The sequence below is a fragment of the Streptomyces sp. CB01580 genome (assembly GCF_001905795.1).
Taxonomy (GTDB): domain Bacteria; phylum Actinomycetota; class Actinomycetes; order Streptomycetales; family Streptomycetaceae; genus Streptomyces.
Genome location: NZ_LIXJ01000032.1, coordinates 1 through 57,671 on the forward strand (window position 1 = coordinate 1; position 57,671 = coordinate 57,671).

The 57,671-nt window shown below is 70.7% G+C and carries 48 protein-coding genes and 1 pseudogene (1 of these 49 running past the window's edge); 21 read left to right on the forward strand and 28 right to left on the reverse strand.

Translation table 11 applies throughout. From position 1 onward, the window contains the following. Nucleotides 1–100: 100 nt before the first annotated feature. Entirely contained in the window at nt 101–1,057 is a 957-nt protein-coding gene (locus AMK22_RS31390; protein WP_073790624.1) for a pirin family protein, read from the reverse strand. Between the two features lie 222 nt (nt 1,058–1,279). Continuing rightward, the gene (locus AMK22_RS31395) at nt 1,280–1,720 is read right to left on the reverse strand and encodes an SseB family protein (protein ID WP_073790626.1); all 441 of its coding nucleotides are present in this window, start codon (nt 1,718–1,720) and stop codon (nt 1,280–1,282) included. A gap of 174 nt (nt 1,721–1,894) precedes the next feature. Between AMK22_RS31395 and AMK22_RS31400 the strand changes: the two genes are divergently transcribed. From AMK22_RS31400 to AMK22_RS31415, 4 genes are all read left to right on the forward strand, one after another. Then, nucleotides 1,895–3,721, forward strand: a complete 1,827-nt coding sequence (locus tag AMK22_RS31400) for an acyl-CoA dehydrogenase (protein ID WP_073790628.1) — start codon at nt 1,895–1,897, stop codon at nt 3,719–3,721. Nucleotides 3,722–4,057: 336 nt separating this feature from the next. Then, entirely contained in the window at nt 4,058–5,356 is a 1,299-nt protein-coding gene (locus tag AMK22_RS31405) for a M18 family aminopeptidase (protein WP_073790708.1), read from the forward strand. A gap of 166 nt (nt 5,357–5,522) precedes the next feature. Beyond that, nucleotides 5,523–8,420: an AfsR/SARP family transcriptional regulator gene (locus AMK22_RS31410; RefSeq protein WP_073790630.1), complete on the forward strand. Its 2,898-nt coding sequence runs from the start codon at nt 5,523–5,525 to the stop codon at nt 8,418–8,420. Between the two features lie 427 nt (nt 8,421–8,847). After that, nucleotides 8,848–9,609 carry a DUF4232 domain-containing protein gene (locus AMK22_RS31415; RefSeq protein ID WP_073790631.1) on the forward strand — a complete coding sequence of 254 codons (762 nt, stop codon included), beginning with the start codon at nt 8,848–8,850 and terminating at the stop codon, nt 9,607–9,609. A 111-nt stretch (nt 9,610–9,720) separates the two neighbouring features. Here AMK22_RS31415 and AMK22_RS31420 read toward each other — a convergent pair whose 3' ends face one another. Continuing rightward, nucleotides 9,721–11,559 (reverse strand): NHL domain-containing thioredoxin family protein, encoded by a 1,839-nt coding sequence (locus AMK22_RS31420; protein ID WP_073790709.1) that lies wholly within the window; start codon nt 11,557–11,559, stop codon nt 9,721–9,723. 158 nt (nt 11,560–11,717) lie between these two features. Between AMK22_RS31420 and AMK22_RS31425 the strand changes: the two genes are divergently transcribed. Beyond that, nucleotides 11,718–12,209: an LURP-one-related/scramblase family protein gene (locus AMK22_RS31425; RefSeq protein WP_073790633.1), complete on the forward strand. Its 492-nt coding sequence runs from the start codon at nt 11,718–11,720 to the stop codon at nt 12,207–12,209. Between the two features lie 91 nt (nt 12,210–12,300). On the opposite strand, the gene AMK22_RS31430 is transcribed toward AMK22_RS31425, so the two are convergent. Further along, nucleotides 12,301–13,101, reverse strand: coding sequence for a carbon-nitrogen family hydrolase (locus tag AMK22_RS31430; RefSeq protein WP_073790635.1), 801 nt, complete (start codon nt 13,099–13,101; stop codon nt 12,301–12,303). Between the two features lie 170 nt (nt 13,102–13,271). Here AMK22_RS31430 and AMK22_RS31435 point away from each other — a divergent pair, with 170 nt between their 5' ends. Beyond that, on the forward strand, nt 13,272–14,096 hold the full coding sequence (locus AMK22_RS31435; protein ID WP_073790637.1) for a maleylpyruvate isomerase family mycothiol-dependent enzyme: 825 nt from the start codon (nt 13,272–13,274) through the stop codon (nt 14,094–14,096). A 230-nt stretch (nt 14,097–14,326) separates the two neighbouring features. Here the strand turns inward: AMK22_RS31435 and AMK22_RS31440 are convergent, their stop codons facing one another. Both AMK22_RS31440 and AMK22_RS31445 read right to left on the reverse strand, forming a co-directional pair. Continuing rightward, the gene (locus tag AMK22_RS31440) at nt 14,327–15,637 is read right to left on the reverse strand and encodes an MFS transporter (RefSeq protein ID WP_073790639.1); all 1,311 of its coding nucleotides are present in this window, start codon (nt 15,635–15,637) and stop codon (nt 14,327–14,329) included. Next, on the reverse strand, nt 15,634–16,380 hold the full coding sequence (locus AMK22_RS31445; RefSeq protein ID WP_242434230.1) for a GntR family transcriptional regulator: 747 nt from the start codon (nt 16,378–16,380) through the stop codon (nt 15,634–15,636). Before AMK22_RS31445 ends, AMK22_RS31440 begins: the two co-directional genes overlap by 4 nt. A gap of 201 nt (nt 16,381–16,581) precedes the next feature. Between AMK22_RS31445 and AMK22_RS31450 the strand changes: the two genes are divergently transcribed. Both AMK22_RS31450 and AMK22_RS31455 read left to right on the forward strand, forming a co-directional pair. Next, nucleotides 16,582–17,580 (forward strand): BRO-N domain-containing protein, encoded by a 999-nt coding sequence (locus AMK22_RS31450; RefSeq protein WP_073790641.1) that lies wholly within the window; start codon nt 16,582–16,584, stop codon nt 17,578–17,580. A 140-nt stretch (nt 17,581–17,720) separates the two neighbouring features. Continuing rightward, the gene (locus AMK22_RS31455) at nt 17,721–18,620 is read left to right on the forward strand and encodes a D-alanyl-D-alanine carboxypeptidase family protein (RefSeq protein ID WP_073790712.1); all 900 of its coding nucleotides are present in this window, start codon (nt 17,721–17,723) and stop codon (nt 18,618–18,620) included. A gap of 176 nt (nt 18,621–18,796) precedes the next feature. On the opposite strand, the gene AMK22_RS31460 is transcribed toward AMK22_RS31455, so the two are convergent. The 5 genes from AMK22_RS31460 to AMK22_RS31480 form a co-directional block, all read right to left on the reverse strand. Next, a complete protein-coding gene (locus AMK22_RS31460; protein ID WP_073790643.1) occupies nt 18,797–19,138 on the reverse strand; it encodes a DUF5713 family protein in 342 nt (113 codons plus the stop codon). A gap of 283 nt (nt 19,139–19,421) precedes the next feature. Further along, nucleotides 19,422–19,985, reverse strand: a complete 564-nt coding sequence (locus tag AMK22_RS31465) for a hypothetical protein (RefSeq protein WP_143203615.1) — start codon at nt 19,983–19,985, stop codon at nt 19,422–19,424. 717 nt (nt 19,986–20,702) lie between these two features. After that, nucleotides 20,703–21,824 (reverse strand): ATP-grasp peptide maturase system methyltransferase, encoded by a 1,122-nt coding sequence (tgmC, locus tag AMK22_RS31470; RefSeq protein ID WP_073790646.1) that lies wholly within the window; start codon nt 21,822–21,824, stop codon nt 20,703–20,705. Next, entirely contained in the window at nt 21,817–22,509 is a 693-nt protein-coding gene (locus AMK22_RS31475) for an ATP-grasp ribosomal peptide maturase (protein ID WP_242434232.1), read from the reverse strand. Before AMK22_RS31475 ends, tgmC begins: the two co-directional genes overlap by 8 nt. 175 nt (nt 22,510–22,684) lie before the next feature. Further along, on the reverse strand, nt 22,685–23,074 hold the full coding sequence (locus AMK22_RS31480; protein ID WP_073790647.1) for a VOC family protein: 390 nt from the start codon (nt 23,072–23,074) through the stop codon (nt 22,685–22,687). 135 nt (nt 23,075–23,209) lie between these two features. Between AMK22_RS31480 and AMK22_RS31485 the strand changes: the two genes are divergently transcribed. Continuing rightward, nucleotides 23,210–23,644: a hypothetical protein gene (locus tag AMK22_RS31485; protein ID WP_073790649.1), complete on the forward strand. Its 435-nt coding sequence runs from the start codon at nt 23,210–23,212 to the stop codon at nt 23,642–23,644. Nucleotides 23,645–23,679: 35 nt separating this feature from the next. Here AMK22_RS31485 and AMK22_RS31490 read toward each other — a convergent pair. The 3 genes and pseudogenes from AMK22_RS31490 to AMK22_RS31500 form a co-directional block, all read right to left on the reverse strand. After that, a pseudogene (locus AMK22_RS31490) lies at nt 23,680–24,090 on the reverse strand (IS701 family transposase); the annotation flags it as partial. 193 nt (nt 24,091–24,283) lie between these two features. Beyond that, a complete protein-coding gene (locus tag AMK22_RS31495; RefSeq protein ID WP_073790650.1) occupies nt 24,284–25,135 on the reverse strand; it encodes a helix-turn-helix domain-containing protein in 852 nt (283 codons plus the stop codon). 12 nt (nt 25,136–25,147) lie between these two features. Then, complete coding sequence (locus AMK22_RS31500) at nt 25,148–25,897, reverse strand: DUF6879 family protein (protein ID WP_073790652.1); 750 nt, start codon at nt 25,895–25,897, stop codon at nt 25,148–25,150. Between the two features lie 550 nt (nt 25,898–26,447). Between AMK22_RS31500 and AMK22_RS31505 the strand changes: the two genes are divergently transcribed. Next, entirely contained in the window at nt 26,448–26,948 is a 501-nt protein-coding gene (locus AMK22_RS31505) for a hypothetical protein (protein ID WP_073790653.1), read from the forward strand. A 71-nt stretch (nt 26,949–27,019) separates the two neighbouring features. Next, on the forward strand, nt 27,020–27,748 hold the full coding sequence (locus tag AMK22_RS31510) for a class I SAM-dependent methyltransferase (RefSeq protein WP_079186510.1): 729 nt from the start codon (nt 27,020–27,022) through the stop codon (nt 27,746–27,748). Here AMK22_RS31510 and AMK22_RS31515 read toward each other — a convergent pair. After that, the gene (locus AMK22_RS31515) at nt 27,687–27,869 is read right to left on the reverse strand and encodes a DUF397 domain-containing protein (protein WP_073790655.1); all 183 of its coding nucleotides are present in this window, start codon (nt 27,867–27,869) and stop codon (nt 27,687–27,689) included. The two genes, AMK22_RS31510 and AMK22_RS31515, sit on opposite strands and share 62 nt — an antisense overlap. Continuing rightward, the gene (locus AMK22_RS31520) at nt 27,866–28,756 is read right to left on the reverse strand and encodes a helix-turn-helix domain-containing protein (RefSeq protein WP_242434233.1); all 891 of its coding nucleotides are present in this window, start codon (nt 28,754–28,756) and stop codon (nt 27,866–27,868) included. The genes AMK22_RS31515 and AMK22_RS31520 overlap by 4 nt, the downstream gene beginning before the upstream one ends. A 249-nt stretch (nt 28,757–29,005) precedes the next feature. Here AMK22_RS31520 and AMK22_RS31525 point away from each other — a divergent pair, with 249 nt between their 5' ends. After that, nucleotides 29,006–29,494: an ATP-binding protein gene (locus tag AMK22_RS31525; protein ID WP_073790656.1), complete on the forward strand. Its 489-nt coding sequence runs from the start codon at nt 29,006–29,008 to the stop codon at nt 29,492–29,494. 11 nt (nt 29,495–29,505) lie between these two features. On the opposite strand, the gene AMK22_RS31530 is transcribed toward AMK22_RS31525, so the two are convergent. Genes AMK22_RS31530 through pdhA (AMK22_RS31540) form a run of 3 tightly spaced genes read right to left on the reverse strand, consistent with a single transcriptional unit; the run spans nt 29,506 to nt 33,225 of the window. Next, the gene (locus tag AMK22_RS31530) at nt 29,506–30,984 is read right to left on the reverse strand and encodes a dihydrolipoamide acetyltransferase family protein (protein ID WP_073790658.1); all 1,479 of its coding nucleotides are present in this window, start codon (nt 30,982–30,984) and stop codon (nt 29,506–29,508) included. Nucleotides 30,985–31,003: 19 nt separating this feature from the next. After that, entirely contained in the window at nt 31,004–31,984 is a 981-nt protein-coding gene (locus AMK22_RS31535; protein WP_073790660.1) for an alpha-ketoacid dehydrogenase subunit beta, read from the reverse strand. Between the two features lie 2 nt (nt 31,985–31,986). Beyond that, nucleotides 31,987–33,225 (reverse strand): pyruvate dehydrogenase (acetyl-transferring) E1 component subunit alpha, encoded by a 1,239-nt coding sequence (gene pdhA / locus AMK22_RS31540; RefSeq protein ID WP_073790661.1) that lies wholly within the window; start codon nt 33,223–33,225, stop codon nt 31,987–31,989. Between the two features lie 341 nt (nt 33,226–33,566). Here pdhA (AMK22_RS31540) and AMK22_RS31545 point away from each other — a divergent pair, with 341 nt between their 5' ends. The 3 genes from AMK22_RS31545 (at nt 33,567) to AMK22_RS31555 (ending at nt 36,404) form a co-directional block, all read left to right on the forward strand. Continuing rightward, nucleotides 33,567–34,226 (forward strand): response regulator, encoded by a 660-nt coding sequence (locus tag AMK22_RS31545; protein ID WP_073790663.1) that lies wholly within the window; start codon nt 33,567–33,569, stop codon nt 34,224–34,226. A gap of 329 nt (nt 34,227–34,555) precedes the next feature. Beyond that, on the forward strand, nt 34,556–35,008 hold the full coding sequence (locus AMK22_RS31550) for a pyridoxamine 5'-phosphate oxidase family protein (RefSeq protein ID WP_073790664.1): 453 nt from the start codon (nt 34,556–34,558) through the stop codon (nt 35,006–35,008). A 403-nt stretch (nt 35,009–35,411) separates the two neighbouring features. Then, on the forward strand, nt 35,412–36,404 hold the full coding sequence (locus tag AMK22_RS31555) for a phosphotransferase (RefSeq protein WP_073790715.1): 993 nt from the start codon (nt 35,412–35,414) through the stop codon (nt 36,402–36,404). Between the two features lie 182 nt (nt 36,405–36,586). On the opposite strand, the gene AMK22_RS31560 is transcribed toward AMK22_RS31555, so the two are convergent. Further along, the gene (locus AMK22_RS31560; protein WP_073790666.1) at nt 36,587–38,230 is read right to left on the reverse strand and encodes a protein kinase domain-containing protein; all 1,644 of its coding nucleotides are present in this window, start codon (nt 38,228–38,230) and stop codon (nt 36,587–36,589) included. Nucleotides 38,231–38,601: 371 nt separating this feature from the next. On the opposite strand from AMK22_RS31560, the gene AMK22_RS31565 reads away from it, so the two are divergent. The 5 genes from AMK22_RS31565 (at nt 38,602) to AMK22_RS31590 (ending at nt 46,843) form a co-directional block, all read left to right on the forward strand. Continuing rightward, nucleotides 38,602–40,290: a protein kinase domain-containing protein gene (locus tag AMK22_RS31565; RefSeq protein ID WP_073790668.1), complete on the forward strand. Its 1,689-nt coding sequence runs from the start codon at nt 38,602–38,604 to the stop codon at nt 40,288–40,290. Nucleotides 40,291–41,657: 1,367 nt separating this feature from the next. Next, nucleotides 41,658–42,296: a PadR family transcriptional regulator gene (locus AMK22_RS31575; RefSeq protein WP_073790671.1), complete on the forward strand. Its 639-nt coding sequence runs from the start codon at nt 41,658–41,660 to the stop codon at nt 42,294–42,296. Nucleotides 42,297–42,560: 264 nt separating this feature from the next. Beyond that, nucleotides 42,561–43,352 carry an ABC transporter ATP-binding protein gene (locus tag AMK22_RS31580; RefSeq protein WP_073790673.1) on the forward strand — a complete coding sequence of 264 codons (792 nt, stop codon included), beginning with the start codon at nt 42,561–42,563 and terminating at the stop codon, nt 43,350–43,352. Then, complete coding sequence (locus tag AMK22_RS31585) at nt 43,349–46,195, forward strand: FtsX-like permease family protein (protein WP_073790675.1); 2,847 nt, start codon at nt 43,349–43,351, stop codon at nt 46,193–46,195. The genes AMK22_RS31580 and AMK22_RS31585 overlap by 4 nt, the downstream gene beginning before the upstream one ends. Before the next feature lie 99 nt (nt 46,196–46,294). Further along, a complete protein-coding gene (locus AMK22_RS31590; protein WP_073790677.1) occupies nt 46,295–46,843 on the forward strand; it encodes a bacterial proteasome activator family protein in 549 nt (182 codons plus the stop codon). A gap of 408 nt (nt 46,844–47,251) precedes the next feature. Here the strand turns inward: AMK22_RS31590 and AMK22_RS31595 are convergent, their stop codons facing one another. The 7 genes from AMK22_RS31595 to pdhA (AMK22_RS31625) form a co-directional block, all read right to left on the reverse strand. Further along, complete coding sequence (locus AMK22_RS31595) at nt 47,252–48,238, reverse strand: NAD(P)H-quinone oxidoreductase (RefSeq protein WP_073790679.1); 987 nt, start codon at nt 48,236–48,238, stop codon at nt 47,252–47,254. Between the two features lie 161 nt (nt 48,239–48,399). Continuing rightward, the gene (locus AMK22_RS31600; RefSeq protein WP_073790681.1) at nt 48,400–49,536 is read right to left on the reverse strand and encodes a potassium channel family protein; all 1,137 of its coding nucleotides are present in this window, start codon (nt 49,534–49,536) and stop codon (nt 48,400–48,402) included. Beyond that, the gene (locus AMK22_RS31605) at nt 49,494–51,200 is read right to left on the reverse strand and encodes a molybdopterin molybdotransferase MoeA (RefSeq protein ID WP_073790682.1); all 1,707 of its coding nucleotides are present in this window, start codon (nt 51,198–51,200) and stop codon (nt 49,494–49,496) included. The genes AMK22_RS31600 and AMK22_RS31605 overlap by 43 nt, the downstream gene beginning before the upstream one ends. 212 nt (nt 51,201–51,412) lie before the next feature. Beyond that, nucleotides 51,413–52,261 (reverse strand): NTP transferase domain-containing protein, encoded by an 849-nt coding sequence (locus AMK22_RS31610; RefSeq protein WP_073790684.1) that lies wholly within the window; start codon nt 52,259–52,261, stop codon nt 51,413–51,415. Between the two features lie 283 nt (nt 52,262–52,544). Then, a complete protein-coding gene (locus tag AMK22_RS31615) occupies nt 52,545–54,110 on the reverse strand; it encodes a dihydrolipoamide acetyltransferase family protein (protein ID WP_073790685.1) in 1,566 nt (521 codons plus the stop codon). Next, complete coding sequence (locus tag AMK22_RS31620) at nt 54,110–55,141, reverse strand: alpha-ketoacid dehydrogenase subunit beta (RefSeq protein WP_073790687.1); 1,032 nt, start codon at nt 55,139–55,141, stop codon at nt 54,110–54,112. The genes AMK22_RS31615 and AMK22_RS31620 overlap by 1 nt, the downstream gene beginning before the upstream one ends. Then, nucleotides 55,138–56,313: a pyruvate dehydrogenase (acetyl-transferring) E1 component subunit alpha gene (gene pdhA / locus AMK22_RS31625; protein ID WP_073790689.1), complete on the reverse strand. Its 1,176-nt coding sequence runs from the start codon at nt 56,311–56,313 to the stop codon at nt 55,138–55,140. Before pdhA (AMK22_RS31625) ends, AMK22_RS31620 begins: the two co-directional genes overlap by 4 nt. A 266-nt stretch (nt 56,314–56,579) precedes the next feature. Here pdhA (AMK22_RS31625) and AMK22_RS31630 point away from each other — a divergent pair, with 266 nt between their 5' ends. Further along, nucleotides 56,580–57,101 carry an Lrp/AsnC family transcriptional regulator gene (locus AMK22_RS31630; protein WP_384412850.1) on the forward strand — a complete coding sequence of 174 codons (522 nt, stop codon included), beginning with the start codon at nt 56,580–56,582 and terminating at the stop codon, nt 57,099–57,101. Nucleotides 57,102–57,141: 40 nt separating this feature from the next. Here the strand turns inward: AMK22_RS31630 and AMK22_RS31635 are convergent, their stop codons facing one another. After that, a protein-coding gene (locus tag AMK22_RS31635) for a TetR/AcrR family transcriptional regulator (protein WP_073790692.1) crosses the window boundary here: on the reverse strand, nt 57,142–57,671 show its 3' portion. Its footprint extends 64 nt past the window's final position; 530 of the gene's 594 nt are visible here — the last part of the coding sequence; its start codon lies off the right edge, out of view — the gene reads right to left on this strand; its stop codon occupies nt 57,142–57,144.

A 57,671-nucleotide genomic window follows, 5' to 3' on the forward strand; every position in this document is an offset into this window, starting at 1 on the left:
TACCTAACAAAGCCCTACTAGGGAATCATGCACGATATCGGGACGAAGAGTCACCCCCCGGAGGGCGGGAAGCCCGGAGGGTGACCCGGAGCAGGACGGCTCACATGCCGTGGACGGCCGGGATCCGGCCGAGCCGGCCGGCCTGGAAGTCCTCGAACGCCTGCTTGAGTTCGGCCTGACTGTTCATCACGAACGGTCCGTAGTGCGCCATCGGCTCACGGATCGGACGGCCGCCGAGCAGCACGACCTCCAGGTCCGGCGTGTTGCCGTCCTGCTTCTCGTCCGCGCGGACGGTCAGCGAGGAACCGGCGCCGAAGACCGCGGTCTGCCCCAGATGGATCGGACGGCGGTCCGCGCCGACACTGCCGCGCCCGGCCATCACGTACGCGAGCGCGTTGAAGTCCTCGCTCCACGGCAGGGTCACCTCGGCACCGGGCCGGATGGTGGCGTGGACCATCGTGATCGGGGTGTGGGTGACGCCGGGGCCCTCGTGCCCGTCGAGCTCACCGGCGATGACACGGAGCAGCGCGCCGCCGTCCGGGGAGGCGAGGAGCTGGACCTGGCCGCCGCGGATGTCCTGGTAGCGCGGGTCCATCATCTTGTGGGACCTGGGCAGGTTCACCCAGAGCTGGAGGCCGTGGAAGAGGCCGCCCGACATCACGAGGGACTCCGGCGGCGCCTCGATGTGCAGGAGGCCCGAACCGGCGGTCATCCACTGGGTGTCACCGTTCTGGATGGTGCCGCCGCCACCGTTGGAGTCCTGGTGGATGAAGGTGCCGTCGATGATGTAGGTGACGGTCTCGAAGCCGCGGTGCGGGTGCCACGGGGTGCCCTTCGGCTCCCCGGGCTGATACTCCACCTCGCCCATCTGGTCCATCATGATGAACGGATCGAGGTGCTTGTAGTTGATCCCGGCGAACGCGCGGCGAACCGGGAAGCCCTCGCCCTCGTATCCGCTCGGTGCCGTCGTGACGGCGAGCACGGGACGGGCGACGGCGTCGCCGGAAGCGGCGACCTTGGGCAGGGTCAGCGGGTTTTCGACGGTCACTGCGGGCATGGGAGCCACCTCCGGTTTGTCGTGCCTCCAATTTAGTTGAACAGTGAACATCTTGCAAGGCGCCCGGCATTCCCGCGCCGGAATCCCCGCGGGGGAAGTCCCGGCGCCTCCCGCACCGGAACGACGAGGGGCCCGCACCGCGCCCGGATGCCGCCGGTTGATCACCGGTGGTGTCCGAACGTGGTGCGGGCCCCTGGGGAGGACGGGGGAGGAACGAGGGCGTCAGCCGTACATGCGGCGCATCGCGAAGTCGACCATCTGCTCCACGGCCTTGGCGTCGAAGACCATGCGGTGCTCACCCTCCATGTCGAGGACGAAGCCGTAGCCGGTCGGCAGCAGGTCGATCACCTCGGCGCCGGTGATCACGAAGTACTTGGACTCCTTGCCCGCGTACCGCCGCAGCTCCTTGAGCGTGGTGAACATCGGGATCACCGGATGCTGCGTGTTGTGCAGCGCGAGGAATCCCGGGTTGTCACCGCGCGGGCAGTAGACCTTCGACGTGGCGAAGATCTGCTGGAAGTCCTCCGCGGACAGCGAGCCGGTCGTGAAGGCGCGTACCGCGTCCCGGAGGGACGGCGGCGAGGGCTCGGGATACAGCGGCTGCTCGCCGTAGCCGCCGCCCATCTGCTGCTGCGCGCCCGGGTTCTGGTCGTAGCCGTACATGCGGCAAAGAGTAATGGGACACATCGCCCCCTTGAGGGGTTGCATCTTATTACTGACGGGTAGCATCATCGGAGGGGTCAGCTGATATGCGTACCGCCAGCTCGTCGCCCACCCGGCCCGCACGCCGCGCCCGGGGCGTCGCGTGCCACTGCTATTGATTACGGAGAGCCTTCCATGGGGCACTACAAGTCGAATCTCCGCGACATCGAGTTCAACCTCTTCGAGGTGCTCGGTCGCGACAAGACGTACGGCACCGGACCGTTCGCCGAGATGGACGTCGAGACGGCGAAGAGCATCCTCGACGAGATCACCCGCCTCGCGGAGAACGAGCTGGCCGACTCCTTCGCCGATGCCGACCGCAACCCGCCGGTCTTCGACCCGGAGACCAACACCGCGCCGGTCCCGGACACGTTCAAGAAGTCGTACCAGGCCTTCATGGACTCCGAGTACTGGCGCCTGGGCCTGCCCGAGGAGATCGGCGGCACCACCTCGCCGCGCTCCCTGATCTGGGCGTACGCGGAGCTGCTGCTGGGCTCGAACCCGGCCATCTGGATGTACTCCTCCGGCCCGGCGTTCGCCGGCATCCTCTTCGACGAGGGCAACGAGGCGCAGAAGAAGGTCGCGCAGATCGCCGTCGAGAAGCAGTGGGGCTCGACGATGGTGCTGACCGAGCCGGACGCCGGTTCGGACGTCGGCGCGGGCCGTACGAAGGCGGTCGAGCAGGAGGACGGCTCCTGGCACATCGAGGGCGTGAAGCGGTTCATCACCTCGGGCGAGCACGACATGTCCGAGAACATCCTCCACTACGTGCTGGCCCGCCCCGAGGGCGCCGGCCCCGGCACCAAGGGCCTCTCGCTCTTCCTCGTCCCCAAGTTCCACTTCGACTGGGAGACCGGCGAGCTGGGCGAGCGCAACGGCGCGTACGCGACGAACGTCGAGCACAAGATGGGCCTCAAGGCGTCCAACACCTGCGAGATGACGTTCGGCGACAAGCACCCGGCCAAGGGCTGGCTGATCGGCGACAAGCACGACGGCATCCGCCAGATGTTCCGCATCATCGAGTTCGCCCGCATGATGGTCGGCACGAAGGCCATCGCGACCCTGTCGACCGGATACCTGAACGCGCTGGAGTACGCCAAGGAGCGCGTCCAGGGCAGCGACCTGTCGCAGTTCATGGACAAGACCGCGCCCAAGGTCACCATCACGCACCACCCCGACGTGCGCCGCTCCCTCATGACGCAGAAGGCGTACGCGGAGGGCATGCGCTCCCTCGTCCTGTACACCGCGTCCGTCCAGGACGCGATCCAGGAGAAGGAGGCCGCGGGCGAGGACACCAAGGCGCTGAACGGCCTGAACGACCTGCTGCTCCCGATCGTGAAGGGCTACGGCTCCGAGAAGTCCTACGAGCAGCTGGCGCAGTCGCTCCAGACGTTCGGCGGCTCCGGGTACCTCCAGGAGTACCCGATCGAGCAGTACATCCGTGACTCCAAGATCGACACGCTGTACGAGGGCACGACGGCGATCCAGGGCCAGGACTTCTTCTTCCGGAAGATCGTCCGTGACCAGGGCGCCTCGCTGAACACCCTGTCCGAGGAGATCAAGCAGTTCCTCACCGACGCCCAGGGCGACGAGGAGCTGTCCGGCGCGCTGGACTCGCTCGCCAAGGCGGCCGTGGACCTGGAGGCGATCGTCGGCACGATGATCACCGACCTCACCGCGACCGGCGAGGACGTCAAGAACATCTACAAGGTGGGCCTGAACACCACCCGCCTGCTGATGTCCTCCGGCGATGTCGTCGTCGGCTACCTGCTGCTCAAGGGCGCGCACATCGCGTCCCAGAAGCTGGCCACCGCCTCCGCGAAGGACGTCGCCTTCTACCAGGGCAAGATCGCCGCCGCGAAGTTCTTCGCCGCGAACGTCCTGCCGGGCGTCTCCACCGAGCGGGCGCTCGCCGAGTCCGTCGACAACTCGCTGATGGAGCTGGACGAGGCCGCGTTCTAGTGCCGTGACCGGCAAGGTTTGCCCGGAAGGAGCGGCGTCCGGTGCGACGGGGCAAACGTTGCCGGGAGCGGCACTAGGCCTCTCCCACCCGGGATCGTCGACCGGCACCGCCACCCGTACGCACTTTCGGGTGGCGGTGCCTTCGTACGGGCTGGGCACGCTGCGGGCACGGCCGAGAATCCCGTTCATGGGAGGAACCACCACCGCCGAGGCACTGCCCGAAGCGTCGCGATCGCGGCACTTCGGGGACGGCGCGCCGCCGTCCCGTACAGCGGCGCGTGCCGAGTGCGGGACGATGGGGAAACGTTCCGGTCCGGCCTCGTTACAGTGAAGAACATGAGTTCCTCCCTCCGCTTCGACCGCGGGCACACCGACGACCTGATGGCCTTCCTGATGGCCTCCCCCTCCCCGTACCACGCGGTGGCCACCGCGGCGGCGCGGCTGGAGAAGGCCGGGTTCCGGCAGGTCGAGGAGACCGCGGCCTGGGACGGCACTCACGGAGGGAAGTACGTCCTGCGCGGCGGCGCGATCGTGGCCTGGTACGTGCCGGAGGGAGCCAAGGCGCACACCCCGTACCGGATCGTCGGGGCGCACACCGACTCGCCGAACCTGCGGGTCAAGCCGCTGCCCGACACCGGGGCGCACGGCTGGCGCCAGGTCGCCGTGGAGATCTACGGCGGGACGCTCCTCAACACCTGGCTGGACCGCGATCTCGGGCTCGCCGGGCGGATCTCGCTGCGCGGGGGCACGCACCGGCTGGTGAACATCGACCGGCCGCTGCTGCGCGTGCCTCAGCTGGCCGTGCACCTGGACCGCTCGGCCAACCCGGACGGTCTGAAGCTTGACCGGCAGAAGCACATGCAGCCGATCTGGGGCCTCGGGGATGTCGAGGAGGGCGACCTGATCCGGTTCGTCGCCGAGGAGGCCGGAGTCGACGCCGATGACGTCATCGGCTGGGACCTGATGCCGCACCCCGTCGAGCCGCCCGCCTACCTGGGCCGGGACCGCGAGCTGCTGGCCGGCCCGCGGATGGACAACCTCCTCTCCGTGCACGCGGCGACCGCAGCGCTCGCCGCCGTCGCCGGGCAGCCGGACGCCGAGCTCCCGTACATCCCGGTCATGGCGGCCTTCGACCACGAGGAGAACGGCTCCCAGTCGGACACCGGCGCCGACGGGCCGCTGCTGGGCACGGTGCTGGAGCGCTCGGTGTTCGCGCGCGGCGGTTCGTACGAGGACCGCGCACGGGCGTTCGCCGGGACCGCCTGCCTCTCCTCCGACACCGGCCACGCCATCCACCCCAACTACGCCGAGCGCCACGACCCGACCCACCACCCGGTGGTCAACGGCGGGCCGATCCTCAAGGTCAACGTCAACATGCGGTACGCGACCGACGGCGGCGGCCGGGCCGTGTTCGCGGAGGCGTGCCGGAAGGCGGGCGTGCCGTGGCAGACGTTCGTCTCCAACAACTCGATGCCGTGCGGCACCACCATCGGGCCGATCACCGCCGCCCGGCACGGCATCCAGACCGTGGACATCGGCGTCCCCATCCTGTCGATGCACAGCGCCCGCGAACTGTGCGGCGCGGACGACCCGTACCTGCTGGCCAACGCGCTGTCGGCGTTCCTGACGGGCTGATCCGCCGGGCCGAGCCCCCGGGCTGATCAGCCCGGAAGGGTTCCTCGGGCCGACGGCCCCGCGACCGGCCGGGAATCGCCGCTCACGGCTCCCCGGCACCCCCCGATATCCTGGGGCCATGCCGTGCCCCCGCCGGGGCGCATCCCGCCCGGAAGGGGAGCCGCACGTGGAGTTCCGGCTGCTCGGCACCGTCTCCGTGGAGACGCTCACCGGACCGCTGCCGCTCGGACCCGCGAAACGCCGCAGCCTGCTCGCCGCGCTGCTGCTGTCCGCCAACACCCCCGTATCCATGGCCCGGTTGACGGACTCGCTGTGGGACGACGCCCCGCCGCTGCACGCCCGCGGCGTCATCCAAGGACACGTGTCCCGGCTCCGTGCCCTCCTGGTCGGCGCGGACGCCGGGGCATACGGGGTGGAGCTGGTCACCCTCGGCGACGCGTACCTGCTCCGGCTGTCGGAGTCCCTGCTGGACACGCACCGGTTCGAGGAACTCCTGCTGCTGGCACGGGAACAGCGCGATCCCGCGGACTCCGTGCTGATGCTCAAGGAGGCCCTGTCCCTGTGGCAGGGCCCGGCGCTCACCGGGGTGTTCGCCGCCCCGCCGCTCCAGGCGGCCGCCCACTCCCTGGAGGAGTCACGGCTGGCGACGGTCGAACAACTGGCTTACGCATACGGGGTCTTGGGCGAGCACAGCCGGGCCGCGGCGGTGCTGCGCACGGAGGCTGCCGCGCATCCGATGCGGGAGTCGCTGGCCGCCGCGCTGATGACGGCGCTGTACCGGGCGGGGCGCCAGTCCGAGGCACTGGACTGGTTCCACCGCACCCGGCGGCTGCTCGCCGAGGAGCTGGGCATCGACCCGGGGCACGAACTCGCCGACGCGTACGCCCTGATCCTGCGCGGCGACCCCGGCCCGGAGCGCGCCGCCGAGCCGGACCGTACGGCCGGAGGAGCGGGCGGGACCAACCGCACGGCCGGAACGGACCGCACGGACGAAGCACACCACGCACCGGCCCGCACGGACCACGCGGTCCGGACGAACCGTGCGGGCGGACCGGGTCTTGCCGGCGGACCGGGCCGCGCTGCCGTCGCGTCGCCTCCCCATGCCTCCACCGCCCCGACCCTGGCCCTCTCGGCCGGCGAACCGCGCCCCGCCGATCTGCTCCCCCGCGCGCCCCGCGGCTTCCAGGGACGGGCCGCCGAACTGGCCGCGCTCGGCCGGGCCGCGGCGGGCGAGGCACCCGTCTGCCTGGTCACCGGACCGGCCGGGGTGGGGAAGACCGCGCTGGCCCTCCATTGGGCGCACCGCAACGCCGCCGCCTTCCCGGACGGGCGGCTCTTCGCCGATCTGCGCGGGTTCAGCGACACCGGTGAACCCGCGCCCGTGGAGGTCCTGCGCGAGTTCCTGCTGGCGCTGGGCGTCGCACCGCGTCGCGTCCCGGAGTCGGTGTCCGCGGCAGCCGCACTGTTCCGGTCGCTGACCGACCGACGTCGGCTGCTCGTCGTCCTCGACAACGCCCGCGACTCCGCCTCCGTCCGGCCGCTGCTGCCCGGCGGCGCCGACTGCGTCACGCTGGTCACCAGCCGGAACCGGCTGGAGGGCCTCATCGCCTCGGACGCGGCCCGCCCCGTGCCGGTCGATGTCCTCGAACCCCAGGACGGCACCGCCCTGCTGGCCGGAGTGCTCGGCGAGGAACGGGTCCTCGCCGAACCCATGGCGGCCCGACGGCTCGCCGAGCTGTGCGGGGGCCTGCCCCTGGCCCTGCGGGTCACCGCGGCCCGGCTGGCCGGGCGCCCTCGCTGGACGCTGGCGGGCCTGGCCGACGAACTGGCCGACGAACGCAGCCGGCTGACGTACCTCGATGTGGACGACACCGGTGTCCCGGCCGCGCTACGGCTGACCGTGCAGCAGCTGTCGCCGGACGCCGTCCACCAGTTCACCCGGCTCGGACACCACCCCGGCAGCCACTTCGACCCGTACACGGCCGCCGCGCTCGCCGGTACGAACCCGGTCACCGCCGCGGCGGCACTGGAACGGCTCGCCACCGCCCATCTCGTCACCGAGACGGCTCCCGGGCGCTGGATTCTGCACGACCTGGTGCGCCTCTATGCCCGCGGCCTGGACCCGGCGTCCGCGGACGAGGCGCTCCGCAATGTCCTCGACCACTACATCGCCACCGCGCTCGCCGCCGCCGACACGGCCGAACCCGGCGGTGAGCCCTGCTTCGTCCTGCCGGAGGACTTCCGCGCGCCCGCCGCGGTCCGGGACTTCGCCGACCGGGCGACGGCCATGCGCTGGCTGGCCGCCGAACGCGACGATCTGGCCCTCGCCGCCGTGGCGGCCCGGACCGCGGGACTCCACGACCGGGCCTGGCGGATCATCCTCCTCCAGTGGCCGCAGGTCGTGTGGCGGGTACGGGACAACTGGTCGCCGCTGTTGGAACTGGCTCTCGGCTCCGCACGCGCCGAGAAGGACCCGTACGCCGAGTCGCGGGTGCTCAACCTGCTGGGCTGGGTGCTCACCGAGGAGGGCAGGACCTCGGAGGCCATCGCCCTACTGGAACGCTCGCCCGGTCTCGCCCGGCAGGCCGGTGACCGGCTCGGTGAGGCGACCGCGCTGGTCAACCTGGCCGTCGTCCAGGCCGAGGACGGCGGGCTCGACGCGGCGTTGGTGGACTGCGCCCGCGCCGTCGACCTGGCCCGCGAGGAGGGCGACACGCACACGGAGATGCTCGCCCTGCAGCATCTCGCCCGGATGCAGCTCACCGCGAACCGGCCGCAGGACGCCCTCGACTCCGCCCGCGCGGCCCTCGCCCTCGGGCCCGAACAGGAGGAGGAGGCCCGCCGGGTACTGCTGCTGACCGTCGGCGGAGAGGCCCGGCTGGCGCTCGGCGACGAGGAGGCGGGCATCCGGATGCTGGACCTGGCGGCAGCGGAGGCGGAACGCACCGGGTACGACCAGGGGGCGGTGCGGGCCCTCGAAGCCCTGCTGCGGGTCACCGCACGCGCGGAGTACCGCAGACGGTACGAAGAGGCGGTCGGACGGCTCGCCGTCGACGACGACTGAGCCCGCGCCGCTGCGTGCGTTCCCACCGTTCGAGTGGGCGGGCGTGGCGGCGAGGAAACCCACGCAGACACACACCAGGACGGCCGCGCGGGCATTCACAAGAGCACCCACGCAGGCACACAACAGGACGGCCGCGCGGGCACCCACGAGGCCGCCCGAGCAGGCACCTGTGGAGAGGTGCTCCGAAGAGCCCCGTGGGAGCGCCCGCGCAAGCCCCTGTGAAGACACCCGCTCAAGCCCTGACGGAGATGCCCGCGCAGCACGACAGGGAACGTCAGCGGGACGTCAGCGGGACAACAGCGGAACATGAGCGACGGGCCCCAGACTCATGGATGTCAGCAGGTCAGAGGCGTCCGCCGGATGACCGGGGCCGAGGCGTCCGCCTCCCATCGCACTCGTCACACTCGTCACACTCGGGGGAAAAACCATGAGTACCTTCCGCAGCCGCTCCGCCGTCCTCGCCGCCGCGACCACCGCCGTGCTCGCCCTGGCCCTCACCGCCTGCGGCGGCAACGACGACACCGGCACGAAGTCCGCCGGCCCGGCGAACGACGCCGCAGCGGCTGCCGCCTCGGCGGACTCCTCCCAGTCCGCCACCGACGGGACGACCACGACCACCGCGAAGTCCGGCGACGCCGCGCAGAACACCGGCACCACGAAGACGGGCGCCTCGAAGACCGGCACGTCCAACGGCAGCGCCAAGACGGGGGGCGGCAACACCAGCGACAGCTACGCCTACGCGCACCCGTGCAAGAGCGGGGACCTGTCGGTGCGCGTGTACCCCCGTCAGGGCTCGGCCACCCAGCACGTGATCGAGGTCAACAACGTCGGCGCCAACTCCTGCGGCCTGAGTTACTTCCCGCAGGTCAGCCTGGGCGCCGCGAAGGCCTCGGACCACAGCGGGGACGTCCAGCCGAAGGTTCCCGGTGGCCTGGGCGGCGCACCGGCCTACCCGGTCAAGCCGAAGACGGCCGCCATCGCGGTGATCGACCTCAACCCGAAGGGCGGCGACGGCATGACCTGGATCAACGAGATGAACGTGCTCGCCGACGGCGACCACATGCCCAACGCGGACACGCAGAACTTCGACCTCGGCCCCGATGTGAAGGTGCTCGACCCGAAGCTCGGCCTGTACCGGAGCACGGTCGCCGACGCGGTGAGCTCCATGAAGCGGGCGGGCACCTCCTGACCCGCTGAGCCGGGCCGTACGACGGGCCCCGCGGGACGCGCGGCCCCGCCTCGCCGTGGACACCGCACCCGGACGCGGAAGGCCCTCCGCGTCCGGGGCTCCGTCGCGCCGTCAGGCCCGCTCCTGCTCCTGCTCGTCCAGCCCTGCCAGCACCAGCGGCAGCCGGGGCGTTCCCTCCGTGCTCACGCGGACGGGGACACCCCAGTCCTGTTGGTGGACGTGGCAGGCCGGGTACTCGTTCGACGGGTCGTCGTCGCAGGAGGCGGCCATCGCGGAGACGTGCAGCACCCCCTCGGTGATCCCGTCGGCCAGGACCAGGTCGCGGAAGAGGTCGCTGCCGGCACCGGCCCCCTCCGCCAGGAGTTCCGGCGGGGTCGCGGAGACCAGCAGCCGCGTCGACGGGCCGTACCGGGTGTCCAGCTTCTGCCCGGCGGGCGCCCGGAAGACCACGTCGAGCCGGAGCGTGCCGGGAGCGATCTCGGTGGCGGCGCGCTGCGTGCGGTGCGCCCGGTCGGCGACGCGGACGGCCTCCTCGGGCAGCCGCAGCCGGGTCAGCCGGTGCCGGGCGGACTCGACGACCACGAGGTCGCCGTCGACCAGCACGGCGTCGCTGGGCTCGCGCAGATCCGTGGCCAGGGTGGTGACCTCGCCGCTCGCGGGGTCGTAGCGCCGCAGCGCGTGGTTGTACGTGTCGCAGACGGCGACGGACCCGTCGGGCAGGGCGGTCACCCCCAGCGGATGCTGGAACAGCGCCTGGTCCGCGGCACCGTCGCGGTGCCCGAAGTCGAAGAGGCCGGTGCCGACGGCCGTACGGACGGCGAAGCCGGTGCCGTCGCGCTCGACGTACCGGAGCGCCGACGTCTCCGAGTCCGCGACCCACAGCCGTTCCCCGTCCGCCGACACGGCGAGCCCCGAGGGCTGGGCGAACCACGCCTCCTCGGCCGTCCCGTCGACCAGGCCCTCGTTGGTCGTGCCCGCCGCGACCCGCACGGTCTCCGTCGCGGGGTCGTAGGTCCACAACTGGTGGACCCCCGCCATGGCGATCCACAGCCGGTCCGCGAACCAGGCGACGTCCCAGGGCGAGGAGAGGTCGACCTCGCGGGCCGGGCCGGACGTCGGCGTTCCCTGCCACCACTGGCGGCCGGTACCGGCGAGGGTCGTCACCGTTCCCGTGGCGCGGTCCAGGGCCCGGACGGCGTGATTCACCGTGTCCGCGACCGCGATCCGGCCGTCGGGCAGCACGGCGAGTCCCTGCGGTTCGGAGAACCGGGCCTCGTCCGCCGAGCCGTCGGCATACCCCCGGTCGCCGGTGCCGACGTGGCGGCGCACCGTCTCGCCGTCGGCTTCCAGCTCGACCAGGCGGTGGCGGGTGGTGTCGGAGACGAGGAAGCCCCCGTCGGGCAGGAGCAGTGCCTTGCCGGGAAACCGCAGATGCGTGGCGACCGGCTCGGGCGGGACGTAGGGGCCGTCGCCACGCCGCAGCGTGCCCTTCGCCGCGTGCTCGGTCTCCAGCTCCTCGACCAGCTTCTCGATGGCGTGCGCGTGGCCCTCGCCCGCGTGCTGCGCGACGACGTAGCCCTCGGGGTCGATGACGACCAGGGTGGGCCAGGCCCGTACGGCGTACTGCTTCCAGGTCGCCAGCTCCGGGTCGTCGAGGACCGGGTGCCGGACCTCGTACCGCTCGACCGCGTCGACGACCGCCTCGTGCTCGGCCTCGTGGACGAACTTCGGCGAGTGGACCCCGATGATCACGACGGTGTCGCGGTGCTTCTCCTCCAGCTCGCGCAGCTCGTCGAGGACGTGCAGACAGTTCACGCAGCAGAAGGTCCAGAAGTCCAGGACGACGATGCGCCCTCGCAGGTCAGCAAGGGTGTACTGCCGGTCTCCCGTATTGAGCCAGCCGCCCTTGCCGATCAGTTCGGGGGCCCTGACGCGTGCACGTGTTGCCATGTCGACAGTCAACAGCACCGCGGCCCGCACGCATTCCGGAGGGTGCGCGCGGGCCGAAAGGTGCGCGCGAGCCCGGAGGGTCCACATGTTCCGGAGGCGGCGTCCGCGTGTTCCCGGGGTCCGCGTGTTCCGGAGGGTCATGGGGGAACCTATGGGCCATGAGATTCCAGGTGCGGGAACGCCTCTTCGGCATCGGTGACGACTACTGGATCGAGGACACGGACGGCCGCAAGGTCTTCCTCGTCGACGGCAAGGCCATGCGGCTGCGGGACACCTTCGAGCTGAAGGACAGCGAGGGCCGTGTACTGGTCGAAATCCATCAGAAGCTGTTCAGCCTCCGCGACACGATGCTCATCGAGCGCGGCGGCGAACAGCTCGCCACGATCAGGCGCAAGCGACTGTCGCTGCTGCGCAACCACTACCGGGTCACGCTGGTCGACGGCACCGAGCTGGACGTCAGCGGCCGGATCCTCGACCGCGAATTCGCCGTCGAGTACGACGGGGAGCTGCTGGCCCAGATCTCGCGGCGCCTGCTGACCGTCCGCGACACCTACGGCATCGACATCGTGCGGGAGGACGCCGACGCGGCACTGCTCATTGCCGTGTCGGTGTGCGTCATCGTGCTCGCGGAGAAGGAGCACGAGGGCTGACCCGGTTCCGCTCGGCTCGATCAGGACCGACCCGGCCCGGCCCAGCTCGGGCCGGGCCCGGTCCGCGCGTACGGGCGGACCGGGCCCGTGGCTACGCGCTGGCCGGGGGCGGGGTCAGTCCGAGCCGACGGTCCTTGAGCGCGGGGAACTGTTCGCGGGTCGTCGCCACCTTCTCCGGATCGAACTCCACGCTCAGCACTTCCTCCTCCGCACCCGCCTCGGCGAGCGTCTCGCCCCAGGGGTCGACGACGATGCTGTGGCCGGCCTGCGGGACCCCGCCGTGGGTGCCCGCGGTGGCGACGGCCAGGACGTATGCCTGGTTCTCGACGGCGCGGGCCCGGGCCAGCAGCGTCCAGTGCGAGCGGCGCCGCTCGGGCCAGCCCGCCGCGACGACCAGGGTCTCGGCACCCGCGTCCACCAGGCCCCGGAACAGCTCAGGGAAGCGCAGGTCGTAACAGGTGGCGAGGCCCAGCGTGGTCTGCGGCAGGTCCACCGTGACCAGTTCGTCGCCCGCGCCCATCATGACCGCCTCGCCCCGGTCGAAGCCGAAGCGGTGGATCTTGCGGTACGCGGCGGCCCGTTCGCCCTCGGGCGTGAAGACGAGCGCGGTGTTGTAGAGCGTGCCGTCGGGCGCGCGCTCGACGAAGGAGCCCGCGTGCAGCCAGACCCCGGCGTCCGCCGCGGCCTTCGCCATGATGGTGTGGGTGGGCCCCTGGAGCGGTTCGGCCTCGTCCCGGAAGGAGTCGTAGGCGAAGGCTCCGACCGGCCAGAGCTCGGGCAGGACCACCAGATCCGCGCCACGCTGGGCGGAGACCAGCGAAGCCGCACGCTGCCTGCGGGAATCGACGGATTCGTCCGGGTCTACTGCGATCTGGATGAGGGAGGCGCGCACACTACCACCGTCCTGGCATTCGAGCCGTCAACACGGGCCTACGATCGTCACACGAAAGCACTGCCGGGGTGCCTGCTCGCAGCGTAACTTAGCGATCGAACCTCCCACGCAGTCCGCCGCCCGCGCCCAGCACTCCAGCCCATGCACCGCAGAACCGCACGAGGGGTCCCGTGACCGTCCATCCCAGCCTTCAGAACTACGCCGATGCCTGGACCCACTCCATCGAGGCGATAGCCGAGCTGGTGAAGCCGCTCGCCGAAGGGGAGTGGAACGGCCGTACGCCGTGTCCCGCCTGGTCCGTGCGCGACATCGTGTCGCACATCATCGGCATGGAGTCCGAACAGCTCGGAGATCCGCGCCCGATCCACTCACTGCCGCGCGACCTGTACCACATGCAGAACGACCTGGCCCGCTACATGGAGATGCAGGTCGACGTGCGGCGCCACCACACCTCGCCGGAGATGCTCGCCGAACTGGAGTACACGATCATTCGGCGCGCCCGTCAGCTCCGCAACGAGAACCGTGCCCCCGAGACCATGGTCCGCGCGCCGCTCGGCACCGAGCAGACCCTCGAACTGGCCCTGCGGATGCGGGCCTTCGACGTCTGGGTGCATGAGCAGGACCTGCGGGTGGCGCTGGGCCGACCCGGCAACCTGGACTCGCCCGGGGCCACCATCGTCCGGGACGTCCTGCTGGAGGCGTTGCCGAAGGTGGTCGCCAAGGACGCGGGCGCGCCGCCGCATTCGGCGGTGGTGATCGATGTGAACGGCCCGGTGGAGTTCCTGCGCACGGTCAGGGTCAACGCGGAGGGCCGGGGTTCGGTGGACGGTTCGCCGTCGCTCGGGCCCGCCGTGACCCTGGCGATGGACTGGGAGACGTACTCCCGGCTGGCCTGCGGGCGGATGCGCGCGGGCGCGGTGCCGGACCGCGTCAAGGTCGAGGGCGACCAGGACCTGGCGGACGCGATCCTGCGGAACTTCGCCGTGACGCCGTGAGGCCCTGCCACGTCGCCCTACGGCGTGGGGTCCTGGCGCCCTGACGCCTCCTCCGGCAGCACCCGTGCCACCGAGGTCGGCGGCGCCCGTCGAACGAGAACGGGCGCGCCGCCGACCCGGCGCGACGGGCACCACTCGGCCACAGAGCCGGACCCGAGCGGGCGGACGGATCGCACGAGCCGACGGGCCCGGACGGCCGCACGGCACGTGGGTCACACCGATCGCACCAGTCACACCGGTACGTGCACGGCCTCCACGCGGCTGATCACGTGCTGTTCGCGCTCGCGGTGCGTGGCCCGGGAGTGCAGCCGCAGGATCTGTACGACACCGAGCGTCTCCAGCACGAAGACCGAGGCGAACGCGATCCGGTAGTCGTCACCGGTGCTGTCCAGCAGCACACCGATGGCGAACAGCGTGGTCATCGAGGCGATGAAGCCGCCCATGTTGACGATGCCCGACGCCGTGCCCTGTCGCTCCGGCGGGTTCGCGGGCCGCGCGAAGTCGAAGCCGATCATCGACGCGGGACCGCAGGCGCCGAGCACCACGCACAGGACGATCAGCAGCCACATCGGAGCCTGGCCGCCCGGGAAGAAGATGACCGACGCCCAGAGCAGTGCCGTCACCGCGACCGTCCCCAGGGCCAGCGGGGCACGGGCCGCGTGGTGCCGGGCGATGACCTGCCCGTAGACGAGCCCGAACGCCATGTTGGAGAGCACCACCAGGGTCAGCAGCTCACCGGCGGTGGACCGGCTGAGTCCCTGCGCCTCCACCAGGAACGGCAGCCCCCACAGCAGCAGGAACACCATGGCCGGGAACTGCGTGGTGAAGTGCACCCACATGCCGAGCCGGGTGCCCGGTTCCCGCCAGGCGGCGGCGATCTGCTTGCGTACGAAGGCCGCACCCGCGTGCGCGACGGGCGGCGGCTCGTGCCCCTCGGGGTGGTCCTTCAGGAACAGGAGCAGGAGCACCAGGACGACGACCCCGGCGACGGAGCTGCCGACGAAGGTGGTGGTCCAGCCGAGTCCGTGCAGGGCCCGCGCGATGAAGAGTGTCGAGACGAGGTTGCCCGCCATCCCGAACAGCGCGGCGACCTGGCCGATCAGCGGACCGCGCCGGGCCGGGAACCAGCGGGCGCCCAGCCGCAGCACGCTGATGAACGTCATCGCGTCGCCGCAGCCGAGCAGGGCCCTGGAAGCCAGTGCCATGCCGTACGAGGGCGAGAGGGCGAAGCCGAGCTGCCCGATCGTGAACAGGACGGCCCCGAAAGCAAGGACCCTCTTCGTGCCGAGCCGGTCGACCATCAGGCCGACAGGTATCTGCATGCCCGCGTAGACGAGCAGCTGAAGGATGGAGAACGTGGAGAGCGCGGAGGCGTTGACGTGGAACCGGTCGGCGGCATCGAGTCCGGCGACGCCCAGGCTGGTACGGAAGATGATGGCGACGAAGTAGACGGCCACCCCGATGCCCCACACCCATAGGGCACGCCGGCCGCCGGGTGGATCGCCGGGCAGGGAAAGGGTGGGAGCGACGCCCGAGCTCACCGGTCCTCACCCCTGACCAGCACCTTGACCCGGCCCACGTGGCGCCGTACGACCTGCGCGGCGCCGTCCGCGTCGCCGGACCTGATCGCCTCCAGCAGCTCACCGTGCTCGGTGATGTTCGCGGCGATCCTGCCCGGATGCGCCTCCATGACGGCGACCCCCATCCTCAGCTGACGGTCCCTCAACTGGTCGTAGAGACGGGCGAGAATGTCGTTGCCCGCGTTGCGCACGATCTCCGCGTGGAAACAGCGGTCCTTCACGGACACCGCGGCCAGGTCGCCCTCATGGGCCAACTGCCGCTGCTCGTCCAGTAGTTCTTCGAGCCGCTCGATCAACCGCGCCGAGGCGGGAACGGCCTTGCGGGCCGCGAACTCCTCGACCAGCAGCCTGGTCTCCACCACGTCGGCTATCTCCTGCGCGGAGACGGCGAGCACGAGAGCGCCCTTCTTGGGGTAGAGCTTGAGCAGCCCCTCGACCTCCAGCCGGAGCAGCGCCTCACGCACCGGGGTGCGCGACACCCCGACCGCCTCGGCGAGATGACCCTCGGTGAGCAGCGTGCCGCCCTCGTAGCGGCGGTTCAGCACCGCTTCCTTGACGTGGGCGTAGACGCGCTCGGCCGCGGGCGGCTGCTTGGCCTCCCTCGTCGGCTTGGCCGACTTCGCAGACGCCTTCACGGCGGTCTTCACGGTGGACTCGGTTGCGGGCTCGGCAGGGATCTTCACGACGGGGAGAGGGGAAGGCATGCGCACATGATAGATACAACATGCGTACATCATGAAAATCGTCCAATCTACGGACCCGGCCGGGACGCATCCCGGACGGACGCGGGTCGAGATCAGGACGGGCGAAACCTCGCCGCCCCTCCTCGATGTGATGAAAGTTCCCGCTTCCGTGGGCATCCGAGCTTTGCTCCGCTTTACGTTCCGCTACGGAGGTGGTTTCCGATGACCACGGAAAACGCGACGGAAGCGACCGGCGCAGCGGGACGGAATGTTGTACGGCCGGACGCGATCGACATCAGCGACTTCGTCCACGGGGCGACCGGAGCCCGCATCCGGCGACTGACGATGCCGGACGGGGAGCACTGGTTTCCGGCGGTGGACGTGTGCAAGCACCTGGGATACACGAACCCCCGGAAGACTCTCCTCGACCACGTACCAGAGACGCACCGGGACATTCTCGAGAACCTAACTGGAGGTTACGGTCTCAGCGTTCCCGCAGGCAGGGAGTGGCGTCGAGACATGAATCTCATCGATCTGCGAGGGCTGCTCCACCTCGTCAACGGCTGCACGAAGCCCTCGTGCCGGCCGTTCAAGGAGTGGGTGGTCGATGTCGTGGTCACTGTCCAGCGAGAGGGCTCGTACTCTCTCGCCGGTCCTCGCACTGTCTCGCCGGAACCGGCCGCGCCCGCCCCCACCGTCGTCCACGCCCTGCCGGACCGGGTGGCCGAGGCGATCGCCCGCCTTGAGGAACGGAACATCCGGCTGGACGAGCAGTTCGCAGCCGCACAGCGTGAAACCCTGCGCGCGCAGCAGGCCACCGCACGCGCCCTGGAACGTATCGCCGACCGCCTCGACACCCTGTTCGCCACCGGCGACGTGTCGGCCCCGCCCCTCAATCACCCCCACGCCGTCGCCGTACCACCGCAGCCGGCGCCACAGCCACGCCCCCGACCTGTCCGTCCCACGGCCGAGGCCGTCCTCGACGACTGGCGGTCCCGCATGTCGGTCACGGAGGACGTATGGGCCGTCGCCGTCAGCATCGCCCCCGTACTGGCGGCGGAGGGTGAACTGGCCCAGCCACTCGAATCGATCGCCGACCGCACGGGCCTCACCGTGCATCGCGTCAACGAGTGCCTGCGGTTCATGCGCAAGCACGCCTGCCTGCACCCCCACGGCGTCACACACGACGGCTCACCGATCTATCTCCTCAATCGCCCTTGACCTTCCGCCGACACTTCCTTGACTCCAAAATTGCCCCAGAAATCCCGGGAATCAGCACATCCTTTCCCTCCCCCGGTGAGTCACATCACCGGCGGCACCTTCATGTGGCCGCATTTCAGGGGCATTTGGGAGCACTCAAGTTGAAAATCGGCATTAAGGGCATACACCGCGTTTCTGCCACTGCCACCGTGGCCCTCACTGCGGGTGCCGTCATCGCGGGCAGCGTGTTCGCCTCCACCGCACAGGCCGCCACACTGCCCACCCCCACGATCACCGCCAAGGGCGGCTTCGTGATGAACAACGGGACCGGCAAGGCCCTGTACGGCAAGGCCGCGGACACCCGTCGCTCCACCGGTTCCACCACCAAGGTCATGACCGCCAAGGTCGTCCTGGAGCAGAAGAACCTCAACCTGGACTCCAAGGTCACGATCCAGAAGGCGTACAGCGACTACATCGTGTCCAAGGGCGCCTCGTCGGCCCGTCTGATCGTGGGCGACAAGGTCACGGTCCGCCAGCTGCTGTACGGCCTGATGCTGCCCTCCGGCTGCGACGCCGCGTACGCGCTGGCCGACAAGTTCGGCTCCGGTTCCACCCGTGCGGCGCGCGTGAAGTCGTTCGTCGGCAAGATGAACTCCTCCGCCAAGGCCCTGGGCCTGAAGAACACGCACTTCGACTCGTTCGACGGCATCGGGAACGGCTCCAACTACTCGACGCCGCGCGACCTGACGAAGATCGCCTCCAGCGCGATGAAGAACTCCACGTTCCGCGCGATCGTGAAGACCAAATCGACCAAGCAGAAGGTCACCACGAAGTCCGGTGGCTACCGCTACATGTCGTGGTCCAACACCAACACGATGCTCAGCAGCTACAGCGGCGCGATCGGCGTGAAGACCGGCTCCGGCCCGACGGCCAAGTACTGCCTGGTCTTCGCCGCGACCCGCAACGGCAAGACGATCATCGGCACCGTGCTTTCCTCCACGAGCGCGACCACCCGCTCCGCGGACATGAAGAAGATCATGGACTACGGCTTCAAGAAGTAGCCGTACCGGAAACACGAGGAGGGGTCCCTCGCCGCGCGGGGCCCCTCCTGCCGTATGCAGGTCCGGGCCTTCTCGCGCTCGCGGCGCCTGGTCGGTCCGGGGCCCCGATCAGCTCTCGGTTGATCCGAATCCCGCAGCGGCCGGTGCGCCGGCACGTTGGAACCCGACCTCGCAGCTCACCAGTCCCGGGGGGCGATCAGCTCCTCCACGTCCGCGTCCGCGAACCCGTAGGCCGACGCGACGATCCAGAAGTCCTCGGCGATCTCCTCGCGGGCGACCGTCTCGATCTCGCTCCCGGCCGCTTCGAACTCCGCCTCCAGCAGGTTGAACTCCTCCGTCGCCGCGTGGGTGAGCACATAGAGGGCCGCCAGATCCGACGGCTGCTCGGCCTCGATCCGCTCGCACAGCCGCAGCAGGATCGCCCTGCCCTTGTCGACGACGTGATCGGGGAAGTACGAGTCCGCGTACAGCAGCCCCAGAAATGCGTGCTCTGCTATCTGCTGGTTCGTGATCGGCATGGCGCCCCGCCTTTGTAGAAGGGGTGGAAGAACTGACGTGCCGATCATGCACGACACCACTGACAACGACGCCGCTCCTGAGCACCGGACCGATCGTGACCAGCATTTTCACAACCGGCGCCAAGGGCTGTCCCATAATCCGCGGCGGATCGGCTAATCCGCGGCGGATCGGCGCGCGGCGTCGGGCGTGGTGCGTCGGACGTGGTGCGTCGGACGTGATGCGTCGCAAGGCGGCGGGGTGCCCGTCAGGGTTGACGGGACCGGCCCATGGGCCCGGCTCCGGCTACGTCGTCCGCAGCGCGGCGCGCACCAGTGCGCGGCCTCTGGCGGCAGTACGGGCACGGGTGGCGGTGTCGTCGTCGGGTCGGGGGTGGTCGGGTCCGTCGGCCGGTGCCGCGCAGTCGTGGCAGAGGCCCTTGTCCGGGACCGGGCGGCGGCACTCGTCGCACTCGGCCCAGCGGGGCAGGCCCGAGCCGGGCGGGGGCTCGGGCATCGCGTACCCGGGGAACGAGGGCTCCGGCGGCGGGGGCAGTTTCCGGGTCAGGCGGTCGCGCAGGATGGCCGAGGCGGAGTGGATACGTGCGGGCAGCCCGCTCAACAGGGCCCCGGCCAGGTCGCGCTGGTCGTAGCCGCGTTCCAGCCAGGCGGAGACCAGCGGCGCGAGTGCGAGCGCCTCGACCGCGCCGAGCCGCAGGCGCTTTTCCGGGCCGATCACCCGGAACAGCGTGGCAACGGCCACACCACGCGCGTCGGCGGCAAACGGATCAACGCTCCCCCGACCACCTCCGGCCCCGGCCTCGGCCTCGGCCCCGAAGACCTCGCTCACCGTGGCAGGCGTCGGCGCCACGGGCGCCTCCGCCAGCCCGTCCGTACCCTGTCGCCGACTCCGGCTCCGACGCCGCTTCCGACGCCGACCGGGGAGGGAGGGTTCTTTCCCACCGTTCTTTACGGGGTTGGCGCCAGGCCCACCGGCGGTCGGCCCACCGGAACCCGGACGGTTGATACCCGGTACGACCCGGCAGTTGATACCCGCACCCCGCCCCGAACCCGAACCCGATCCCGATTCCGCGACGGACTGCTGCGGGGTGTCGTAGACATGGACTTCGCTGACGAACGTGCCGTCCTCGCGACGGATCTTATGCACCCGGTAGTACCCGAAGGCCGTCAGCTCCCGCAGCGCCTTCGCCACCGCCAACCGACCCTGCGGACTCGCATCGGCCATCCGACGACCGTCCTCGGACCAACCATCAGGACGGGAAAGAAGATCGGCAAGAAGGCCACGGGCGGTGTACGACAACCGCCGGTCCTGCAACAACGCGTTGGGCAGGACCGTGAAACCGCGCGTATGGCGGCTACGATGAATCTGCATGAGGAGGTCTGTTCCTTGTGCCGGACCCCGGGGCGTTGGCCCGCCGCCGGGGTCACCTTATCGAGGTTCTGGATCACAGAACGTACCACGTCCACCACGCTGGGTATTCAGCCTTCAACTACCGCCGCCCGCAGCACAGATGGAAGCGCGACGCGCCCACCCGCAACGACCGGCACGAAGTGATACGGAGCGGAATCAAGCCCAGGTGGGGCGTTGCCCGTCGGGGCCGACGTGCAGTCGCATACGGTCGGCGGACGGGCATCCGTCCGCCTGCCACTGTGCAAGGCGTTCGGTGATCTCGTCCCACAGGCGCGCCGTGCCGCCCTGCCGGACCATCCACCGCGCGCCGTCCTGGAAGACGACCGCCCACGTCTCGGCGTCCACGTCGATCACGACGTGTTCCGTCCGCCCGTCGCACTCCACTGTGACCCGCTGTGCGCGCGGTGCGGCGAACTGCGCGACGAACCGGGCGGTCCAGTCGTCGAGCACATCCGCGCCCAGTTCTGTAGGCACCGCGTCGCCCTCGCAGAGGTTCGGCAGGATGCCCAGCGGGGGCGGAAGGTGGGGGCGGGCCAGCATGAACGAGACCCGTCTGCCGAGAACCGGGCCGCTTGCCGTTCCGTCGTCGGCGACCGTGAGCCGTACGAGTTCGGATGCGTGCATCCATCCGCCGACCGTGACCAGGACCTCACCGCCGGGCCGGGTCTGCGCGAGCCAGGCGGCCGGCACCGTGTGCACGCCGCACGTGGCGATCACGCGGTCGTACGGGCCGCCCTCCTTGCAGCCCGCCAAGCCGTCACCGACCACGCGGACAGGCCAGTACCCGACGCCCGCGAGCGCGATCCCGGCACGGGCGGACACCTCCGCGTCGACCTCGACCGTGGTCACGTTGTCCTCGCCGACGACATGGCACAGCAGCGCGGTCGAGTAGCCCGTGCCCGTGCCGATCTCCAGAACCCGCGTCCCCTCGGTCGCCCGCAGGTCTTCGAGCATCCGCACGACCAAACTCGGCAGGGTGGACGACGACGAGGGGGCCGCGGCGATGCGCCCCTCGACCTGGTCGGGGAAGACGCCCCCGGCCACTTGCGTCACGAGGGTGTCGTCTTCGTAGATCCGCGCGAGTCCTTCCGCGGAGTCTCCGGCCGCGGGCCGGTACCAGCCGCCTTCTTCGTACTCGAACCAGCCACGCGAGAGGAACGCCTCGCGGGGTACTGACAACACGGCCGCTTCCCATTCCGGGCTGCGCAGAGCACCGGCCTCGGACAGGCGCCGCGCGAGGTCGGCCTGTAGGTGCTCCGACGGCAGGGGGTCACTCATGCTGACTCGCTCCGTTCTCCAACAGGTCTGCGATTGCGGCGGTGATCGGCAGTCCGGCCACGTCTTCGAGCCATGCCCATTGGCCATTGGGGTTGCACTCCAGAAACCACCATCCGCCGTCGGCGGTCACGGCGAAATCGAAGGCGCCGAAGTTCAGCCCGAAGGCGGCGAGGAACCGCGCCAGCGCCCCGCATAGCTCCTCCGGGCAGACGACCGGCTCATAGGTGAGGCTCCGGTACTCGGCTCTCCAGTCCACGACCCCGGGCGGCGCGGTGATCCGGGCGCTGAACACTTGCTCACCGACGACGACCGCGCGCACGTCCGCCGCCTTGGGCACCTGCGCTTGGAACAGGTGCGCACTGTGGCTCACCGCGCCGTCGACCTCGCCCGCCCCGACCGGGGCGGCCCAGATTCCGGCGGGCTCGCCCTCGACCTCGTACGCCCCCGCGTGCAACGGCTTGTAGATGGTCGGCTGCGCGGCGCAGAACGCCTTGGCCTCCATCGGATCGTTCGTGATCAGGGTGGCCGGGACCGTGAGCCCGGCCCGGAGCGCCGCGGACAACTGCGCGGGCTTGTACTCCGCCCGCGCGATGACCTGCGGGTGGCTCAGGTACAGGCACCCCGGCAGCGCGCCCAGCACACCGCCCAGGCCGCGCCGGTTCTCCTGCGCGGCCCCGTCGGCCACGCGGGGATGTCGGCCTGGGCAACCTGACGCACCCGGCGCGCGCCTGGCCACGCCCCCGAATCCCGCCGGGGCCAATGCCTCGGAGGCACCGGCCGTTTCAGGATCGCGGCGACATCCGTCAGGAACTTGGTGCCGAGCTTGCCATCCTTCCCATCTCGGCGGCTCCGAAGAACGCTCAGTCGAGACAGAACTCGTTGCCCTCGATGTCCTGCATCACAATGCACGATTCGTTTTCGTCATCGGCATACAGCACCTGCACGCACACCGCGCCGAGCGCGACCAGCCGATCGCGTTCGGCCTCAAGGGTGGCCAGGCGCTCCTCGCCCACGAGCCCGGTGCCGGCCCGCACGTCGAGATGCACCCGGTTCTTGGCGACCTTCCCCTCGGGAACGCGCTGGAAGTACATGCGCGGGCCCTCATTCGTGGGATCGGAGGCCGCGGCCCATGACCCCTCCCCCTCGGAAGGCAGCGTTATGGCGTACCCCAACACCTCGCACCAAAAACGAGCCACACGCTCGGGTTCTGCGCAGTCGAAAGTGACCTGGATCTTCTTGACCGATGCCATCGGACCACCCTAATAGTCGGGTCGCCCGGGGGAATCCCACCTCCGGGCTCCCACGGAACCGTACGTGACAGCCTCCCGTCATACGGCTCTTGTCGTTCTGGGCCTCGCCCCTGCCGGGATCATAGGCTTGCGGCCGTGGCTGACACCTATGAACTCCAACTCACGCTCGACCTGCCGGACTCCCTCTCGTCCCGCGATCTCGACCTGCTCCGCTGGCACTTGGCGGAGGAAGGTGGTCGGCAGGACGAGGGGTACGAGGTTCCCCTTTGGGACGACCGAGGGCCGGCATCGCGCATCGGAGGCCTCCAGGTGGCGGAGTTGCGTTCGGTCCATGGGGGTTGGGCGTTGACCGTGCGGCAGGAGGCGCATCCCGACGGGTTCCACGATCTGCGCAGGCTCTTGCTATGGCTCGGAGCGCGGACGACGACCGCGGGCCCCATCGGGTACCTCCGCTTCTACGAGTCGTACGTGCCCGACATCCTGATCGTCGAGTCCGGGACTGTGAGCTGCGTCGTCCTACGGATGGACGAGACCATCCGGGTGGCGGCCCAGGAGTTCCCCTACTCCTGAGCCGCCCTTGGCGCTCCCGCCGCAGCTCGTGATCTTCATGTCTGATTCGCGGCTTGCCGGCGGTAATGGCCGGCCCGGGCTCGGGCCTGATGGCGGCGTCGCCAGGTGGACCAGCGGAGCCGGTGGGCCGCGTCGTGGGCAGGCTGGACGACGAGGGTGATGAACAGTCGCTGGACCTCGTTGCAGGTGAGCGGAATCAGCCCGTCCGGGGCGGGGGCGCGGGCGTGCTCGTCGGCGCGGAGAACAGCGAGGAGGCGTGGGCGAGCATGGCCAGGGTCACCCAGCGGGACCACGAGGTGAAGCGATGGAGCTGGTGTTCGTCCAGCCCGGCCAAGCCCTTTCCGGCCTGGAAGGTCTCCTCCACCCGCCAACTCGACCCGGCGACCCGGCGCCCCGGCGACCCGTACCAGCGTGGCCAGGGGTGCCGGGGCCGGTGACCAGCAGCGGCTGGGGCACGATCACCGCCCCCGCCCCGGCACGCCCCTGATCGTCCACCCCGCCCACGCTGCGGCGCCGCTTCCTCCCCCTCACGCGGAGGGAGAGGCGCTGGCCAGTGCCCAACGGGCCCGAGGCCGCAGGTGCCCCCCGCGCCCGGCCCAGCCGCTCGCCGTGCGGTCGGCCCACGGACAGCCCACAAGCTCAGCGTGATCGCAACGCCCGTCGTGCTGCACAGATGAGGTTCTGCGCGTCAGTGCCGTACACGGCGGATTCCCTGAGTGTGTTCCAGACCCGCAGGTAGGTCGCCACGCTGTCGGCTTCGTCGAGCCACAGCTCCGCATGCCAGTCCTCGGCAATCACGAGCCTGTCATCCAGGACCCAGAAGCCGTTGGCCGCCGGGATCTTGAGCGCGGCGCCAAGCGGAATGATTCCTAGCTCCACGGTGTCCATCCCGATGATGCCGACGAGTCGATCGAGCTGGCCGGCGAGGACAGATGGAGGGCAGATCAGTGCGTGGAGGGCCGCTTCCCACACCAAAGCGTGGAACTTTCGGCCCGCTTCGTACAACCACTCCTGACGCCGCATGCGGGCACGGACCGCAGCATCTGTGTCGCGTACCGAACCTTGAAGGTCCGCGTACCGCAGGAAGATGTGCCGCGCGTAGTCGGCCGTCTGCAGCATGCCAGGAACGACAGACTCCTCCCAGGCATAGATGGTCTGGGACCGCCCGACCTCAAGGTTCCAGCTGTCCTGCACGGGCCGGTGTCCGGCGGCCAGCTGTCGGCGCCAGGAACGGATGCGCGACTCGAAGCCCTTGAGCCGGGCGTCCAGTTCATCAAAGACATCCCGCCGGCCGACACCTCCGGCCCAGGCCCGAAGGTCGTCGCTGGTGGCGGTCTGCCGTCCGTTCTCCAGCTTGTAGATCTTGGAGTGCGGCCAACCAAGCCGCTGAGCCAGTTGCGTGCCGGTGAGCCGTCCTCCTGGGGCCGACATCCGGAGTTCCCTCAAGCGCAGTCCGAGGGCCTCCCTGGCCTGCTGGAAGTCTGTGCTCACTGGTTCTGCTCGCTAGTTGGCGCCGAGCTGCGCCGCGAACTCGTCGTAGCGCAAGGACCCGTGCACCGCGGCGTCGCGGACCTGGCAGTACCGCAAGACCTCGGCAGGCTCCGTGATGACCTCGATGTCGTGGAAGGCGTCCTCGTCGTCGAAGCGCAGCACGGCCACCAACCGGCTGTCGAAGATCCAGAAGTCTTCAGTGGGCAGCCGTAGGCGCGCCGCGTCCTCGCGCCACAGGTTCCGCACGTCCTCGCCCGTGGCCGCGTTGCACTTCGCATAGCCGAGCAGGAACAGTTGTCCCTCGGTCGGCGGGTTGTCAACGACGCGCACCCGCCCCACGTACTTGCCGCTGGCCGTCTGCCGACGGATGTTCACGCACCACTCGCTGTCGAGGTCGCACGGAGCCGTGCCAGTCGCAAGGAACTTCGCGTACCCGGGATCCTCCCGGTCCGATGCGTAACCCCGCCGTGTCTCCAGGTGCCAAGCCGAGTGCTCGAAAGTCTCAAAAAGCCGCCCGAACTCTTCCAAGCGGATCAGCTCGGGCACGTGGGTGACCTCCTTGGGCCCATGATTGACAAGGAGTTCACGCGGCACGACCACCGCCGCATCTCCGGGGCCGAAGTGCTGGAGCTGGACGATGTCCTCGGGGTCAGTGAGCGGCGTTCCTTGGACGAGGATCTCACCAGAGTCGAGATCCTCGTGAACGGCGGGGCAACCACCGTTCTTGCTGTCGGTGCCGTTGAAGCGCAGTCGTCGTGCCACGGTCGCCTCCCATGGTGTGGGGTCCTGTCGCCTTCAGCATCACCAGCGCTGATGCGCCCGCACTACAGCGTGTGCTTCCTCGTGTGAGACCACACGCGAACATTCAGCCAGACCGGGAGAACATCTGAGAACATCGCATCGCCACCAGTAACTCACTGTCCATACCGTCCTGTCCATGGTCACAGCGCGCGATATTGATCCCTCCACAGCCGTGGAGTGCCTGCGGGCGGCCTCCCATCAAGCGCGCATCGTGCTGCCGTCGCTCGGAGCCGATGTCGGCTCGCCCACTCCTGGGCTCGGGGAGTGCCGCCAGACGGAGGACGTTCCTCTGCCCTTCGTCACCGGGCTCCCGTTCGTGCGTCGCTGCACCTGCCTGTGCCACGGCGACCGGCAGGACCCCTCAAGTCACCCGATCCGACCAGATCACCGAGTAGCCCTTGCCGGAAAGGGATCCGCAAGGCGCCCGCACCGCACGTCCGGCCCCAGACAGGCTGACGGGCGGGACGGGCTCGAATCGGTACGGCACGACCTGTCTCCGAAGGAGTAGTCCATGACCGTCACGCTCGACCGGCCCACCGGCACCCGCACACGGGACCCGAAAGAACTCCTCAACGCCGTTCAGCCCCACGTCAAGCACCTGACGATCAATGTGCTCGACAGCGGCATGCCCCTCTGGGACCGCGAGACCGCCCTGCTGCTGCGTGACCACACGATGGTCCGCGACATGGCCGAACGCGTCCTTGGCAACGCCGTCATGTACACCATCGGCTGCATGGAACACCCCGAGGTCCACCTCGGGGTCGGCAAGCTCGTCGACATCGGCGTCCACCAGCTCATCCTCGACACGCCCGTGTGGTGGGCTCTCTGCGACGTGTACAACGAGGGCCGCTACAAGCACCACGCCCCGTTCATCGAGTGCCGTCGTGACGGACTGTGCCGGCGCACGGCGGACTTCCTGAAATCCATCGGCTTCCACATCGACGAGGAACTCTGGGCGATCGACGGCACGGACTGCTCACCGTGCGACAACAAGGTCCCCGACAGCCACTGAACAGTCCTACGCCGGCCCCTGTCCTCGGTCCCCCGGAGGACAGGGGCCGGCTCTTGCGAACAGGAATCGCCTTGCCCGCACAACACGACATCGCCACCGAGGCGGAGCTGTGGGACACCTACGCCGCTTCCGCCTTCAAGGACGACGCGGAGCCGGTCTTCTGCTGGACTCAGTACGCCGGTCACGGCCCCGGCCCGGAGCTGCTTGGCGACCCGCGTTCGGTGTTGGAGATCGGCTGCGGCACCGGCCGCGCCCTCGCCCACCTTGCTCAGCACGGTATCGTCGCTCGGGGCGTCGATCTGTCTCCCGTCATGGTCGAGAAGACCACCACGAAATGGGCCGGCAGCGGCGCGGAGTTCGTATGCGCCGAGGTCCTGGAATACCTGAGCGAGCACGAGGACACGTACGACGCCGTCTACTCCATCTTCGGAGCCGCCTGGTTCACCGACCCGAGCCGTCTCTTCCCCCTCGTCCGCCAGCGGCTCAGGCCCGGTGGCGTCTTCGTCTTCTCCCAGCCCCCAGCGATCCCCGGCGCGTACGGACCGCAGGGCATGTACAAGGGAGGCTTCGCGGGCAAGGCGATGTTCACCTACCGCTACAGCTACCGCCCCGCCGTATGGGAGCGCCTGCTCACCCGCGCCGGGTTCGCCACGGCCGAGGCGCGAGTGCTGGACGCCCCCTGTCCGGGGCATATCGGAACGCTGCTCGCGCGCGGTCGCCTAGCCCGGCCGTTCCGGGTCAGTCCGACCGGACCAGCTCGTCCTGGAAGGCGTCCCAGGCGGCGGGGCCGAGAACGATGACGGGGCCGTCGGGCCGCTTGGAGTCGCGGACGCCGACGGTACGGGGGATGTTGCGGGCGACCTCAACGCACTCGCTGGACGTCGCGCTGTAGCTGGACTTGTGGAAGCGGAACGCAGTCACTTGCTCATTTCCTTCGCAGTGCTGTCGATGAACTGGATCGAGTCGTAGGGCGACAGACTCATTCGGGAAGCCTGGTTGAAAAGGCTGACAAACACCTGGCTCTCGTCCGCGTCTTCGACCCAGATGGTGGACCGAGGGGTGTCCATGTGCACGACGTCCACCGCCTCGTCCTCGCCGAACGACAGAACGTTGAAGGGGCCGCCGATGCAAGGATGGCCACCTGCGCGGAACGGCAACACCTGAATGTGCACATTCGGCAGTTCGGCCAAGTTGCACAGGTGCTCAAGCTGGCGCGCCATCACCGTAGGACCGCCCATCAGTTGGTGGAACGCAGCTTCCCAGATGACAGCATGGATCCGCAGGGGCGCATCGCCGTACAGCCTGGCCTGGCGCTTCGCTCTGCCCGCGACAACGTCCTCAATCCTGTCGATGTCGTCCCACGACATGTCAGCCACTCCCATGGCCCGCGTGTACTCAGCCGTCTGGAACAAGCCAGGAATGAGGGCCATCTGCCACTGTCGAACCTTGACGGCAGCGTCCTCCATCGCGATGTACTCCACCTGCGTCGCAAGAGTCGGGGTCTCGTTCCACCACCCTTTGACCTTGCGTCTCTCGCGATCGGTCTTCGCCAGCTCCAGCAAGTGGGTAAGAATCCTCGGCTCGCTGACTCCGTAGAAGGTGCAGAGCGCCGCGATGTCCGGATCCCGCATCGGAACCCACCCGCTCTCCATCTTCACGACTTTCGTCGGAGTCGCGCTGAGCGCTTCGGCTGCCTGGCGCTGAGTCTTGCCCGCCGCGACCCGCAGGCTTTGAAGTTCCCCACCCAGGCGTCGGCCGAGAACGGTGGAGACTCGGTTGCCGTTCGCCCTCTTGCCCATCGCCTGCATGCAGACCTCCCGTCCCGGTGAACCCCACAAGTGTCGCAGCACGTCTCGCGATCTTGAGGCGCTACCTCGTACGGGGAATATATCTCCCAGAGTATTGAGTCCTGGATGAGCGAGGCACTACGTTCGGCGCACAGCCGCTCGCACAGCGGAGCCGAAACCGGCGGAAGTGCACCGCCCTGCCTCGCGCCGAAACCGGCGCCCCCGCAGGTACGGCATCGCCACCGCCCGCATCCACGGAGGCACGCGTCCATGACCTCAGCCGAACAGATCTCCGTCCCCGAGCCCGTTCTCCGCGAGGACCGGCTCGACTACACACCACACCCCCACAACGTCGCCTTCAGCCGCCGACGCGCGGCCCGGCTCATCGCGGAGTGGGGGCATCCGGAGCTGTCCAGCGACGCGGCGCTCCTGGTCAGCGAGTTGGCGACCAACGCGCTGCTGCACGGCGCCGTGCCCGAGCGGCTGTTCCGAGTGCGGCTCGCCCTCATGCCCGGCGTCCTGCGGATCGAGGTGAGCGACGCGTGCGGCGAGCGGCCGTGCGGGCCCGGGGCGCGTGTGGGCGCCGGCGACGAGAGCGGGCGCGGGCTGCTGATCGTCGACCGGGTGGCCGACCGCTGGGGCGCCGAGTCCCGTACCGTCGGCAAGACCGTCTTCGCCGAACTCGCCCTCACGGCAAGGGGTGTGAAGACGCCGGTGGGCCCGCGCGTCAGAACGCGCGGGCCCACCGGCGGTGAGTGAACCGTACGGCCTCAGGCCCAGGTGATCAGCCGCTTCGGCTGCTCCAGGATCGCGGCGACGTCCGCCAGGACCTTGGAACCGAGCTCGCCGTCGACCAGGCGGTGGTCGAACGACAGGGCCAGCGTCGTGACCTGACGCGGTTTCACCTTGCCCTTGTGGACCCACGGTTGGAGCTTGATCGCACCGACCGCGAGGATCGCGGACTCGCCGGGGTTGAGGATCGGCGTGCCCGTGTCGACGCCGAAGACGCCGACGTTGGTGATCGTCACCGTGCCACCCGCCATGGCGGCGGGGGACGTCTTGCCCTCACGCGCCGTGGACACCAACTCACTGAGCGCCCCGGCGAGTTCGGGCAGGGTCTTGTCGTGCGCGTCCTTGATGTTCGGCACGATCAGACCGCGCGGGGTGGCGGCGGCGATGCCCAGGTTGACGTAGTGCTTGCGCACGATCTCCTGGTTCGCCTCGTCCCAGGCGGCGTTGATGTCCGGGTTGCGGCGGATCGCGACCAGGAACGCCTTGGCGATGATCAGGAGCGGGTTGACCCGGACCCCGGCGAGGTCCTTGTCCTCCTTGAGCTCCGCGACGAGCTTCATCGTCCGCGTCACGTCGACGGTCACGAACTCCGTGACGTGCGGCGCGGTGAAGGCGCTGCCGACCATCGCCTGCGCGATGGCCTTCCGTACGCCCTTGACCGGGATCCGGGTCTCCCGGGCACCCGCGACGGCGGCGGTGACGGCCGTCTCCTCGTCGAGTACGGAAGCCGGGGCCGGAACGGACACGGGCGCGGCCGGTGCCTGCGCGGCGACCGGCGGCTGTGCCTGGGCCGGTACGGGGGCCGCCGCGGCGTGCACGTCCTCGCGGGTGATGATCCCGCCCGCGCCGGTCGGCACGACCGTGGTCAGGTCGATGCCCAGGTCCTTCGCCAGCTTGCGCACCGGCGGCTTGGCCAGCGGCCGGTTCTCCCGGACCGCCGTGGCCACGGAGCCGGGCCCGTGGCCGTTCAGCTCGCCCTGCACCGCGGCCGCCACGGTCGCGGCAGCCGTGCGGGCCGCCGCCGCGTCGCCCTTGCGGGCGCGCCGCTTGGTGGACGTCTCGGCGACGCCGTACCCCACCAGGACCGGCTTACGGCCCGAACCGGACGCGGGGGCCGGTGCCGTCGGGGCCGGTGCCGTCGGGGCCGCCGCGGGCTCCGGGGCGGGGGCGGCGGTCGGCGCCTCACCGCCCGGCGCCACGTCCACCGCGATGATCACCTCGCCGACGTCGACGGTCGTGCCCTCGGGGAAGCGCAGCTCGTGCACCACCCCGTCGAACGGGATCGGCAGCTCGACGGCCGCCTTCGCCGTCTCGACCTCGCACACGACCTGGCCGTCGGTGACGGTGTCACCGGGCTGGACATACCACTTGAGGATCTCGGCCTCGGTCAGACCCTCGCCCACGTCGGGCATCTTGAACTCGCGGACGCGAGCGGCATTGGAAGTGTCGGTCGTCATCGTTGTCACGCCCCAGTTCTCAGTACGCCAGCGAGCGGTCGACGGCGTCGAGCACACGGTCGAGACCCGGCAGGTATTCGTCCTCCAGCCGCGCCGGCGGGTACGGGGCGTGGTAGCCGCCGACCCTCAGCACCGGTGCCTCCAGGTGGTAGAAGCAGCGCTCCGTGATGCGGGCGGCGATCTCGGCCCCGGAGCCGTAGAACACCGGCGCCTCGTGGACGACCACGAGCCGCCCGGTCTTCTCGACCGACGTCTGGATGGCGTCGAAGTCGATCGGGGACATCGAACGCAGGTCCAGGACCTCGATCGACCGGCCCTCCTCCTGCGCCGCCTCGGCCGCCGCCAGGCAGACCTTCACCATCGGCCCGTACGCGACGAGCGTGAGGTCGGAGCCGGTGCGCGCCACGGCGGCGCGGTGCAGCGGGCCGGGAATGGCGTCGGTGGCGACCTCGCCCTTGTCCCAGTAGCGGCGCTTCGGCTCGAAGAAGATGACCGGGTCGTCGCTCTGGACCGCCTGCTGCATCATCCAGTACGCGTCGTTCGCGTTCGACGGCGAGACCACCTTCAGGCCCGCCACGTGCGCGAACAGTGCCTCGGGGGACTCGCTGTGGTGCTCGACCGCGCCGATGCCGCCGCCGTACGGGATCCGCACGACGACCGGCATCTTGACCTTGCCGAGCGCGCGGGCGTGCATCTTGGCGAGCTGCGTGACGATCTGGTCGTACGCGGGGAAGACGAAGCCGTCGAACTGGATCTCGACGATCGGCCGGTAGCCGCGCAGGGCCAGACCGATCGCGGTGCCGACGATGCCGGACTCGGCGAGCGGGGTGTCGATCACCCGGTCCTCGCCGAAGTCCTTCTGGAGCCCGTCGGTGATCCGGAAGACGCCGCCCAGCTTGCCGACGTCCTCGCCCATGATGAGGACCTTGGGGTCGGTTTCGAGGGCCTTGCGCAGCGACTCGTTGAGCGCTTTCGCGATCGACATCTTTTCCACGGCCATGGCTACTTGTCCTCCTCGGCGTCCGCGAACGATGCCTGGTACGCGGCGAACTGCGCGCGCTCCTCGTCGACGAGGGGATTCCCGTCGGCGTAGACGTGGTCGAACATGGCCATCGGGTCCGGATCGGGCATCGCCCGCACCGCCTCGCGCACGCGCTTGCCGAGGGCCTCGCTCTCGGCCTCCAGCTCGGTGAAGAACGCCTCGTCGGCGGCGCCCTCCGCCTCCAGGTACCTGCGCAGCCGCAGGATCGGGTCCTTGGCCTCCCACGCGGCGCGCTCCTCGTCCGCCCGGTACTTCGTCGGGTCGTCGGAGGTGGTGTGCGCGCCCATGCGGTAGGTGAACGCCTCGATGAGCATGGGGCCCTCGCCCCGGCGGGCCCGCTCCAGCGCCGCCCTGGTGACGGCCAGGCAGGCGAGCACGTCGTTGCCGTCGACCCGGACCCCGGGGAAGCCGAAGCCCTGCGCGCGCTGGTAGAGCGGGACGCGGGTCTGCTTCTCGGTCGGCTCGGAGATCGCCCACTGGTTGTTCTGGCAGAAGAAGACGACCGGGGCGTTGTAGACCGCGGAGAACGTGAAGGACTCGGCGACGTCCCCCTGGCTGGAGGCGCCGTCGCCGAAGTACGCGATCACGGCCGAGTCCGCGCCGTCCTTGGCGACGCCCATGGCGTAGCCGGTGGCGTGCAGGGTCTGCGAGCCGATGACGATCGTGTACAGGTGGAAGTTGTTGCTGTTGGGGTCCCAGCCGCCGTGGTTCACACCGCGGAACATGCCGAGGAGGTTGGTCGGGTCCACGCCGCGGCACCAGGCGACGCCGTGCTCGCGGTAGGTCGGGAAGACGTAGTCGTCGTCGTTCAGGGCCCGTCCGGAGCCGATCTGGGCGGCCTCCTGGCCGAGCAGCGAGGCCCACAGGCCCAGTTCGCCCTGGCGCTGGAGGGCGGTGGCCTCGGCGTCGAAGCGGCGGGTGAGGACCATGTCGCGGTACAGACCGCGCAGTTCCTCGGCGGTCAGGTCCACCTGGTAGTCCGGGTGCTCCACACGCTCGCCCTCGGGCGTCAGCAGTTGTACGAGCTCGGGCTCGGAATTCCGCGGGGCCCCGGCAGTCGCCTTGGCCGGCTTCTTCGCGGGCGCCTTGGCGGTCGCTTTGGCGGTCGCCTTAGTGGGCTTGTTCGTGGTCGTCTTCACGGCGCTGGTCCGCTTGCTGCTGCGTCGCGGTGTGCGCGCGGCAGTGCTCTCCACGGTCACGTGCGTGCTCCTCCGTCGGTCCGGCCCCCGGGGTCTGCCGGGAAGCCAGTGCGGCTCGCCTGCGCCCGTACCCGTGCACGGGGTGGGTGCCGCTCGGTTCGGGAGACAGGCGTGACAGGTGCCCCGGCGAGCGCCCTGCCAAAAGCACGTTACCCAGTACGCCGCATAACTGCGAAACCCTTCCTGACCTGCGATTTTGCTTGGATTTCCAAGTAAATCGAAAAAGTCGGGAACTCTCGCTGGTCACAGCACTGGGAACAGCCTTGTGGGCTGCCGGAACACCGGCACGTTATCCCGCCGTTCGGCGGCAGGGAAGAGGCGAGTATGTGAGACTTCATTTTGTGCGCGAACAAGGAAAAATCACTGTTTTTCTGCTGGACGACCATGAAGTGGTCCGGCGCGGGGTCCACGAATTGCTGTCGGTCGAGGACGACATCGAGGTGGTCGGCGAGGCCGGCACGGCGGCGGACGCACTCGTCCGCATCCCGGCGACCCGGCCCGACGTGGCCGTGCTCGACGTCCGGCTGCCGGACGGGAGCGGGGTGGAGGTCTGCCGGGAGATCCGCTCCCAGGACGACGGCATCAAGTGCCTGATGCTGACCTCGTACGCCGACGACGAGGCGCTCTTCGACGCGATCATGGCGGGTGCGTCCGGGTACGTGCTGAAGGCGATCCGTGGCACCGAACTGCTGAACGCGGTCCGGGACGTGGCGGCCGGCAAGTCGCTGCTGGACCCGGTCGCGACCGCCCAGGTGCTGGAGCGGCTGCGCGAGGGGAAGAAGGGCGGGGGCGACGAGCGGCTGGCCTCGCTCACCGAGCAGGAGCGCAAGATCCTCGACCTGATCGGGGAGGGAATGACGAACCGCGCGATCGGCGAGCGGCTGCACCTCGCGGAGAAGACCATCAAGAACTACGTCTCCAGCCTGCTCTCCAAGCTGGGCATGGAACGGCGCTCGCAGGCCGCCGCGTACGTGGCCAGGCTCCAGGCGGAGAAGCGCTGAGCGGTCCCGCCCCCACCCCGCGCGCAATCGCGCTGAACGGTCCGGCCACCCGGCCACCGGTCCGGGCGGAACAGGGCCGAGCGGTCCAGTCACCGGTCCCGGCGGAAACGCGCCGAGCGGTCCGGCCGACGCCCACCCCGCGCGCCGCGCCTACCGGGCGCCAGTGATCCTCCGGTGGCGTATCGGTGACCTCGTTGAACTCTTGATGATCCCGGGCGATCCCCGGTGATCCATCGATGCCCTCTTGGTGATCTTCGGGACTTTGGTCCCGGGGCAACCGGGGCAGGGGCCTCTTCCCGCCGCCGGGGGGTGCCGGAAGAGTGGAGGACATGCCCTCTGAGGATCTCCACGCGCTCGAACTGCTCGGCCGCGTCGCGTACGGCCGGCTGGCGACGAGCATGCGGGCCCTTCCGATACTGGCCGTGGCCCGTCACATTGTCGCCGACGGCCGGGTCGTCCTGCGGATGCACGAGGGCCTCGGCTATCACGACGCGTGCGACGGCACGGTGGTGGCGTACGGGGCGGACAACTACCACACCGCGCCCTCGGGGTACGACGGCGAGCTGTGGTCCGTGCAGTTCACCGGCCCCGCGCAGATCGTGCACCCGACCCCCGGGCAGCGGGAACGCTTCGGTGACGCACCCTCCGTGGTCAACGGGGAGCCCTTCGCCCCTGCCTACCTCGCGGTCGCCCCGCACTTCGTCACCGTGCACACGCTCGGCTTCCACGCACACTCCGGACTTTCACGCAAGTCAGCCGATCCACAACACAGCGTGATCTAACATCTGGCGGGTGCTGCGCTCATCTGTGCCCCTTTCAGCCCTTTCGCCGGGTCCGTCGGTCCTTACCGCCGCCCCGTCGGTCCTTCCTTCCGCACCGCCGGTTCTCCCCGCCGCTCCGTCGGCCGTGCCCCGGGCGGTCGTGCCCCGTCCGGCCGTACCCCGTCCGGCCGTACCTCGCCCGGCGATCCCCCGTCCGGCCGCACCTCGCCCGACGGCGACCCGCCCGAGCGCATCGAGCCACTTGAACGGAACGGACCATCCGGACGGAACGGATCACCGGGACGGGACAAACCGCTGGGACAGGACGGACCGCCGGGACCGGACGGACCGCCCGAACGCGACGGACCGTCAGGACGCGAGCCGCCCCACCGGGCCGCGCCCGCCCGTGCCGCCGGTCGAAGAGGTGCTGCGCCGCTACCCGAACGCCGGTGCGCCGCTCACCTGCAAGCCCATCACGCAGGGCCTGCTCAACCACGGCTACCGCGTCTCCACCACGCGCGGCGCCTACTTCCTCAAGCACCACCTCGACGCCTCCACCGGCGACCGCGCCACGATCGTGCGCCAGCACCGCGCCACCCAGCGCCTCCAGTCGCTCGGGCTGCCGGTCGCCCCGCCCGTCGAGGACGTCGAGGGGGACACGGTCACGGAGATCGGCGGCCGGTGCTACGCCCTGCACCCCTGGGTCGACGGGCTGCACCGGACCGGTGACCAGCTGACCCGCGCCGAGTCCCGGCGGCTCGGCGCCCTGCTCGGCGCCGTGCACATCGGACTGGAAAGGGTCATGGGCACGCTCCCTGAGCCGGCCGGGCGGTCCGGCGGGCACCCGAGCCCGGACCCCGTCGACACCTTCACGCTGATCGACGAGCTGCTGGCCGCGGCGCGCGGTCGGCGGCACCGCGACTGCTTCGACGAACTGGCCGAACACCGCCTGCTGGAACGGCGCGCCCTGCTGGAACGGCACGCCGACCGACGGCCTCCCGCCCCCGACGTCCCGGCCACCGGCTGGGTGCACGGCGACTTCCACCCGCTGAACGTCCTCTACCGGGGCACGGACCCGGTCGCGATCCTCGACTGGGACCGGCTGGGGGTCCAGCCACGCGCGGAGGAGGCGGTGCGGGCGGCGGCGATCTTCTTCGTGCGGCCGGGCGGGGAACTGGAGTTGGCGAAGGTACGGGCGTACGCGGGGGCCTACCGGCGGGCGGCCGGGGCGGGGACGGCCGAGCTGGCCGCGGCGGTGCACCGGGTGTGGTGGGAGCGGCTCAACGACTTCTGGATACTGCGCTGGCGGTACTGCCTGCACGACCGGAGGGCCGACCCGCAGTTCCCGGCGGTGTCGGCCCTGGTGGTCTGGTGGACGCGCGAGTACGAGGCGGTGTGCGAGGCGTTCATGGGGTGACGTCGGCGGGGGTGGGCCCCGGCGTCCGCGCGGGGGCGGTGGCTCCGGAGCCACCGCCGGCCGCCTCACGCGGGGCCGATCCCGGCCGGTTCGCACAGAACCGCCCCGGGCCGGAAAACCTTCGGCCCGGGGCGCTCCTCTTCCGCAGTCACGCGCCCACGACGATCACGCGGCGCCGTCGGTCACTGGCCGGTCCCCGTCGAGGTCCCCAGGGGACCGGAGGCGGTTCCGGTCGTCCCGTTGTTGGTGCCGCTGCCGTCGGTCGTGCCGGTGCTTCCGTCCGTCGTACCGGTACTGCCGTCGGTGGTACCGGTACTGCCGTCGGTCGTGCCGGTGCTTCCGTCCGTCGTACCGGTACTGCCGTCCGTCGTACCGGTGTTGCCCTCGGACGTCCCCGTGCCGCCGTCCCCCGTACCGCCCGTGGCCGGAGTCGTCGGCTGGTCGGAGGACGGCTCGTTCGGCTGGTTCGGCCGGGCCGGCGGGGAGTAGGAGTGACGGGGCCACGTGCCCTGCTGGTCGCCGCTGGAGTTCTCCGGCTGCTGGTCCTGCTCGGTCTCCTCGTCCTTCGGCGTCGGCGAACTCTCCGGCGAGGACGTCGAGCTGGAGGTCGGAGCCGGCGGCTTCTCGCGCTGGTCGGCGTTGTCGTTCGCGGCCTTGACCGCGAGGGCGACCCCGGCGCCGATGGCGATCAGCGCGAACACGACGAACAGCCACATCTTGCCGCGCCCGCCGGCGCTCTGGTGCCCGCCCTCGTAGCCGCCGTCGTCCGGGTTCATCGGCGGCAGGATCGGCCCCTGCGAGGTGTCGCCGTGGCGGGGGTGGTTCATCGCCATCGTGCCGCCGGTGACGCCCATGGGCGGGGTGTGCCCGCCCTCGAACATCGTGGCCGGGCCGGTGTTCCAGGTTCCGGTGTGCCCGCCCTGCGTCTGGAGCATCTGCAGGCTGTACTGGATGAGTCCGCGCATCTCCTCGGCGCTCTGGAACCGGTCGTCCGGGTCCTTCGCGAGCGAGCGCATGACCAGCCCGTCCAGCTCCGGCGGGGCCGCGTCCAGCACCTGCGACGGCGGAACCGGCATGTCCTGCACATGCTGGTACACGACGGACAGCGGCGTCTCGCCCGTGAACGGGGGCCGCAGCGCGAGGAGTTCGTACAGCAGGCAGCCGGTCGCGTAGAGGTCGGAGCGGTGGTCGACCGCCTTGCCCAGTGCCTGCTCCGGAGAGAGGTACTGGGGCGTGCCCATGACCATGCCGGTCTGCGTCATCGTCGACTGCGCGCCGTGCAGCGCGCGGGCGATGCCGAAGTCCATCACCTTGACCGCGCCCGAGTTCGTGATGATCACGTTGGCGGGCTTGATGTCGCGGTGCACGATGCCGTGCTGGTGCGAGTAGGCGAGCGCCTCCAGCACCCCCGAGACAATGATCAGTGCCTGCTCGGACGGCGGGGCCTCGGCGCTGAGCAGCAGATCACGGATGGTGCGGCCCTCGACGAGCTCCATCACGATGTAGGGGACGGTCTGGCCGCCCACGACGTCCTCGCCGGAGTCGTACACGGCGACGATCGCGTGGTGGTTGAGACCGGCCACCGACTGCGCCTCGCGCGTGAACCGGGCCTTGGAGACCGGATCCTCGGCAAGATCGGAACGCAGGAGCTTCACCGCGACCGTACGTCCCAGCCTGACGTCCTCGGCCGCGAAGACCTCGGCCATACCGCCACGGCCGAGGCGGTGGGTCATCCGGTAGCGCCCGTCACCGACGACGCCGCCGATGCCCCAGGAGTCGGTGCCATCCGAGACTCCGCCGCCGTTTGCTTCGGAATCGGGTGCCATCAGTCCTCGCCGTCGTATCTGTCCGCGCGTCCGCGGGTTCTCACGGTGTCCAGTGCCGCTCCCGGCAACGTTCGCCCCGTCGCACCGTCCGGGCAAACCTTGGCGGTCATGGCACTAGAGCTGCATTGCCACGTCACGCTACAGCCTTTGGCGGACACACCGTTCCCGCGAGGCACGGCCCGGCGAACCGCCCCGCGGGGACCTATGGGGAGCCCGCGCGGATTCCATGCGGTTCCTGTAACGCTTCCGGGACGCTTCTTGTGCGGAGGGTCACGGAACGGGCACCCGGCTTGACGTGTCGGACCCCTGGGGCAGACTTGGCGCGTAATAGGGATCACCGCGTGAGTCGCGCGCCGAGGGGGAAGCAAGTCATGAGCCAGGACGGCGCACACGGCGCGCAGAGCGCGCAGGGCCGCTATGCGGGCGGCTCGGTCGCCGGTGGCCGGTACCAGCTTCGCGACCTGCTCGGCGAGGGCGGCATGGCGTCCGTGTACCTGGCGTACGACACCGCGCTGGACCGACAGGTCGCGATCAAGACGCTCCACACGGAGCTGGGCCGCGAGCAGTCCTTCCGCGAGCGGTTCCGCCGCGAGGCGCAGGCCGTTGCCAAATTGCAGCACACCAATATCGTCTCGGTCTTCGACACCGGCGAGGACGAGCTCGGCGGCGCGCTGATGCCGTACATCGTCATGGAGTACGTGGAGGGGCAGCCGCTCGGCTCCGTGCTCCAGGCGGACATCCAGAAGTACGGGGCGATGCCCGCCGACAAGGCGCTCAAGGTGACGTCCGACGTGCTGGCCGCGCTGGACACCAGCCACGAGATGGCGCTGGTCCACCGCGACATCAAGCCGGGCAACGTGATGATGACCAAGCGCGGTGTCGTGAAGGTCATGGACTTCGGCATCGCCCGCGCCATGCAGTCGGGCGTCACGTCGATGACCCAGACCGGCATGGTCGTCGGCACCCCTCAGTACCTCTCCCCCGAACAGGCCCTGGGCCGCGGGGTCGACGCGCGCTCCGACCTGTACTCGGTCGGCATCATGCTGTTCCAGCTGCTGACCGGCCGCCTCCCGTTCGACGCGGACTCGCCGCTCGCCATCGCGTACGCGCACGTCCAGGAGGAGCCGGTCGCGCCCTCCACCGTCAACCGCGCGGTCACCCCGGCGATGGACGCGCTCGTCGCCCGCGCGCTGAAGAAGAACCCCAACGAGCGCTTCCCGAGCGCTGCGGCGATGCAGGACGAGATCGCGCGCGTGCTGAGCGCGGGCGGTCAAACGGGCGCCCCGGTGATCGTCGCGGGCGGCCCGGTGAACAGCGGCTCGGGCGTCGGCTCGACGGTCTTCCCGCCGGTCGACCAGACCACCCCGGCGCCGCAGAACGTCCAGACGCCCTACCAGCCGGGCCCGTACCAGCAGGGCACCCAGCCGGGTCCGTACGGTCCGGCGACCCCGGCCCCCGCGACCGGCCCGTCGTGCGGCTATCCGCAGTCGGCTCCGGCGTACCAGAACCAGGCAGCGATGTCATCGGTGCCGACGGCGCCGTCGATGCAGCAGACCCCGCCGCCGCCGTACACGGTCGGACCGCAGACCGCCCCGAGCGGTGGCGGTGGCGGCGGTGGCGGTGGCGGTTCGAAGCGGAGCATGCCGGTGGTCGTCGGCGCGATCGTGGTCGCGCTGGTCGCGATAGGCGGGCTGGTCACGTACCTCTCGCTGCAGGGCTCGGACACGGGCCGGGACAACAAGGCCGACGAGACCCCGGCCGCGACGGGCGAGCACAAGCCGCCGGAGCGGAACCGGACGATGAAGACCGAGAAGTGCACGGACCCGCTGGAGAGCACCGACGACCCGGCGAAGGTCGACGCGCCGAACTTCCTCTACAAGGACTTCCTGTCCGCCAAGGCGTGCGCCGACGCGGCCGGCTGGGTCGTCAAGAAGGTCGAGGTTCCGGGGAACACGTACGCCGAGGACCAGATCATCGACCAGTTCCCGTCCGCCAACACCGCCGTGGACAAGGTGGGCGCCAAGTTCGAGCTGCGCGTCGCGACGGGCGACCCGGCCTGAGCGGATCCGGCCCCCGGTGGCGTGTCCGGCTGTCCCGGCCTGGCGCACCGCCTCGACGGTGACGGGTCCGGCTGTCCCCGGTGACGAGTTCGGCCGCCCCCGGTGACGGGGGCATGTCGGCCCGGCCTCCGACGACGGGCGGGTGCGGGACGGATCGGGCTTGCCTCCGAGTGGCCGCGCGTGGGTCCTTTGTGACGGCACAACCGGATGCGGCGCTCCCGGGGAGAGACGGAACCCTGCATGTCCACGACATCCCGCATGTCCGAAACATCCGAGATGCTGGACATGTTGCGTCATGTGACTCTGACCTCATGGCTCAAGGACTTCTGCCTTCGCGATCCACGAGGTGCGTGGCCTGCCTCATACTCTCGGCGGGCGCGGCACTGGGGGCCGCGGCCGGTGAGGCGCACGCGGGCCGACGCCCGAGCGGCGACATACCGCGTACGGGCGACGCCCCGGTGACGACTGCGACGGTCACGATGACCACGCCTCTCGCCCACCCCTCGCCCGCCCCCGGTGCCGAACCATCGGCCAGGGGCCTCACCTCTTCGGCCGAACCGTCCGCCCTCCTCGCGGACACACCCCCTGGCCACAGTCCGTTCACCCCCACGCCTCCGGCGCCCGGAGCGCCCATATCCCTCTCCTCCCCCGCCGCGCCCCTTCCGTCCGGGTCCGCGCACACCGCCGCTTCGACCCCCGCCCCCGCGGCCCGCACGACGCCCCCGGACCCCGCCGCACCCTCGGCCTCGGCCTCGCCGGCCTCCCCGTCTTCCCCAGCCGCTTCGGGCTCCCCCACCCCCACCTCCAGCCCCTCCGCCGACGGAGAGCCGACGCCTCCGGAAACACAGCCCCCGCCCGCCGGGCGCGAGGCCGGAGAAGGGCGGACCCGGCCCGGCCGATCGCTCTCGCCGCAGGGGCACCCACAGGAACTCGCACCGGACCCCGCAGAGGATTTCGCACAGGCGGACGAATCGCTCGACGACTCCGCCGATCCCGACGCGCACCCCGCGGCCGTCGATCCGGCGCCGGCGATGCCCGACGGGAAACAGGCACCGAGCGCCTCCCCCGGGGCCGGCCGGAGCACCCCGCAGGCCCTCGACGGACCCTCCGCACGGCAGGTCCGACAGGTGTCCATGGGGGCGGGAATCGCGCTGATAGGACTGGGCCTGGGTTTCCTGGCCCTCCGCTTCCGGCACCCCGACTGACCTTCTCCGGCACGTGAATCCGGTCACCTCCACCCCTGGTCCACCGCCCGCCCCGGCGACCGCTCCCTGGCGTCCCCTGCCCCTCCTCCGCCCCTCATCCCCAGCGGCCTCGCCCCCGAAGACGACTTGCACCGATGAACATACTCGGTATACATACTCAGTATGTCGATCCGCCATGGGCTCTTGGCCCTGTTGGAGCGGGGCCCCAGATACGGTTCCCAGCTCCGTACCGAATTCGAGTCGCGCACCGGCTCCACCTGGCCGCTCAACGTCGGCCAGGTGTACACGACGCTGAGCCGGCTGGAGCGCGACGGCCTGGTCGTCCAGGACGATGAGGACGACCAGGGGCACGCCCTCTACGCGATCACCGACGGCGGCCGTACCGAGCTGCGGAACTGGTTCGAGACGCCCGTCGACCGCAGCAGTCCGCCGCGTGATGAGCTGGCGATCAAGCTCGCGATGGCGGTCGGAGCGCCGGGCGTGGACATCCGGGCCGTCATCCAGTCCCAGCGCCACCACACCGTCAAGGCGATGCAGGACTACACCCGCCTCAAGGCGCAGGCCCTCACCGACGTCCCGGCCGACCGCGACGAGGTCGCCTGGCTGCTGGTGCTCGAACAGCTGATCTTCCATGCGGAGGCCGAGGCACGCTGGCTGGACCACTGCGAGTCACGGCTGGTGCGCCTCGCCGAGGCCGCCGCCACCGAACCGGAGCCCGAGCCGCGTGCCCCGAGCCGTGGCCCGGCTCGCGCCCCGGCTCGTACGCCTGCCCGCCTCGGCCGCCCGCGCGGCCGGGCCTGACCGCGGCACGTAGCGCCCGCGTACGCCGCCGAGCCACCCGGCACCGCCGGACGCCCCGGTACCACCGGGATCGCCACGGCCTCGCCGGGAACGGGCCGGGGAACACCGGGACCACGGAGGCCACGAGAAGGCCGCCGAAGGCCACCCGCCGCAGCCCGCCACCGGCGCCTGCACACGCCCTCACCGGCGAACGGACCACCTCGGTGTCCGGACCTCGACGTCCGGCGCCGCACCACAGAACCGTCACAGGGGGAACCACCCACCATGTCCTCACACACCCCGTCCCGCCCCGGCTCCACGGCCGCCGTCCCACCGGGCTCCCCGGCATCGGGCGGCACACCGGTGCTCGAACTGCGGAGCCTCACCCGTACCCACGGCAGCGGCGTCGCCGAGGTGCACGCCCTGCGCGGCGTCGACCTGTCCGTGTACGCGGGTGAACTCGTCGCGGTGATGGGCCCGTCGGGTTCCGGCAAGTCCACCCTGCTGACCATCGCCGGCGGGCTCGACACCGCGACCAGCGGCCAGGTGATCATCGAAGGGCAGGACATATCCGGTCTCGGCCCCAAGGGGATCGCCGCCCTGCGCCGCCGCAGCGTCGGCTACGTCTTCCAGGACTACAACCTGATCCCGGCGCTCACCGCGGCCGAGAACATCGCCCTGCCGCGCGAGCTCGACGGGGTCTCCGTGCGCAAGGCCCGCAAGGAGGCGCGCGCGGCGCTGGAGGAGATGAACCTCCTCCAGGTCGCCGACCGGTTCCCCGACGAGATGTCCGGCGGTCAGCAGCAGCGTGTGGCGATCGCTCGCGCCCTGGTGGGCGACCGGCGCCTCGTACTCGCCGACGAACCGACCGGCGCCCTGGACTCCGAGACCGGCGAGAGCGTGCTGGCGCTGCTGCGCAGCCGCTGCGACCAGGGGGCCGCGGGCGTGATGGTGACACACGAACCGCGGTTCGCGGCCTGGGCGGACCGGGTCGTCTTCCTGCGTGACGGCTCGGTCGTCGACCAGGCGCTCACCGTCGGGGCCGACGCGCTGCTGACCGGCGAGGGCACCAAGTGAGCGTGTTCACGGGCTGGCGCGCCGCCCTCCGCATAGCCGGCCGCGACGCGATGCGCGCCAAGGGCCGCAGTGCGCTGGTGGTCGCGATGATCGCGGTGCCGGTGCTGGGCGTCACGGCCCTCGACGTGACGTTCCGCAGCATGACGCAGACCACCGCCGAGAAACTGACCAGCCAGATGGGGTCGGCGGACGCCCTCTTCGCCGACCAGCAGATGGGCCCGCTGGAGCAGATGCCCGACGGGGAGATGTTCCAGCAGACCGACCCCGACGCCCCGGTGTCCCAGCCCCCGCCTCCGGTCGACGTCACGACCACGTTCCCCAAGGGCTCACGCGCGATCAGCATCCAGTCCGTACCGGCGAGCGTCACCACCGAGTACGGCATCGCCAACACGGACATCTACGAGTTCCGCACCTCGGACGGAATGGCGCGCGGCAAGACCGACCTCGTGCGCGGCTCCTACCCGCACGGCACGGGGGAGATGGCCGCCACCGAGCTGTTCCTCGAGGAAACCGGCCTGAGCGTCGGCTCGACGACCACCGTGCGCAACTACGGCGCGAAGTTCAAGATCACCGGTGTGATCGAGCAGCCGAACGATCTGAAGAGCAGGGCCCTGTTCGCGGATCCGGGAGCGGTCATCGCCCCGTGGAAGGCGAAGGCCGATCACGACAAGAAGGTGCTGCCGCCGAACACCACTCCCAAGGAATGGCTGGTCAAGGGCCCCGACGGGGTGGGGGTGACCTGGCCCGACGTCATGAAGGCCAACAAGTCGGGCGTCCTCGTCACCTCCCGCCAGGTCGCCCTCGACCCGCCGCCGGACTCCGAGGTCCCGCTGCTCAAGAAGACGGAGCGCCCGAACTGGGGCAGCTCCGGTGACTGGAGTCCCGCCCTCCTCACCGTGGTCTCCATGGCGGTCCTGGAGATCGTGCTGCTCGCCGGGCCCGCGTTCGCGGTCGGCGCGCGCCGCTCCCGCCGCCAGCTCGGCCTGCTGGGCACCTGCGGCGGGGACCGGCGGCATGTCCGGGCCGTGGTGCTCGGCGGCGGTCTGGTACTCGGCGGTGTCGGCGCCGTGACCGGTGTGGTGCTCGGCGTCGGGCTCACCGTGGCGTTCCGGCCCATGCTCGAGAACTGGGCCGGACACCGCTTCGGCTCCCTCGTCATGCCGCCGACGGAGCTGCTCCTCATCGCCGCGATCGGCCTGGTCACCGGCCTTCTGGCGGCATTCGCCCCGGCCGTCGTGGCGAGCCGGCAGTCCATTCTGGAGTCGCTCACCGGCCGTCGCGGCGTCCGGCGCTCCTCCCGGGTGCTGCCCGTCGTGGGCGCCTGCGTGCTGGCGCTCGGCTGCGCCGCCGCCGTGTACGGCGCCACCAGCGGGGACGAGACCCTGGTCGCAGGCGGCTCGGTCGTCGCCGAACTGGGAATGCTCGGCTGCATCCCGGTGGTGGTCGGCCTCCTCGGGCGGCTCGGCCGCAGGCTGCCGCTCTCGCCCCGCATGGCGCTGCGCGACGCGGCCCGCAACCGCGGCCGCACCGCCCCCGCGGTCGCCGCGGTGATGGCGGCCGTGGCCGGTTCGGTGGCGATCGCCACCTACATGTCCAGCAAGGTCGCCGAGTACGAGTACGAGTACACCCCCTCGCTCGCCCAGGGGACCATCGCCGTCATGTCGAACGGTGACGGGTCGGCCGAACGGCTGCCGCTGGCCCGCGCCGCCGTCGAGCGGAACATGACCGTCAGCGGCGGGCACGCCGACTTCAAGCGGGTCTGGGCGGGCAGCGACTGCAACGTCTACTACGAGGAGGAGAACGGCTGCGGCACCCTGCAGCTGGTCAAGCCCACCGGCGAGGGCCACACCTGCCCGCTGAAGGGCAAGGGGGCCCAGGAACTCGCCGCACGGCTCTCCGCGGACGAGCACAAGGAGCAGATGAACACTCCGGCCTGCCTGGGCGAGCACATGCTCTCGCACGCGTTCCCCACCGGCGAGGACCAGATTCTCGTGGCCGACGCGAACATGCTCAGCACGTATGTGAAGCTCGACGACCCCGCGGCCGCCGATGCCCTGGCCGCGGGCACACCGGTGCTGCTCAACCCGGCGTACGCCAAGGACGGTGAGATCACCCTCAGCGCGGTCCACAAGTACAACGACCGCGACAAGGAGAACCGGAAGCAGCACCCGGGCAAGGCACGGACCACGACGGACCGGCTGAAGGTGTACGTGGCTCCCGCGAAGTACGCGGCGACCCCCGGCGTCCGTCTGGTCCTCCCGCAGAAGACCGCGGACCGGCTCGGTCTGCACACCCAGCCGGCCGGCAGCGTGTACGCCGTCTCGCAGCCGCCGTCGAACGCCGAGCAGCAGCGCATCGACGGAGCGCTCGAACAGGCCGGCGGCGGCTTCTGGCTCCAGACCGATTCCGGCCCCGGCCAGGATGAGAACACGCTCCTGCTGGTCCTGACGCTGTTCGCCGGAGTGGTGACGCTGGGCGCGGCCGCGATCACGACCGGCCTCGCGAAGGCGGACGCGGAGGCGGACCTGACCACGCTCAGCGCGATCGGCGCGCCCCCGGGCGTGCGGCGGACACTGACCGGCTTCCAGTGCCTGGTGGTGGCGCTCACGGGCGTGGTCCTGGGCACGATCACGGGTCTGGTGCCCGCGGTGGCGCTGCGCCTCGTCGACCTGCGCGAGGCGCTGGCGGCGATGCGGGCCGATCCGATGGAGTCGGCGTACACCCCGATCGTGCTGCCCTGGAGCACGCTCGCCGTGCTGGTCGTGGGCGTTCCACTGCTCGCCGGGGCGCTCGCGGCGGCGATCACCCGGTCGCGTCAGGCCCTGGCCCGGCGGGCCGGCTGACGGCACGACCGGCCCGTTCCGGTGCCCTCGCAGACGGTGGATCAACCGTTTGCGGGGGCACCACCGTGTCGTAGGGCGGGTGTGGGAGACAATGACGCCATGGAGATGCCGAGGAATGAACGGTCGCAGGAGCACCCCCAAGTCCTCGTGGTGGGGCAGGACGGCATGGCGATCGGCGGCGGTGGCACTGACGACGACTCGCGTGAGGTCCCGGTGACGGAGATGGTCGAACAGCCCGCGAAGGTCATGCGCATCGGCAGCATGATCAAGCAGCTCCTGGAAGAGGTCAGGGCGGCTCCTCTCGACGAGGCGAGCCGGGTCAGGCTCAAGGAGATCCATGCCGGGTCCGTGAAGGAGCTGGAGGACGGTCTCGCGCCGGAGCTGGTGGAGGAGCTGGAACGGCTCTCCCTGCCGTTCACCGAGGACTCGGTGCCCTCCGAGGCGGAACTCCGGATCGCCCAGGCCCAGTTGGTGGGCTGGCTGGAGGGCCTGTTCCACGGCATCCAGACCGCGCTGTTCGCCCAGCAGATGGCGGCGCGTGCCCAGCTGGAGCAGATGCGCCGCGCCCTTCCGTCGGGCGCCGGGCACGAGGAGCAGGACGGCAGCGGCGATCAGAGCGGAGCCATCCGGACCGGCCCGTACCTCTAGTGCTGTGGCCCGTTTCTCCGACCTGTGAGCCCGTGGTCGTGACCGGTGGTCGGCGGCCCGTACGCCGATCGTCCGGTCCGCACCGCTCGCTGCGCCCACACCCGGACACCACATCGATCACACCGAGCAGGAGGCCCGGCGCACACGGTCGTCGACCGTGTGCGCCGGGCCTCTCCACGCACATCCCCGTACGGGTCCGTACGGGTCCGTACGGGTCCGTACGCGGTCACCGCGACCCGCGCCCGACGTACGTGTGTACGCGCCCGCCACGAGCGCGATGCGTCGCCCCGTGCGCGCGTGGGCCGCACGTGCCGCGGGCACCGGTCAGGGCGTCCGGAGCGCCGTCGGCCCAGGCACTGAACGCGGTCAGGCAGGCACCGGGCGCGGTCGACCAGGCACGGGCAGCGGTCAGGCCGCCGGGTTCCGCAGCAGCACCTTCCCGATGTGGGCGCTGGACTCCAGCACCCGGTGGGCCTCGGCCGCGTCCGGCATCGGCAGCGAGCGGTCCACGATCGGCCGGACGACCCCACCGGCGATCAACGGCCAGACATGTTCACGTACAGCGGCGACGATCGCCGCCTTCTCGTCGAGCGGACGGCCCCGCAGCGAGGTCGCGGTGATGGCGGCCCGCTTGCGCAGCAGGGCGTTCAGGTTCAGCTCGCCCTTCACTCCGCCCTGGAGCCCGATGATGGCCAGTCGGCCGTTGACGGCGAGTGCCTTCACGTTCCGGTCCAGGTACTTCGCGCCGACGATGTCGAGGATGACGTCCGCACCCGCCCCGTCCGTCGCCCTGCGCAGTTCCTGGACGAAGTCCTGCTCGCGGTAGTCGATCAGGATGTCGGCCCCGAGCTCCGCGCAGCGCGCCAGCTTCTCCGGTCCGCCCGCGGTCACCGCGACCCGCGCGCCCACCGCCTTGGCGAGCTGGATCGCCATCGTGCCGATTCCGCTGGACCCACCGTGCACCAACAGGGTCTCGCCGGGGCGCAGATGGGCCACCATGAACACGTTGGACCAGACCGTGGCCGTCACCTCGGGCAGCGCCGCGGCCGTCACCAGGTCGACTCCCTCCGGCACCGGCAGCAGTTGCCCCATCGGCACGGCGACCTTCTCCGCGTAACCGCCACCGGCGAGCAGCGCGCACACCTCGTCGCCGACCGACCAGCCGCTGACACCGGGGCCGACCGCCGAGACACGGCCCGCGCACTCCAGACCCGGGTACGGTGACGCCCCGGGCGGCGGGTTGTAGAACCCCTGCCGCTGCAGCACGTCGGCGCGATTGACCGCACTGGACACGACATCGACGAGGACCTCGCCCTCGCCGACCACCGGATCGGGCACCTCGGCCCATACGAGCGCCTCGGGGCCACCGGGTTCGGGGATGGTGATCGCATACATGGCCGCGAGGCTACTCCGTGCCACGGGCCGGGCGCCCTGACGCGAGCCGGACAACCCCCGTCACGGCGGAGGCCACCCCCTCACGGGGCCGACCAGCAACGCGTACGAGGTCGGACAGCGCCACCGTACGGCCGGTGGCCTGCGGTGCGTCCGGGCGCCGACTACGGGCGGGGGCCGCCGGGTGCCGCGTTGCCGAGCGCCTGTTCGTTCGTGGCGCGCACGATGGTGATCACGCGGTCCGTCAACTGCAACGGGCTCGCCGCCGGGTCGTCGTAGGCGAGTAGCCGGTGCCCGCGCAGCACACTGACCACGAGATCGTCCGTCTCCCGGACGCTCTTGCCCACCTCGGCCTTTATCACCGGCCGTTCGACGAGGTCGAGACCGCTGCCCTGCTGGATCAGGTCCTCCATCACCGTGCCCGCGCTGGGGCTGAGGACGGAGAGGCCGAGCAGTCGTCCGGCCGCGCTGGCGCTGGTGATCACGGCGTCGGCACCGGACTGCCGCAGCAGCGGGGCGTTCTCCTCCTCACGCACCGCGGCAACGATCTTCGCGCTCCGGTTGAGCTGCCGCGCCGTCAACGTCACCAGCACCGCCGTGTCGTCGCGCTGCGTGGCGATGACGATCTGCCGCGCCTTCTGGAGTTCGGCCCGCAGCAGCACATCGCTGCGCGTCGCATCGCCGACCACCCCCACGAATCCCTCGGCGTTGGCGATCTCTATCACCTTGCTCGCCGGGTCGACGACGACGATCTGGTCATTTCTCAGGCCTGAGGCACGCAGGGTCTGGATGGCCGAACGGCCCTTCGTGCCGAATCCGACGACGATGGTGTGGTCACGCAAGTTGGTTCTCCAACGCTTCAGCCGGAAGTCCTCCCGGGTCCGTTCGGTGAGGACCTCAAGGGTGGTGCCGACCAGGATGATCAGGAAGAGCACCCGCAGCGGCGTCACGAGCAGCACATTGGCGAGCCGGGCGCTGTCGCTGTACGGGGTGATGTCGCCGTAGCCGGTGGTGGAGAGGGTGACCGTCGCGTAGTACACCGAGTCCAGCAGGTCGACCGTCTCATCGGCGGCGTCGTGGTATCCCTTGCGATCCAGCCAGACGATCACGACCGTGATGGCCAGCACCAGCAGCGCCATCGACAGCCGCTTGGTCACCTGCCGGGCCGGCCGGTCGACGACCCTGCGCGGGAGCTGTACCCGTGTGGGAACGACATGCTCGTCAGCGCGCCTGGCCATCGCATCGTGGCCGGGAAGTTTCACGTGAAACACCCTTCCGTCCACGGCGTCACCGACGCCCACGGTAGTTCGAGGATCTCCACCTCGGTGCCGGACCGTACCCCGCCCGGCGGCACAACGGCCAGCCCGTCCGCCGCGGCGATCCCCCGGAGCATCGCAGGACCGTCGTAGCGCAGTGGTACGACGTACTCGGCAACTCCTCCGGTTCCGACGTCACGCGCGCCCGCGCCACCGGTCGGGCGGTCGGCTCCCCGGCCCCAGGCTCCTCGACCGCCGCTCTCCCGGCCCCCGGTCGCTTCGTGGCAGGAAACGGCCACCCGGTGGACGACGGGCACCAGTCGGGTGTCATGCGGATGCCCGGGCAACTCGTCGCGCACGACGGCCCGGTACGGCTCGTACGGAACATGGCCGGCCAGGCCGTGGAGCAGCGGCTCGGCAAGCGTGAGAAGACCCGCCACGGCGGCCAGCGGGTTACCGGGCAGCCCGACAATGAACGGTCCGGCTGCTTCGAGTCTGGCCAGCAGCATCGGGTGGCCCGGACGAACGGCGACACCGTCGACCAGCAGCTCGGCCCCGAGCTCGGAGAGCACCGGATGGACGTGGTCGACCGGGCCCGCGGCCGTGCCGCCCGTGGTGACGACAAGATCGGCGTCGGAATCGGTGAGCGCGCGCCGAAGGGCCGCCGCGTCGTCCCCGAGACGCTGCGGGGAGGAGACGTTGGCACCCAGTGCCCGCAGCCAGGGGCCGATCATCGGCCCGAGCGCGTCGCGGATCAGTCCGTCGTACGGCAGACCGCTGGTCAACAGCTCGTCGCCGAGGACGAGGACATCGACGCGGGGACGCGGAACGGTGGCCAGTCCGTCGTACCCCGCGGCAGCCGTCAGTCCGAGAACGGCGGGGGTCACCACGGTTCCGGCGGGCAGCAGCAGATCACCGGAGCGGCATTCCTGGCCGCGGGGCCTGATGTCCTGCCCGGGGTTCACCCGGTACCGGGCGTGGAGCAGTCCCTTGGCCTCGTCGACACGGCCGTGCTCGCTGCGGATCACGGCGTTGGCGTCCGCCGGGATGCGCGCACCGGTGGCGATCCGTATGGCGTCCCCGTCGGGGAGCCTGGCGGGAGCACCGTGACCGGCGAGGATCCCCCGGTCCCGCACCGGCCGGCTCTTCGCACCCGGGTCCGGGCTCGGCCCCGGACCCGCGTCCCCGGCCCCTTCGAGACCTTCCTCGCTCACCGTCGGCTCCCGGACGGTCCACGGTCCCGGCCCGCTGACGACCCAGCCGTCCATGGCGGAGGTGTCGAAGGGCGGCAGATCGGTGAGTGCCACGAGCGGTTCGGCGAGTACGTGTCCGAGTGCCTGGTCGAGGGGAAGGTGCCGGACGCGTACGGGGTCGCCGCGGCCCGACCGGGCGGCAAGCGCGCGTGCCTCCGGCCAGGAGGTCGACCGCTCGCGCCGATCCTGCGCACGGGGCCGATCGGCACGGTGGTCCGGGTCCGGGATCCGGCCGGCTCGCCGGTCCGAGGCAGACGACCGGGCCGCGTCCTCGTGCTCGGATGCGGGGCCGGACCGACCGGCCGCGCACCCCTGCCCGGCGGAGACGGCCCGGTGAGCGTCGGGCCCCTGATCCGCCGAGGCGGGCCGACCCGTAGGACGGGGCTCACCCGACGACTGACGCCTGACCAGGGCAAGGGCCTGCTCGACAGCCAGCTCCTCCTCGGCGGCCCGCATCTCCTCCGGACTCGCGCCCGGAGCCGGATTCGTACCCGTCCCCGGGAGCACACCCTGCTCCGTACTCGGAGCTGTGCCCGGCTCAGGCCCCGGATTCGCACTCGGGCCATGTCCCGTTCCCGGGCCCGGTTCCGCTGCCGGGCCAGGGCCACGGCTCGTGCTCAGCCCCGGGCTCCACCCCGGAAACGGGTCGGGCCCGTCGTCCCGGGTCGTCATCGACTCTCGTTCTCGTCCACCCACCGCCGAGCCAGCGCGGCAGCCTTGCGGGCTGCCTCGGCCACCTCTGCCGGGCCGTCGCCGTCACCGCTTGCCTTCGCCGCCGCGTATCCGACCAGGAAGGTCGTCAACGGCGCTGCGGGCCGTGCGACACCATGAGCGGCATCACGGGCGAGGTCGAGCAGGACATCGGTGTCCACATCGAGCTCGATACCCAGTTCGTTCTTGACTGCGGTGATCCATTCGTCCAGCACGGTCCCATGCTCCCTGATACGGGCTCGGGCCTGCGCAATGTCCTCCCAGGTGTCGCAGTCGAAGGAAGCGAGAGGGCCGGCCGGCACCCGCACCAGGTCCAGTTCCTCCGTCAGCAGCCGCAATGGAAGCCCGGACAGACCGCCGTGCTCCATGGCGATCAGGGCGAGTTCGCGGCGCAGCGGCTCGGCTCGGTAGACGGCCACGAGAGGCTGGTCGCGCCCTTCCTGATCCGTGCACAGGGCCCCCTCCCGCTCGCCGTCACCGACGGCGTCCAGCAGCGCCGCGACGGTGCTCTCCTCGAGGAACGGCAGATCGGCGGAGAGCACGAGCACCCGTTCCGCTCCGGTGCGCCGCACCCCGGCGTCCAGCGCGGCCAACGGCCCGCCTCCCTGCGGAACCTCACGTGTCCAGGTCACCGCACGCGCCGTGGGCCGACGCCCACCCACCACCACGGTGGTCGAGGCGCCCGCACAGGCCGCGAGCACCCGGTCGAGCAGCGTGCGGCCACCGACCCGGATCCCGGGCTTGTCCGCTCCGCCGAGTCGTGCGGCGGCCCCTCCGGCAAGGACGATGGCGTCATACGCGGTCATGCCTCCGAGTATGCGGGCCACGCCCTCCCGGCGGTCCTCCCGGTCCTCCCGGTCCTTCCGACCCCGCTCCTCGCCGTGCCCCGTTCCGTGCCTGTCGACCCCCGCTCCCTCCCCGCCCTGTCCCCCTGTCCCTGCGCGACCGCTGACGCAGACCGATCGCAGACACAGACACAGACACAGCAGACACGGATGAGGAGGGAGCGAGAAGGCGACGAGGAGGGGGCGAGGAGGGGCAAGGAGTACGCGGAGGAACGGAATCCGCGACCGTTCCCCGGCCGTCCGACTACAACGTGCGCAGCAGAACCGCCGGTTGTTCCACGCAGTCGGCCACGTAGCGCAGGAACCCGCCCGCCGTACCGCCGTCGCAGACCCGGTGGTCGAAGGTCAGCGAGAGCTGGACGACCTGGCGTACGGCGAGTTCGCCCCGGTGCACCCACGGCTTGGACACGATCCGGCCGACGCCGAGCATCGCCGCCTCCGGGTGGTTGATGATCGGGGTCGAGCCGTCGACGCCGAACACTCCGTAGTTGTTCAGCGTGAACGTGCCCCCGGTCAGCTCCGCCGGAGTGAGCCTCCCCGCCCGCGCCGCCTCGGTCAGTCGGCCCATCTCGGCCCCGATCGACTCCACGTTCCGGGCCTGCGCGTCCCGTATGACGGGGACGACCAGTCCACGATCGGTCTGTGCCGCGAACCCGAGATGGACCTCCGGCAGCCGCACTATTTCCCGCGCCTCCGGATCCACCGTGGAATTGAGCTCGGGGAACCGGGCCAGCGCGGCAGTGCAGATACGCGCCAACAGAGCCAGCACCGACACCTTGGGGCCCGCCGCCGGACCGCCCGTGCTGTTCATCGCGGCCCTGGCCGCCATCAGCTCGGTGGCATCCGCGTCGACCCAGCACGTGGCGTCGGGAATCTCCCGGCGGCTGCGCGCCAACTTGTCGGCAACCGCGCCCCGTACGCCCCGCAGCGGGATCCGCTCCGCAACCGGAACCGCTCCTCGCCCCACCGACACGGGCCGCATCGACGCCACCGACGGCGCAACCGGCTGCGGGACCGCGGCCGACTGCGAGGCGGTGCCTGTGGCGGCGGAATCGGGGGCGGCGGCACGGGCCTGCGCACCCTGCTCCGACGCCCTGATCGCGGACTCGACATCGGCCCGGAGGATCAGTCCTTCGGGGCCGGATCCCACCAGTCGGCGCAGGTCCAGGCCGTGCTGTCGCGCCAGCTTCCTCACCAGCGGCGAGACAACGGCCACCGGCCCCCGCTCCACGTCGGGAACGGCGGCGCGAGCCACCGGAGCGGCCCCGGCCGAACCGGTCGTCTCCCGCTCGACTCCTGCCACCGCCCACGCCGAAGGACGCACCCGTCGACGGCGGGCCACCGGCGCGCCGGTCCCGTATCCGACGAGCACGTTGCCGGAGGACTCCGCCTCACCGGCCCCGGGCACCCCCGCGGCCCGGGCCCCGGCCCCGGCCCCGGCACCCGACGACCCACCGGATCCCGCGGTCCCCGCACCTCCCAAAGATCCCTCAGCCCCCACAGCCCTCCCGGACTCCGCAGACGTCCCAGCCCCTGCGGACGCCCCGGTTCCTCCGTCCTCCCCGGATCCCACCGCCACGGTCAACAGGGGTGCCCCGACCGGCAGTTCCGCACCCTCCTCACCGAACCGAGCCGTCACCACTCCCCCGTACGGGCACGGCACCTCCACCATCGCCTTGGCCGTCTCGACCTCGACGACCGGCTGATCGATGGCGACGACATCGCCGACCTCCACCAGCCAGCGCACGATCTCCGCCTCCGTGAGCCCCTCACCGAGGTCCGGCAGCCTGAATTCGAGTACCTGGGCCATCAGCTCTCCGCCTCCCACTGCAGGCGGGCGACCGCGTCGAGCACCCGGTCCACGCCCGGCAGATGGTGCCGCTCCTGCATCGGCGGCGGGTACGGGATGTCAAACCCTGCGACCCGCAGCACCGGCGCCTCCAGGTGATGGAAGCACCGTTCGGTCACCCGGGCCGCTATCTCACCGCCCGGACCACCGAAACCGGAGGACTCATGGACGACCACCGCGCGCCCCGTACGCCGTACGGAGGCGCCGACCGTCTCGTCGTCGAACGGCACCAGCGAACGCAGGTCGACGACTTCGAGGTCCCAGCCCTCCTCGACCGCCGCTTCCGCGGCCTCCATGCAGACCGGAAGCGAAGGGCCGTACGTGATCAGCGTCGCGCTGCGCCCACGTCGGCGGACGACGGCCCGCCCGATCGGCTCGACGGCCGCGGGCGCGTCGGGCGACCAGTCCGCCTTCGACCAGTAGAGCCGCTTCGGCTCCATGAAGACCACCGGGTCGTCGGAGGCGATGGACGCCCTCAGCAGCCCGTACGCGTCCTCGACCGTGGCAGGGGTGACGACATGGAGGCCCGGCGTCGCCATGTAGTACGCCTCCGAGGAATCGCTGTGGTGCTCGACCCCTCCGATCCCGCCTCCGTAAGGCACCCGGACCGTGATCGGAAGCGGCATGGCACCGCCCGTCCGGTTCCGCATCTTGGCGACATGGCTGATGAGTTGCTCCAACGCCGGATAGGCGAACGCGTCGAACTGCATCTCCACCACGGGCCGCAGCCCGTACATCGCCATGCCGACGGCCGTGCCGAGAATGCCCGCCTCGGCCAGCGGGGTGTCCGTGCAGCGATCGTCGCCGAACTCCTTCGCCAGACCGTCGGTGATCCGGAATACCCCGCCGAGCGTGCCGACGTCCTCACCGAGGACATGCACCGTCGGATCTTCGGCCATCGAGTCGCGCAGCGCCCGCCCGAGAGCCTGCGCCATCGTGGCGGGTCTGGTCTTCGCGGTCCGCTCGCCGGCCGGCGCCGCTGCGGTGGTCATCGCCCCTCCTCCGTTCCGTCACGGTCCTGCTGGTCGTGCCGCTGGTCCTGCTCGACTTCCGACTCCGCGCGCAACAGGGCAGCCTGCTCCCGCAGTTGCGTGGTCTGCTCCGCGTAGACGTGGGCGAAGAGATCCATGGGGTCCAGCACCGGATCGGCGTTCATCCGCTCGCGCAGCGCCGCCGCCATCCGCTCGGCGGACGCGCGCGCTTCTTCCCTCACACCGTCGTCGAGCAGTCCCCGTCCGGCCAGCTCCCGTTCCAGGAGCTGGATCGGATCGTGCGCACGCCACGCCTCCACCTCGCTGTCGGTGCGGTAGCGCGTGGCGTCGTCGGCGTTCGTGTGGGCGTCCATGCGGTATGTCACCGCCTCGACGAGGGTGGGACCGCCACCGCTCCGCGCCCGCGCGACCGCCTCGCCGAGGACCTGGTGCACGGCCACCGCGTCATTGCCGTCCACCAGCCGGCCCGGCATCCCGTACCCCACGGCCTTGTGCGCCAGGGACGGGGCCGCGGTCTGCTTCGCCAGCGGCACGGAGATCGCGAAGCCGTTGTTCTGCACGAAGAAGACGACCGGGGCCCGCCAGACGGCCGCGAAATTGAGCGCCTCGTGGAAATCCCCCTCGCTGGTGCCGCCGTCGCCGACCATGGCCAGCGCCACGACGTCGTCGCCCCGCAGGCGCGCCGCGTGGGCCAGGCCCACGGCATGCGGCAACTGGGTGGCCAGCGGGGTGCAGAGCGGTGCGATGCGGTGCTCACGCGGGTCGTAACCGCTGTGCCGGTCGCCACGCAGCAGCGTCAGCGCCTCGACCGGGTCCAGACCGCGCGCCACGGCCGCCAGCGTGTCGCGGTAGCTGGGAAAGAGCCAGTCCTGGTCCTCCAGCACCAGCGCGGCCGCTGTCTCGCACGCCTCCTGCCCGGTGCTCGACGGGTAGACGGCGAGCCGTCCCTGTTTGGTCAGGGCAGTGGCCTGCGCGTTGTACCTGCGACCGCGGACCAGCTCCGCGTAGAGCCGGAGCAGCAGCCCGGGATCGGCGTCGCCCGCGGCATCCGTACCGAGCACGCGGTACGGCTCGGGGTCCGGGAGCAGCGGCGCGGGATCGGTGAGCGGCTTCCAGGCCGGGGGCGGCGTGGGGCGGTAAGCGGCCGCGCCGGGCAGCTCTTGGACCGTCATGACAAGCACCTCCTGGCATCGAGGGGTTTCGAGCGGCGTCTGTCGGCTTCGGGGGACGTCCGGTCCCGGGGGACCGTCCGAAGCCGAGGGGTGTCGAAATACATCGAAATGTCGAGCGCTGTCCGAGGCGCGACTGTGGCGTGCCTCACCTACCGATTGTTCGGTCGCGAGCGCATTTTGGCTACAGGCACCTTCAGCCTGTGGACAAACGGTTATCCACAGCCTGGGATAGGGGCAGGTCGTCCAGGACGAGGAGGCGCGGGCACATGGCAGCTGAACAAATGGCCGACGGGATCGCGGAACCCGACCGGATTCCGCCGGCCCGCCCGCTCGACGCCGTCGACCGCGACATCCTCCGGCTGCTCCAGACGGACGGCCGCGCCTCGATACGGTCGGTGGCCGATCGCGTCCATGTGTCCCGCGCCAACGCGTACGCGCGGATCAACCGGCTCATCGACGACGGCGTGATCCGTGGATTCAGCGCCCGCGTGGACCACGAGCGGGCGGGCCAGGGCGCCTCCGCCTACATCACGCTCAAGATCGTCCAGAATTCCTGGCGCACCGTGCGCGAGCAGCTCCAGGCCCTGCCGGGCGCGACCCATATCGCGCTCGTCAGCGGCGACTTCGACGTGCTGCTGCTGGTGCACACCCCGGACAACCGGTCGCTGCGCGAACTGGTCCTGACGAAGATCCAGTCCATTCCGGAGGTGCTCTCCACCCGCACGCTTCTCGTGTTCGAGGAGACGGACCTGGCCCCGGGCACGGACCGGCCCCCCGAGCTCACCTGACCGACGCCCGCACCGGCCCCGGCACCGGGTCTCAGCGGTCTCAGCGGCTGGACCGCATCCCCTCGAAGGCCACCCGGACGAGCGTGTCCGCCAGCCGCTCGCCGTCGGCGCCGCCGTCCGGCTGCGGCCGGTACCACTCCACCAGGGAGTTGACCATTCCGAACAGCAGCCGTGTCACCAGTCGTATGTCCACGTCCGAACGGAGATCACCCTCCGTGACGGCCGCCCCGAGCAGATCCGTCACCCGCTGGTCGAACTCGCGCCGCCGCTCCATCGCCCAGCGCTCGGTCTTCGTGTTGCCCCGCACCCTCAGCAGCAGAGTGACGTAGGGCAGCTCGGCTATCAGCACGTCGACGGTCCGTCGCGTGACGTATTCGACGCGCTCGACCGCCCGCCCCTGTGTGGCGCCGGGTTCGTCGAGAATCCCGAAGAGCCCGTCCAGCGCCCGGCTCACCGCACGGCGGAGCAGGTCCTCCTTGCCGGTGACATGGTGATAGATGGAGGACTTGGAGATGCCCGCCGCCTTGGAGAGGTGCTCCATCGACGTGCCGTCGTAGCCGCGCTCGTTGA

Excerpts from the sequence above, each read along its gene's own strand:
- AMK22_RS31390 (WP_073790624.1), bottom strand. The coding sequence starts at position 1,057 with ATGCCCGCAGTGACCGTCGAAAACCCGCTGACCCTGCCCAAGGTCGCC.
- AMK22_RS31395 (WP_073790626.1), bottom strand. The coding sequence starts at position 1,720 with ATGTACGGCTACGACCAGAACCCGGGCGCGCAGCAGCAGATGGGCGGC.
- AMK22_RS31400 (WP_073790628.1), top strand. The coding sequence starts at position 1,895 with ATGGGGCACTACAAGTCGAATCTCCGCGACATCGAGTTCAACCTCTTC.
- AMK22_RS31405 (WP_073790708.1), top strand. The coding sequence starts at position 4,058 with ATGAGTTCCTCCCTCCGCTTCGACCGCGGGCACACCGACGACCTGATG.
- AMK22_RS31415 (WP_073790631.1), top strand. The coding sequence starts at position 8,848 with ATGAGTACCTTCCGCAGCCGCTCCGCCGTCCTCGCCGCCGCGACCACC.
- AMK22_RS31420 (WP_073790709.1), bottom strand. The coding sequence starts at position 11,559 with ATGGCAACACGTGCACGCGTCAGGGCCCCCGAACTGATCGGCAAGGGC.
- AMK22_RS31425 (WP_073790633.1), top strand. The coding sequence starts at position 11,718 with ATGAGATTCCAGGTGCGGGAACGCCTCTTCGGCATCGGTGACGACTAC.
- AMK22_RS31445 (WP_242434230.1), bottom strand. The coding sequence starts at position 16,380 with ATGCCTTCCCCTCTCCCCGTCGTGAAGATCCCTGCCGAGCCCGCAACC.
- AMK22_RS31450 (WP_073790641.1), top strand. The coding sequence starts at position 16,582 with ATGACCACGGAAAACGCGACGGAAGCGACCGGCGCAGCGGGACGGAAT.
- AMK22_RS31460 (WP_073790643.1), bottom strand. The coding sequence starts at position 19,138 with ATGCCGATCACGAACCAGCAGATAGCAGAGCACGCATTTCTGGGGCTG.
- tgmC (WP_073790646.1), bottom strand. The coding sequence starts at position 21,824 with ATGAGTGACCCCCTGCCGTCGGAGCACCTACAGGCCGACCTCGCGCGG.
- AMK22_RS31480 (WP_073790647.1), bottom strand. The coding sequence starts at position 23,074 with ATGGCATCGGTCAAGAAGATCCAGGTCACTTTCGACTGCGCAGAACCC.
- AMK22_RS31505 (WP_073790653.1), top strand. The coding sequence starts at position 26,448 with ATGACCGTCACGCTCGACCGGCCCACCGGCACCCGCACACGGGACCCG.
- AMK22_RS31520 (WP_242434233.1), bottom strand. The coding sequence starts at position 28,756 with ATGCAGGCGATGGGCAAGAGGGCGAACGGCAACCGAGTCTCCACCGTT.
- AMK22_RS31525 (WP_073790656.1), top strand. The coding sequence starts at position 29,006 with ATGACCTCAGCCGAACAGATCTCCGTCCCCGAGCCCGTTCTCCGCGAG.
- AMK22_RS31530 (WP_073790658.1), bottom strand. The coding sequence starts at position 30,984 with ATGACGACCGACACTTCCAATGCCGCTCGCGTCCGCGAGTTCAAGATG.
- AMK22_RS31535 (WP_073790660.1), bottom strand. The coding sequence starts at position 31,984 with ATGGCCGTGGAAAAGATGTCGATCGCGAAAGCGCTCAACGAGTCGCTG.
- AMK22_RS31550 (WP_073790664.1), top strand. The coding sequence starts at position 34,556 with ATGCCCTCTGAGGATCTCCACGCGCTCGAACTGCTCGGCCGCGTCGCG.
- AMK22_RS31560 (WP_073790666.1), bottom strand. The coding sequence starts at position 38,230 with ATGGCACCCGATTCCGAAGCAAACGGCGGCGGAGTCTCGGATGGCACC.
- AMK22_RS31565 (WP_073790668.1), top strand. The coding sequence starts at position 38,602 with ATGAGCCAGGACGGCGCACACGGCGCGCAGAGCGCGCAGGGCCGCTAT.
- AMK22_RS31575 (WP_073790671.1), top strand. The coding sequence starts at position 41,658 with ATGTCGATCCGCCATGGGCTCTTGGCCCTGTTGGAGCGGGGCCCCAGA.
- AMK22_RS31580 (WP_073790673.1), top strand. The coding sequence starts at position 42,561 with ATGTCCTCACACACCCCGTCCCGCCCCGGCTCCACGGCCGCCGTCCCA.
- AMK22_RS31590 (WP_073790677.1), top strand. The coding sequence starts at position 46,295 with ATGGAGATGCCGAGGAATGAACGGTCGCAGGAGCACCCCCAAGTCCTC.
- AMK22_RS31595 (WP_073790679.1), bottom strand. The coding sequence starts at position 48,238 with ATGTATGCGATCACCATCCCCGAACCCGGTGGCCCCGAGGCGCTCGTA.
- AMK22_RS31605 (WP_073790682.1), bottom strand. The coding sequence starts at position 51,200 with ATGCGGGCCGCCGAGGAGGAGCTGGCTGTCGAGCAGGCCCTTGCCCTG.
- AMK22_RS31610 (WP_073790684.1), bottom strand. The coding sequence starts at position 52,261 with ATGACCGCGTATGACGCCATCGTCCTTGCCGGAGGGGCCGCCGCACGA.
- AMK22_RS31615 (WP_073790685.1), bottom strand. The coding sequence starts at position 54,110 with ATGGCCCAGGTACTCGAATTCAGGCTGCCGGACCTCGGTGAGGGGCTC.
- AMK22_RS31620 (WP_073790687.1), bottom strand. The coding sequence starts at position 55,141 with ATGACCACCGCAGCGGCGCCGGCCGGCGAGCGGACCGCGAAGACCAGA.
- pdhA (WP_073790689.1), bottom strand. The coding sequence starts at position 56,313 with ATGACGGTCCAAGAGCTGCCCGGCGCGGCCGCTTACCGCCCCACGCCG.
- AMK22_RS31630 (WP_384412850.1), top strand. The coding sequence starts at position 56,580 with ATGGCAGCTGAACAAATGGCCGACGGGATCGCGGAACCCGACCGGATT.